Here is a 55,520-nt window from a genome sequence, read left to right as displayed (position 1 = left end):
AGTTATAAAGCGTTTCGTAGTCTGAATCCACGACATCATCACGCTGACGCACATCTAAACCCAATTCAGCGTTGAGATCGGACAGCGACTCTAAACTAAGGGCTAACATTGCCCGACAGCGATCGAACATCTGCTGAATTTTACCCAGGTGCGGCGATTCAGGATACGGAAACAACTGCACTGCGACATCGCCTAAATTCTGAGCATAGTCGCCAATTCGCTCTAGGTCGCGGACAAGCTGCATCAAAGCGCTGAGTAGCCTTAGATCTTGAGCCACCGGGGATTGCAGCGCGATTAGATTGACGCAATCGAGTTCGATCTGTTTGTAGAGACGATCGATTTTCTTATCGAGTTTGCGAATTTGGTCAGCGGCAGCGAGATTGCGATCGAATAGGGCTTCGCGAGCGAGACAGCACGATCGTTCGACCAATGCTCCCATCCGCAATACATCGCGTTGGATGCGTTTAATCTGGCGCTCGAAGTGAACCCGAATCGGTTCTTGACCCTCTGGCACGTTTTTGTAAAACATTGAATTGTCAAAGAAATCTGGGGAAAAGCGGTCAGCTGAAGGCTTCACTATAACAATAGAATTTTTAGATGTCAGGTGCTGTACAAAACGTTTCAATTCTTTTTTATTTTAGAGCGATCGAATTTTCAGATCATCCTGTAACCTATAGACTTCCCGATCAAAGCGCCTATATTGTTTCCCTTCTAAAATAAAGATGATCGCGAACCTTATTTCGACAAATTCCGCTATGTTTTCTTCTGCTGACGACCAGATCGCACAATATTCTCAAGGGCACAGCTTATTTGCCCAACTCAGAAGCCGCTTTCCGCAAGGAGCGCTGATTTCGGAACTGGTTCAAATTCATGATGGACAGTTTGTGGTCAGAGCCATCGTCCAGGTTGGAACCACGACGATGGCTACCGGAATGGCGGCGGCTGAAAAAATCGAAGTTGCAGAAGATCGAGCGCGGGTTCGAGCAATGGAGGTGCTAGGAATTTCGCCAACCGGAGGCGCAACTACATTTGATGTGGCGGCGCGATCGATGGAACCTCCTAAAGAAGTCGAACCGAGTTTTACAGCGGCAATTCCCGATCTTCCATTACCTGCCGTTGAAGCGTTGGTTCCTGAAATTCCCAAGAAAACGGTTCGCAAGAAAAAAGAAGAACCAATCGATGAAGTGGCTCCAGTTCCTGATTTGCTGTCATTTCCGGGCTTAGATATGCCAGAGATTAAATCTGCACTGCCAGAAATCACTCGTGAGCCTGCGAACCCGACGATCGATTTCGCGTCGGATTTTGAAGACGATGAGCCAGAACTGCCTGCACCAGAACCGATCGATCTATCCGATGCGATCGCGCAAATTGGTACAGAAATTGAGCGGATTGGCTGGACAAAGAAACAAGGAAGCACGTATCTTCAAGACACTTACGGTAAAAAAACTCGTGCTGAGCTAGATGAGGATGAATTGATCGAGTTTCTGCACTATCTCAAAGCCTTACCATCTAAGGGACAAGGAATTCCCTTCTAGAACCTATGACATTTATTGCCGCACAGCCTTACGAGTATGAGCTACCGATCGATTCGGAAATCGCGTTGATTGTGATTGATATGCAGCGCGATTTTCTTGAATCGGGTGGATTTGGCGAAGTGTTAGGAAATGACGTCGGGCGATTAACGGCGATCGTTCCGACTGTGAAACGCTTGCTCGAAGGCTGTCGCGCTTTCAATGTCCCGATTTTTCATACCCAAGAAGGGCACCAGCCTGACTTATCTGATTGTCCCAAATCGAAGTTGAAGCGCGGTCGGGGAGAGTTGACGATCGGCGATTCTGGCAAATTGGGGAGAATTCTAGTCTTAGGGGAACCTGGAAATGAAATTATTCCAGAACTTGCACCGATGCCTGGAGAAGTCTTGATTCCAAAACCGGGAAAAGGTGCGTTCTACAATACTGATTTAGAGATGCACTTGATTGCGCGCAACGTTACGCATTTATTGATTGCAGGCGTAACAACAGAAGTTTGTGTTCAAACGACGATGCGTGAGGCGAACGATCGTGGTTATGAATGTTTGTTGGTTGAAGATGCAACCGAGAGCTATTTTGCTGAGTTTAAGCAAGCGACCTTAGAAATGATGCGGGCGCAAGGTGGCATCGTCGGATGGACAGCGACGACCGATCAGGTGTTGGAAGGATTGCGATCGTGGAAAGCAGTAGGCTAAGCGATCGAGTTTGAAAGCTCGATCGCCGATGAGAATTGATGCAGAATCTAATTACTTATCACCAACAACCTTCTCAACTGCCGCTTCTGCCTTTTCGATGATGTTGGCTTGATCAGGATTTTCCTTCTTGAAGATCTTGAGATCTTTCTCATATTCTTTGTCTAAGCCCTTCGGATCGTTTGCAGCTTCCATCGCTTTTTCGTAAGCTTCTTGGCGGCTGGAATACTCTTGTCCATCTGGGCTGATGACTTCTTCACTTCCGGGCGGTTGAAGTGTCACATTTGCATAAGCAGGCATAAAGAAGCCTGTCCATGCCATCAAACCGACAACAAGCACTGCAAAGACACGCGCCATTAAACGTTTCATATAAGTCCTCCGAACATAATAATCAATTTGCGTTCGGGGCAATTTTACGAAATTTACGATCGATCCTCCGTCTACCACAGGACAGAAGCAGAAGATTTCAGGACTTGGAGAAAACTTATCAATTGCATCAACCCAATGTGCCGCGTGTAACTCCAAGCTGATTTTGCAGTTTTAAATCCCGCCAAAGTTGTGCGCCTGTGATTTCTCCGTTCAGGAGTTGACGATAGCGATCGATAGTCTGTGTGATTTGATGACTGGATTCGTTGAGAAATTCGATTCTAAAGCGTTGTGCGCCGCATTGTTGCAAGTGATGTAAGAATTCTGCTCCGGTTTGTGCGGTTCCGTTGAATACAGTATTTCGGCAGCCTGCATCGGCGTGTAAAACGTGCTCGATTCCGGTACGATCGCGCAATTTCACTTCATGCTGTTCACAAGGTCTGCCGCAGTTCGTGAAGTCCGTGCCTTCTGAGAGAAATGCACAGAAGACACAATGCTCCATGTGAAACATTGGAATGTGTTGATGAATGGTGATTTCAAGCCAATCGGAGGGACAGCTTTTAATGAGGTGCGTCAGTTGTTCGATATTGAGGTCATACGAAGCGCTGAGACGTTCTAGACCGAATTGTTTGAAGTAATCGGCAGTAATAGCGTTAGCGACATTGAGCGAGAAGTCACCAATTTTGCGATCGTCCTTGAAATACTTCAAGTGATCATAGTTTCGGATCAAATACCCATCTGCGTTTGATTTGCGAACTTGATCTAAGATCCACTGTTCACCAGGTTTTGTAATTCTCGGTGGTGCCACCCAAATTTCTGCATCTGAAGATTGGCGAGTTAACTCAACGGCTTGACGATAAGCGCGAGGATCTTCAAATTCGCAGTAAACGGTTTGAATTCCTGATTTCAAAACCGTTTCTAATTGTTTAAGATTGCGAACAAGAATAGTTAATTCAGGATTGTTCGCTACGGTTGGATCGGTTGTTGCCCTCACCCTAGCCCTCTCCCTAGGGGAGAGGGAATAAGAGGTCTGGCTCCCTTCTCCCCTAGGGAGAAGGGTTGGGGATGAGGGCAATAAATCTTGCATTGATCGCGCCTCATCCATTTGCCATTGTTTCGGTTGAATTCGGAGTTGTTCTAATCGATCGACAATTTCCCGCCGCATTCGATTCAGTTCACTCACCGGAATCATTGCAGCATCCGTTAAATGATTGTCGAGTTTGCCTAACTTGAATGGTGTATTTCCAAGTCGTCCGAATTGTTCTTGTAATCGCTCCGTCGTTAAAGGTTTTGAATGTGCTTCAACTAAGGGCATCTCAGATTCAACGCGGGTAATATGTCCCGCAGCATCTCTGGCGATCGCAATCAAAGCCTGCCCAATTTCACCATGAATTTCAATCTCAATCGGTCGCTGAAATTTTGGTTGATCGCCTGCGTAAGTTTGGCGAATTTGTCGATCGAGATCCGGATCGCTCGTTTTCCAAATCAAATCGCCGGTACTGATGCGACGCAAATTTAACTGATCGCGTCCAAATGTCAAAATTGTTTTTCCGTTTTGTCGATCGACGGCATAAATCCGTCCGCCTTCTTCTTTAGCTTCTGGATGTCCCGCATCGAAGACAACGCCATCGCCGGGTTTTACTGGGGCTTTTGCAGCGATCGTAATCTGCTCTCGTCGAATATCAATCACTTCACCGAGATAAACGCCGCGCTTCTTGCCAAATCTTGCATGAACGAGTTCTTGATTGTTAATTCCGTTAAACCATCCAGTGTGCAAGCCGCGTGAAAATGCCATTTCTAAGTTGTAGCGTTCAGCATTCACATCAGCGATCGCTTGATCAAGTGCATTTCTATAAACTCTAGTGACATTCGCCACATATTCAGGAGCTTTTAACCGTCCTTCGATTTTGAGACAAGACACGCCGGATCGCACCAGTTCTGGCAGCACATCTAATCCGGCTAAATCTTGAGGGCTGAGCAAATACCGTCGATCGCCTAAATTCACGGTTTGTCCGTCCGAAATTAATTCATAGGGCATTCGACAAGCTTGAGCACATTCTCCCCGATTCGCCGATCGACCTCCTAACGCTTCGCTGGTCAAACACTGCCCTGAATACGCCACACACAATGCACCATGCACAAACACTTCAAGCGGTAGCGTGATGTTGTTGTCGTTTAATTGCTTTTGAATCTTGTTAATCTCTTTGATCGAACATTCCCGCGCTAATACGACCAACTGACAACCGAGCGACTTCGCAAACTCGACTCCTGCTGCACTCGTCACCGTCATTTGAGTCGAGCCATGAATCGGAAAATCTGGAGATAAGTGGCGAATTAAACGACAAATTCCAATGTCTTGCACAATCACCGCATCGACACCGGAAGTGATAATCGATCGTAAGTATTGTTCTACTTCTGCTAATTCATTCTGAAAGATTAATGTATTCAGCGTGACATAACCCTTCACGCCGCGCCAGTGTAAAAACTCCATTAACTCCGGCAGATCCGATTCTGTAAAGTTTTCTGCTCGCATTCGGGCATTAAACCGATCCAACCCAAAGTAGATTGCATCTGCGCCGTTCTCGATCGCAGCCTTAGCGCATTCCCAATTTCCAGCAGGTGCAAGCAGTTCTGGAGTTTTCATCACATCAATCAGCAAGAGTGCAGATCGCGATCGTAGCAGGTCGATTACAAGATCGGGGCAAATAATCGCGCAATCCGCGCCACTAACCGAAACCACAATGGACGTTTCTGATAGTCTCCAGGTTCAACTAAGCGACAGAGTTCTAAATCGTCTTGCAGCATTTTCTCAACCGATCGCACAAACTCCTGATTCAGCACAAACACGGTGACTTCAAAATTCAGTTGGAACGATCGATTATCCAAATTGACTGTGCCAACTCCGGCGATCGCATCATCCACCAAAATGATTTTTTGGTGCATAAATCCAGGCTGATAGCGGTAAATCTTCACGCCTGCGGTTTGCATCTCGTTGTAATACGAAAACGCGCAGAAATACACCATGAAATGATCTGGACGATTCGGAAGCAAAATCCGCACATCGACCCCACGAATTGCAGCAAGTTTGAGCGCAGTTGCGATCGATTCATCCGGCACAAGATAGGGACTCGCAATCCACAACCGTTGTGTTGCTTGATTGATCACATTCAGGAAAAACAACGTACAAGCGGGAACATGATCCGCAGGTCCCGTCGGAAATACGAGCGCTGTTTGGTTAAACCCTGGTTTCGGATCAATGTTCCATTGCACTTTCGGAAGGCTTCGCGTTGCCCAAAACCAGTCGCCTAAAAAACTTCCCTGTAGACATTTCACCGCAGTTCCTTGCACTCTCATGTGCGTGTCGCGCCACGGGCTTAAGGGCGGTTTGTAGCCGAGATATTCATCCGCAATATTCAATCCCCCCACAAAGCCGATCGCGCCATCGACAATCAGAATCTTGCGGTGATTCCGAAAGTTAATTTGCCAGCGATTTCCCCGTCCTTTTGTGCTTCTAAAGGCTCTAACTTTCACGCCTGCTTGACGAAGAGAGCGGAGATACGATCGTGCCAGTCCGCGTGTGCCAATTCCATCGTAGAGCAAGTACACTCGGACACCCTGAGACGCTTTCTGAATTAGAGCTTTGCAGAATTCATGCCCAATCTCATCATCATCTAACGTATAGGTTTGCAGCAATATATAATCTTTTGCTGATCCAATTGCAGATAGCATTGCTGCAAAGGTTTCCATTCCATTCAGCAACAATTCAAAATGATTTCCCGTTGTGAATGGAATCGTTGTTAACGTATCTGCTAACTTTTGCAGCGAAGCGAATTCTTTGGGTAATTCCGTTTTGTATTCTAAAGCCTCTTGATAAACCTGTTGAGCCAGCGTGTTGTGTTCGACATAAGCGGCATGAAGCGCTTCCGCATAGCCATAGAATCGATTGCGTCCCAAAACCCAGTAGGCTGGAATCGCTAACCACGGAAATGTCAAGAGTGAAATACTCCAAGCCACCGCCCCACGCGACGATCGCACCGTCATCACGGCATGACCCGCATTGATAACTCCTAAAACATGAACAACAATTGCGGCAATGCTAAAGATCCGAACGGAACCACCGACATCGACCATAGCCTGACTCAGAGATGAAACTCAACCAGCATCGGTTTATGATCAGACGATTGAATGTGGTCGAGAACACGCGCTGCTAAATAATTTTGTCGCAATCCGCGATAGAAAATATGATCGAGCGGTGGAGACAGCAAAAATCGCTTGATTTTTTGAGCATCGGTTGCTGGAAACTCTGCTCTGATTAAACCGAGTCTGCGCGTCATCTTATCAAGCATCTGCCACCTGGATCGATTCCAAGTATTAAAATCCCCCGAAAAGATGACTGCTCCAGAATGATGTGCGATCGCGCTTTCGATTTCGTGCAGTTGTGCTTTGAACTTTTCTAAATCGACAAAATTAATTAGGTGCGAGTTAATCGTCAGCAGGGTTCCCGCAGCAAACGGATGCTCTGTAACCAGAGAAACCTTTGGGGTATTTGAGACAGGTTCAAAATGCTCAGTCACTAACGCTCGGTGAGTCACACTGGTCGATTGGGAGCCAGTTAAAACCCCTGCATAAATGTTGTGATACTGGTCGATAAAGTTCGGTGCGAAACTCCAGCTTAATTCTGCCAGCTTAAAATTTTTGGAGTGAGCGCACAAACTGAATTCTTGCAGAAAAACCAGATCGGGACGGTAGCGATCGAGAATCCAATCAAAATCGGTTTGCCATGCGCGATCGTCATTATTCTTAGCAATGTTCCAATTCAGCACCCGAACTGCTTTTTCGTTAAGTGGAGCGGTTTCCGCATGATGGTGATGAATCACGGCTTCATCAGAACGAACAAACCGATAGGGCGGCAGCAAGTTTTTGAATGGAACGCTACCTGCAAAGCCAGATTCGGACTCTAACTTGATCATGTTTGATTTCCGGATGCAACCGTTTGTAAACCAATCTTAATCTTGATTACAGCTTTCAGCTTAGCACGCTGAAAAATCTCGCTGGATGAACGAAGAACATCTCTAAGATGCTGCGCTAAGAATGTATTACGCTGGAAACTGTCACGAATCGGATTTTTGTCATGACTGCCTCTGCTGCTTCAGTTTCACTCACCACACTCGCACAGCAAACCCAAAATGCAGCGCGTCAACTTGCGGTGCAGCCAACTGAGAAGCGAAACGAGGCGATCGCGAAGATTGCCGATGCACTCGAAGCAAATGCAGCAGAAATTTTGGCGGCAAATGCGGCGGACTGTGAGGCAGCACAGGCAGAAGGAATTTCTTCGGCGCTGTATGCGCGGTTGAAGTTGGATGAAGCGAAATTGAAGGGCGCGATCGTGGGAGTGCGCGATGTTGGTAAATTAGCCGATCCGATCGGAGCCGTTCAGATTCATCGTGAACTAGATGAAGGTTTGATCCTCAAGCGGGTGACTTGTCCGCTGGGTGTGTTGGGCGTGATCTTTGAGGCGCGACCGGATGCGGTGATGCAGATTTCGAGCCTTGCGATTAAGTCGGGGAATGGAGTCATTCTCAAAGGTGGGAAAGAAGCGATTCGATCGTGTGAAGCATTAGTAAGAGCCATTCATCAGGGATTGACCAATGCGGGAATTGATCCGGCTGCTGTGCAATTGCTGACAACACGCGAGGAAACACTGGAGTTATTGAAACTCGATCAATATGTGGATCTGATTATTCCACGCGGATCAAATTCGTTCGTGAAATTTGTGCAGGATAATACGCGGATTCCGGTGTTAGGTCATGCTGATGGAATCTGCCATTTGTACGTCGATCGTGCTGCCGATATTGGAAAAGCGATCAACATTGCAGTCGATTCTAAAACGCAATATCCTGCGGCTTGCAATGCGATCGAAACGTTGTTAGTGCATTCTGCGATCGCGTCGGAATTTCTGCTCGAAGCGGTTTCAGCATTTCAAGCCAAGAATGTAGAACTGCGCGGAGATGAACGCACTCGCGAAATTCTGAACATTGCAGCAGCAACCGAGGCAGATTGGTCAACAGAATACAGTGATTTAATTCTGGCGATTAAGATTGTTGATTCAACCGAAGACGCGATCGCACATATCAATACTTACGGCTCAAAACACACCGATGCGATCGTGACTGAAGATGTAAAAACTGCACAGTTGTTTATGAATCAAGTTGATGCAGCAGGCGTGTATCACAACTGTTCGACGCGATTTGCCGACGGTTTTCGATATGGGTTTGGAGCAGAAGTTGGAATCAGTACACAGAAAATGCCGCCGCGAGGCCCGGTTGGGCTTGAAGGATTGGTGACTTACAAATATCAATTAGTCGGGGATGGACAAATTGCGGCAACCTATTCGGGCGCAAATGCGAAACCGTTTACGCACCGAGATTTGTCGATTTAATCAACAACAAATTGCTCAACTCAATCACGCAATTGCTCAACTCGATTCAGCAGATGCAGAATCAAGTCATGCAATTGCTCAACTCGATCGCGGAATTTCTGATCTTGATCACGGAATTTCTCAACTTGATGCGGAATTTCTGATCTTGATCACAGAATTTCTCAACTTGATTCAGCAAATGCAAAATTAAGTCATGCAATTCGCTGATTCAATGGAGAAAGTACAAGATGAAACAACCCATTCCGATCGCTGATCTCCAATCCTTTCTATCCGACGATCCAGCTCAGCAACAGAATTTCGTTTTGACGATCGGCAAGGCTTTAGAAGACATTGGCTTTTTTGCCTTGATCAATCATGGGGTCGATCGCACCCTAATTCAACGCGCCTATCAGCTCGCCGAAGCATTCTTCAAGCTACCCGCAGACGTGAAATTACGCTACGAAGATCCGAGCCTGAATGGACAGCGAGGATTTACGCGACTTGGCAAAGAACACGCGAAAGATTATCCTGTCCCGGATCTCAAAGAATTTTGGCACGTTGGACGCGAAAATCATCTCCTGAATCTTGACCCGATCGAAGTTCCTGAGTTTCGATCGACCATGAACCAGCTATACGCCCAACTCGAACACTGTGCGGTGAAACTACTCGAAGCTTGTGCCTTATATCTGGAAGAGCCGCGATCGTTTCTCAGCGATACGACGATCAATGCTGATACTATTCTGAGAATTATTCACTATCCACCTATTCCACAGAATGCTGATCCTGCAAGCTTACGATCGGCTCCTCACGAGGACATCAATCTAATTACCTTGCTGTGTGAAGCAACCGAAAGCGGGTTAGAACTCTTACAGCGTGACGGAACTTGGAGAGCAATTCCGAATGTTGAAGGTCAAATCATTGTCGATAGCGGTGATATGTTGCAGCAACTCACCAATGGATTACTCAAAAGTACAACTCATCGTGTTGTGAATCCGGGAGATCGATCTCGCCGATTTTCGATGCCATTTTTTGTGCATCCCACCAGCAAAACCGATCTTACGCCGCTTCAGGGCTGCATCGATCGTACAGGCGGCACTATCAAATTCCCTAAAATCACCGCAGGCAAATATCTACAGCAGCGACTTGCCGAAATCGGGCTGAAATAAATTAGCCACCCGCCGCAAACGTTGCCATAATTGCCACAGAAAGCAAGATCCCAGGGATTAGCATCACAACCAGCATCAATAAATCGTGAGGGGTCATTTCTCATCGCTCCGAACTTTTGAGTCATCTTTATTCTAAGAAATGCGATCGTGATGTTTTACTACCCAAAGATTGAGAAACCCTTAAGGTTAGACGATGAGTAACTTTTCCTTTGACGACCTGCAAAAGAAAGATTTGCTGACAGCTCTAGGGCTGTGGCTTGTGGTAGAGGCGGTCAGTTTTGTGCTATTTCCCACGCTTGGATTGATTAATCCGGGCGCTAGACTGAGAACGTGGTTTTTGCTGAGTCTCCCGTTTGGCTTGGGTGGGGCGGCGTTAGTGAGTATGAGTTCTCAGTTTGTGGCACAGGTAGGCGATCAACCCAGAAAAAAGCTATCTTCGCTCATTGGGCAGTTTGGTGGTTGGATTGGACTTGCAGGAATCATGTTTCCGTTTTTCGTGGTGTGCTTAGAGTTTTTCTCAACGCTAGATTTACCGAGATAAAACAGTTATGCAGCAGGCACTCAAGGAATGGTCGATCGCAATTAAAGCTTTGGAGCAGGGAGAAACAATTTTGCTGCTTCGCAAAGGTGGGATTCGCGAGGAGAAGGGACGATTTGAGGTGCCATTTCGTCGAGTGTTACTATATCCAACCTACGAGCATCAAGACCCTGCCTTACTCAAGCAACCGAATTTAGTCGATCGAGTCGAATCCGGTTGGCATCCCGAAACGATTGAGATAAGTTCGATCGCTGATATTACTGATGTGCTTCAAGTGAGTGATGCGGATGTGGTGCGATCGTTGCTGCCGTTTCACATTTGGAACGATCGATTTGTCGAAGAGCGATTGAAGTGGAAGCCGCGATCGCCGTTGTATTTACTGTTGCTGCGAGTGTTTCGCTTGCCGCAACCGCAAAAGATTGCATATCAAGAAGCTTATGGTGGATGTCGATCGTGGATTGAAATTGAAGATGTTGCGGTTGATCAGACAATCCCGGTGCTGAGTGAAACGGAATATCAGGAGCGGGTGAGTAAGATTCGATCGATAGTGGAGCGATCAATATCTTACTCAAAGTGACAAGCTCGTTTTCTCTACAAAGTTTTTGACTTTTGTATCAATCTCACGCAGATAAATCAACCAAACGTTTTGAATCGGCTGAGTCAACGTTTGCACCAGTGCCGAAAGCTCTCCAATTTCTCGCAATCCAGCCGTTGTTTGAATATTAATTCCACGATCGTACAGCGTATATCCCCGCTTCACAGCAATTCTTAAACCGCAATAGACTGACGAATCAAATCCCGCCTGATCTGTCCAATATTGTGCCTTTTCTAGCAATAACGCTCGATCGCTCTCCTCCAACTGCGAAATATCCAAAGCCTTCAGCAAATCTCGGTTAAGAAAACGTCGAGACAAATCCGCCAAAATTGCATCCTCGTGCGTTTGCCACTGTTGTAAATGATAGATAAACGTTCCATCATCTGTAGCTAAATATTGCGCTAACCCAATTTGATTACACTCTTGATTTAGCCAAGCTTTTACGTTCTGATCCGCATTCAAGTTACCAAGTTTGAATTGAGATCTTGCCTGCTCAAACACCTTCAACAATACCCAAGTTGCCGCCACATTTTTACGATGGTTATACACCTGAGCATACATAAAATAACGCACGATCAAATAATGCTCGATCGCCGCCATTCCCTTACGCGCAACCACTAATTGCTGCGTCACCGGATCGTATCGCAACGCCATCAAAATTCGATCGAGATCAATCCGCCCGTAAGATGCCCCAGTAAAGTAACTATCTCGCATTAGATAATCAATGCGATCGCAATCTAACTGGCTCGAAACTAACTGCCAAATCAACGGCAGCGGATATTTCTTCAGTAAAACTGCTTCAATTTGATCAATAAAATCTGGCGAAACACGATCGAACAATTCCCGAATCGGCTCCGACTCCCGCACAATCCGCCGCGTCCAAACCTCATGATCGCTGCCAAAAATTTCCTCAGCCGTATGGCTAAACGCACCATGCCCGATATCATGAAGCAACGCTGCACACAGCAACACTGTTCGATGCGGCGCAAGCTGTGGATAATCCCGCGCCATGCGATCAAACGCCCGTCTTGCCACCGCCATCACGCCCAATGAATGCGTAAATCTTGACCCTTCTGCCCCATGAAACGTCAAACTGGCAGGGCCTAACTGCCGAATCCGCCGCAATCGCTGAAACGCAGGAGTATCAATCAATTGAATCAAAAGCGCCTCAGTCGAATCGCTCCAGTTCAGCGCGATCGCTCCATGCAGCGGATCATGATAGACGCGCTCAAAGCTCACTTCGCTCCTGCCACAAGAGAAGTCTCAGACAACATATCGATCGCCGCTTGATACTGCTTATCCAACGGTGTTCCAATCTGCTCGATCGTCATCGACTGATCCAGAGGCACAATGCGATCGGGCTGAATTCCTAAACGGTTAATATCCGTATGATTGGGTGTCTCATACTTCGCAACCGTCACCGCCAACCCTGCACCATCTGATAAATCAAACAGCGATTGAATCAAGCCCTTCCCAAAGGTCTTTTCACCCAAAATCGTCGCCCGTCCGTTATCTTGCAGCGCTCCCGCCAAAATCTCGCTCGCACTGGCAGTCCCTTGATTGACGAGCACGACCAGCGGATCTTGAGTTAATGCCTTGCCTGTCGCCTCAAAGCTGCCGATCGTTCCTTGGCGATTCACGGTATAAACAATTTCGCCCTCATTCAGCCACAATCGCGCAATTTCAATTCCCGCATTCAGCAGTCCACCCGGATTGTTTCGCAGATCGAGAACATAGCGATCGACTCCATCGCGCTCCAGTTTTGCGATCGCATGAGCCACTTCCATCGTTGCATTCGCGTTAAACTGGCTCAATCGCAAATACCCAATCTTTGATCCATCGGCTTGTGGACGCAACTCTGCAATTACTGGATTCACCTCAATGCGATCGCGCACCAAGTCAAACTCGCGCTCACCTCCATTCTCGCGAGCGATCGTCAAAGTGACATGACTCCCCACAACACCGCGCATTCTTTCGGCAGCTTCATCAAGGCTCAGTCCTTCGGTGGTCACATCATCAATTTTTAGAATCTTGTCCCCTGCAAGAATCCCGGACTTTGCAGCAGGAGAGCCCACGATCGGCGAAATCACCTTCAGTCGCTTCGTTTCCACATCCAGCGCAATCTGCAATCCGACACCCGTCAACTCACCGGACGTACTCGTTTGCAGACTGCGATACTGATCCGGCTTTAATAGCCTGGTAAACGGGTCATCCAGCACCGCCAGCATCTGCGAAATCGCGCCATACGTTGCTTCTCGATTCGGCATCGATTGCTTCAGAGACTTCTCTCGTAGCGCCCACCAATTCTTATGATTGAACGTCGGATCAACATACGCCCGATCAATAATTCGCCACACTTCGTTAATTAACTTCTGCTCCTCGGTCAGCGCTGTTGCAGGGGCTGCCATCAACAAGAGCGCAGCCGCGATCGACAATCCAATGATTGTCAGTGAGCGAAGCCAAATGAATCGTTTTTCCATAGCGATCGATAGTAGCGCTAAATCCAGCAATTTGAAGGAGCAAAATCCCAGTATGATTCACTTTGCCAGAGAAGACCAAATCCGACAAAAGTTTTGCGAAACGAAATTATTCTTCACAAAGGCTTAAGCTTACCGATCGCTGGTCAAACCCCTACGAAATCGGCAAAAACCCTGATAAATTGCCTCTTCGTGCCAAGAAATCCGCCTTATGGATGTGTTACATTTTTTATGAACAGCAATCATCTTTAGGAACGCTTGCTTTATGGCAAATGTGTATGACTGGTTCGATGAGCGCCTCGAAATTGGAGCGCTTGCCGAAGACGTAACCAGCAAGTACGTGCCTCCCCACGTCAACATCTTCTATTGCTTGGGCGGCATTACGCTGACTTGCTTTTTGATCCAGTTTGCGACTGGATTTGCAATGACTTTCTACTACAAGCCAACCGTTGCCGAAGCATTTTCTTCCGTTCAGTACATCATGAACGAAGTCAACTTTGGCTGGCTGATTCGCTCCATTCACCGCTGGTCTGCCAGCATGATGGTGTTGATGATGATTCTGCACGTGTTCCGCGTATACCTCACCGGTGGCTTCAAAAAGCCGCGTGAGTTGACCTGGGTAACGGGTGTCGTTCTTGCCGTCATTACCGTTTCTTTCGGTGTGACTGGCTACTCGCTGCCTTGGGATCAAGTGGGCTACTGGGCGGTGAAAATCGTGTCGGGTGTGCCTGAAGCGATTCCCGTTGTTGGAACCCTGATTGCAGATTTGCTGCGGGGTGGTGCAAGCGTCGGTCAATCGACCTTAACTCGCTACTACAGCGCTCACACTTTTGTCTTACCTTGGTTGATCGCCGTCTTTATGTTGGCGCACTTCCTGATGATCCGAAAGCAAGGAATTTCAGGTCCGTTGTAAGGAATTTTTGGATTCGGGACTTTAGAATTGCGCTTAAGATAAGCTTAAAGTCTCGAATTCAAAAGTGTTTAGCTGATCTCTAGAGTTAAGGAGAACCTTTGTTAAATGGCAACGATTAAAAAGCCGGATCTTAGCGATCCTCAATTGCGTGCAAAGTTGGCGAAAGGTATGGGTCACAATTACTACGGTGAACCTGCTTGGCCCAACGATTTGCTGTATATTTTCCCGGTCGTGATTTTGGGCACGATCGCGCTTTGCGTCGGTTTGGCAGTGCTTGACCCTGCTATGAACGGTGAGCCTGCAAATCCATTTGCAACGCCGCTCGAAATTCTACCTGAGTGGTATCTGTACCCCGTATTCAACATTCTGCGCCTGGTGCCGAACAAACTCTTGGGTGTCGTGTTGATGGGTTCTGTACCTCTAGGCTTGATCGCCGTTCCGTTTATCGAAAACGTGAACAAGTTCCAAAATCCCTTCCGTCGTCCGGTTGCGATGGCGGTATTTCTGTTTGGAACCTTCGTAACGATGTGGCTCGGAATTGGCGCAATCTTCCCGGTAAGCCAAGGTCTGACCCTCGGATTGTTCTAAATCAATCTGAATCAAAATTTGATGCCTGCTCGATAGTTTGAAGGAATTCAAGCTGTTTGGCAGGCATTCTCTTTAAGCATGAATGGGAGAATTTTTAATGAATTGAGCTATTGCACAAGAACAGCGCCTCTACACACCAGAAGAATACTTAGATTTAGAAGCAACTACTGAATTTAGAAGTGAATACGATAACGGAGTGATTACCACAATGACAGGCGGAACGACAAATCATAATAGAATCTGCCGAAATTTGTGTACTGCTCTGGCCATTGGATTGAAAGGACAGAACTTTGAAGTTTTCATTTGAGATGTGAAGGTTTGGATTCCAAATTCCCAAAAGCTTCGCTATCCCGATCTTATGGTGATTGCTGGAGAGCCTGAATATTCTCTCAATCACAAAACAACTGTGTCCAATCCACAAGTCGTTATTGAGGTACTCTCAGATTCGACGGAAGAGTTCGATCGAGAAGATAAATTCAAGCTGTATCAATCGATTCCATCACTTCAAAAGTATCTTCTGATTGATCAGAATCAGATACAGAAATTCAACTGCGAACCCTACGGGGAGCGGAGCTACCGGTTGAAGCCACATTGTTAATTGCCGATATCTACGAAAAAGTGCAGTTTAGTTAAGTCTGAAAAGAAGCTAAATTTTTTACCTTGCCGACGGGTGACATTTGATAGAGTAAGCAAATCTACGCGGTTTCAAAGCTTTTTTGATTATGGATGCGGCTCAACTAATTCCGATTTTTGCAACAGCGATCGCCACTTCAACGCCTTTAGTCTTTGCTACGCTCGGAGAAACGATCGGAGAGCGAGCGGGAGTAATTAACCTCTCGGCAGAAGGCACAATCTTGATGGGTGCGATGACGGGATTTGCGATCGCGAAAACGCTCGAAGCGACCGGAACGGTTCCAAGCTTAATTATCGGATTTGTGGGAGCGGGATTGGTCGGAGCGGCGATCGCGCTGATTGTGGCATTTGGGTCGCTGACTCTGAAACAGTCTCAAGTGGCGATCGGGTTTGTGTTGACGCTGTTGGGTGCAAGTTTGTCGTCGTTTCTTGGAAATCCATTTGTGCGAATTCCGGGGCCAACGGTTCCGAGTTTTCGGTTGCCGCTATTGCAGGATATCCCATTGATGGGGCAGTTGTTTTTTCAGAGTGATTTGCTCGTTTATCTCAGCTATTTGGCGATCGCGCTCGTTTGGATTTATTTCTACCGGACTCGCGCTGGATTGATGTTAAGAGCGATCGGAGAACAACCGAATGCGGCATTTGCGAGAGGAACGAATGTCGTTTTAATGCGCTATATTTACACGCTGATCGGGGGCGCAATGATGGGAATGGCTGGGGCAGCATTCTCGCTAAATTTTAAGGCGGGATGGAGTCAGTTGCATACAGCCGGATATGGATGGATTGCGTTAGCGATCGTCATTTTTGGCGGCTGGAATCCGCTCAGAGTTGCAATTAGCTGTTATTTATTTGGCATTTTGCAATCGCTGGCGGGCGTGGCTCAAAGTACGATTCCAGATGTTCCGACTCAAGTGTTTACCGTTGCGCCATTTCTATTGATGATTCTATTGTTGGTTTTAACTTCGAGCGATTGGTTAGAGCGATTGCTAAAACTATTACCTTCCCCGATCGACAACACGGCTTCAGAACTGATTCGGAGTACGCCACCTGCCGCGTTGGGGAAGGTATTTGAACAAGATTAACAGCAGCTTGAAGAGCTACAGTCGCCATTGGATTGGTCGATCGTTTCGCGATAATCTGCACCTTTAGTCACACGCGGATCACGAAAGGTATCGCTAGAGCAATCAAATGGTTTTGCTACCTCGAATGAAACTGAATCACGCGGCGGAATCGGAATGATATCAGAATGATAAGCACCCTTGGAATTGGTGTAGATTTGAAACGTTTTATCGCACACTGCCATGCGTTCACCCCGATAGAGGGTGTGTCCGTCGTCATCTTGCACCGACTTCCAAGGGCCGCGATAAATTACAGCTTGATTGCGCTCCCAACATTCGCCTTGTTTCCCCTTGAACGCTTGAACGGTGAGCGATCGGAACTCCACGCCATCAATGACCTGCCACGGCTCAGTCTGACGCGCCAGAATTTCGATTCCATAAAATCCCGCCTGCTCAAACATTTCGAGAAACTCATTTTCACAGAATGCACCCGCAATACAGCCGCTCCACAGTTCCGGATCGTTCAAAATCTTCTCGGTCGGAGCTTCATCACAAACAATATCTGAGATTACAGCGCGTCCACCACGCTTGAGAACACGAAAAATCTCTTGAAACAATTGTTTTTTATCTTGAGGACGAACAAGATTGAGAACACAATTGGAAATTACAACGTCAACGCTATCTGTTGCAATTAAGGGTTGAGTTTGACGTAAGCGATCGCACTCTGTCTCAAACGCCGCAACCTGGTCTACAGAATGGATGGGATGCTGTTCTAACCACTGTTGTACCAGGTCTAGATTCAGCGCTAGGTCTTGAATTTTGCCTTTCACAAATGCGACATTCTCATAGCCTAGCTTCTCGCTTATTGGCGCAATATATTTGCGTGACAAGCTGAGCATTTCATCGTTCATATCCACACCGATGATTTTCCCGGCGGCGCCGACTTTTTGTGCCAAAATGTAGCAGTTTTTTCCGGCTCCAGAACCCAGATCAACGACCGTTTCGCCGGGGGTTACGTAGCGAGTGGGATCGCCACAGCCATAGTCTTTCTCGATGATTTCTTGCGGCAAAATTTTCAAATAGCGCTGATCATAACCATCCGTTGGGCAGCAAAGCGAGGCTTGAGGTTGCTGTGCGCCTGCTGCATAGCGCTCTCTTACCGCTTGTTCTACGTCGTAGGAAAGTGTCGTATCGGTCATGCTGGTAGCTCTCAATCACTGGGATCTAGTTTAGAGAATACAATCGACGAAACACCCACCGATCGCAGTTTCTAAAGATTTCCGCGTAAGGCTTGTTCCCGCTCGATCGCTTCAAACAACGATTTGAAATTTCCTTCCCCGAACCCTTGCGCTCCGTGCCGTTCGATGATTTCAAAAAATAAGGTCGGGCGATCTTGCACAGGGCGGGTGAAAATTTGCAGCAAATAGCCTTCACGATCGCGATCGACTAAAATTCCCAGTTCGGCTAATTGGTCGATCGATTGATCAATCTTGCCAATTCGCGCTTCTAAATCTGCATAGTACGATCGGGGAACGCTGAGAAACTCAATTCCTAGATTTTTCAGCTTCGTCACCGTATCAACAATGCTGTGAGTGAGATAAGCGACATGCTGAACTCCCGCGCCGTGATTGTATTCTAGAAATTCTTGAATTTGAGATTTTCCTTTGCCGATCGCAGGTTCGTTAATGGGAAGTTTGATCGTACCTGTGGCATTCTGCATTACAGAGGAAGTGAGTGCAGAATACTCGGTTGTAATCGTTTTATCATCAAACTGTATTAATAGACTTAATCCTAAAACGTTCTCAAAAAACTTTACCCAGCGATTCATTTGTCCTTTCTCAACGTTCCCAACAATGTGGTCAATCTTGATTAATCCAGCATCTGTATGAGATTGAGTTAGACGTGGAACAAATTCTGGAGCAAAAACGCCGTGGTAACGATCGCGTTGCACAAATTTAATCAGCGTATTGCCATATCCATAAATTGCAGCATAGCGATAAGTTCCCATTTCGTCTGATTCTTCGGTCACTGGCACTGCTATCAGAGCGCCCCGTGCCATGCTGGTTGCAACAGCTCGATCAACATCCATCACCCTCAACGCAATAATCGCAACATGATCGCCGTGCTTAGCAGTTTTAAGCGCGATCGGATGATCTGAATCAAGCGCAGAACTCAACACTAAGCGAATTTCGCCTTGCTGCATGACATAGGAGGCAACATCACGGGTTCCAGTGTCGAGTCCTCGATAGGCGATCGACTGAAAGCCAAAAGCGCGGTCGTAAAACATCGCAGCTTGTTTTGCATTGCCGACATAAAGTTCTAAATGATCGAAAGCTTGAATCGAAACAGCATCACTCATGCACACCGTCACTCATAATTGAAGGCGACATCATAGAATTATAAAAATTCATATCATTCCGCAGCAAATAACCCTAGTTTTTTATCTAGAAATATAGAACCAGACTGAAAATCAGTCTAATGGCTTTATCAGGCTATGAGCAAATTTGAGACAATAAATATACCTTTAGAGAGATTGCCATAGCTTTGTACTATCGTGCAAATTGACGTGAACTAATTTCAACACTCGATAATTCAGCTTCGTATGAAGTTCTTGATAACTTTAAAGTTGATGTTAGCAATCGCTTTAGCAATCTCACTTATACAGATTTTGCGTAGGTTTGGAATTCGATCGTTTGTAGCTGTTTCTGGTGCTGTTCTAAGCTGAACGCTTTAACTTCTGGTTGAGCTTGCATCGTTTCACGCTGCGATTGAGTTGCTTCTGCACCATTATTCATAGACAGAATGTCCGTCCGTTGAGAACGATCTTAAAACTACTCAAATCTTGCACACTAAACGCATGCTCAGCCCTAACCACGACGATCGCATTTTCTACTCCACAGTTGTTCTAGAATTCATCGTTCCTAACGGTAACAAAGCAGCGTTTCGCAAATGGATTCGGTCACTGGAGCAGGCTGCTAAACGTCATTCAGGGTTTCTCAGACATGATCTGTGTCCGCCGTTGCAATGTGCAAATGGTGTGGTGAAATGGTATTCAATCATTCATTTCGATACGCCCCATCACTTGAATGATTGGCTGAGTTCTGACAATCGTGAACACTTGATCGAATCGGGGCAACAGATCTTTGAAACTTATAAGTTCAAATCGTTTACCACTGGATTAGAAGGATGGTTCTCAACCGAGGCAGGTGAGGAGCGATCGAGTTTAGGAGCGCCCCCCTGGAAACAAGTGCTGGCAGTTGTCTTAGGACTTTACCCGCTGGTGATGATCCAGATAAAACTGTTTTCGACCTATGATTGGTTAAAATCGCTGCAATCGTGGTCACCTGCGGTCGTTACGCTGGTCAACAATATCATCATTTCTTCGCTACTCACCTGGGCAGTGATGCCGCAGATTACAAAACAGTTGAATTTCTGGCTACAGCCTGCCTTCCGCGATTCTGGGCGAAAAACAGACCTGATTGGAACTGCGATCGTCTTTATTGCCTTCGCATTTATGGTTTCGCTATTCAGTCGAATCTAATTCGTCAATTCCTGCATCCAGCGATTGACCTGCATCCGCAATCTCTTTTCCGCAATGTCAGCTTCCGGGATGCGCTCTAGGGCGCGGTAATAATCCGCGATCGCAAAATTCCAGTCGCCTGCTAAATGATGTGCCCGACCCCGCGCTCCGTAGAGATGTGCCTCTAGCACCGAGTGATCATTCAGCGGCGAGGAAAGCAGTTGCGTAATTTGCAGCGCCTGTTCAAAATTCTCGATCGCCTGCGAATACAGTTCGAGATCGCGAAACGTAATTCCCTGATTCAGCCAAGCGCGAATATTGGTCGGATCTAGATCAATTGCTCGATCGTAATCTGTGATCGCTTCGATTAAAAGCCCCTGAGAGGCGTAGTAATTAGCGCGGTTGTTGTAGGCACTCGCAAGTTTAGAATTGAGGCGAATTGCCTTGTTATAGTCTTCGATCGCTGCATCCAAATGCCCACACTGGAAATGCACCAACCCGCGATTATTGTAGTCGGTTGCATTTTCAGGATTGCGATCGATCAAAATGGTCAAACCTGCGATCGCTTCGAGATAGTGACCTTGTTTCGCATCCGTCAGGGATTGCTGGCGCAGTAAGCGATCCTGAGCAACGGGATCAAGCCAGACCGTTTGCGAACGGGTGGACTTTTTGGGCAATGAGCGATCGGCTTTCAGAGAGCGACGACTCACCGCATTCGCACGACCCACATTCACAGTTCGTTGTTTCGATTGCTTGCCATCTAAAAAAGTCCGACCGTTCATACCATCCTCACCATGTCTATGAACTAAACTTACCGACTTACCCCGCTGATGTTTACTGCCCAAGTGCCATAACTGAATATGTCCACGGTCAGATCTTGCGTTTCTTCTCCGTCTTTGGAGCCATTTCCCTGAGCGAATTCTAAGCCTTAGTAATTCCTACACTGCTGATTGATTCGATTTCTGAAACAGCCAAATCGTTCACGAAATCCTGGCGCTTTACAGAAACTTTGTATTAACTTTGCATGATCTTGAACTTTCCCCCGTATAAACACGAACATGCCAACACTCGAAAGATAATCTGTAGAATGGCGATGCTGTCTGCGCTTATGCCAAATTTCAAATTGACCCAGGCGAAGTTGATCGCTCACAAAGTGACAGACTCGATCGCAAAACCAAAGCTCTAAAACATTTGCACTGTTAGAACGCTGGAGCGATCAGCGATAATGCAAGAGAGTTTTCTGAACTCGATCGCGCTTTCAGAACATCTTGGAGAAAAACTGAACTTTCAGACGAATTCAAGATCAAACGGGATACGGTAGGGTTGACATAATCTTTGGGCTTCTAGAGCTTGATCGCGCTCTAGGGGCTTGTGATTGAAGCGAGTTTGGCGCGAAATTGTCCAGTTATAGTGTGCGATCGTATGAACATTGACGGCGTAGGGTTGGAGACAAACAATTTATGAAAGCCATGATTCTGGCGGCTGGGAAAGGCACACGGGTTCGACCAATTACGTACACGATTCCTAAGCCGATGATTCCGATCCTGCAAAAACCAGTGATGGAGTTTTTGCTGGAGTTGCTACGTCAACACGGCTTCGACGAAATCATGGTGAATGTGAGCCATTTGGCGAATGAGATCGAAAGCTATTTCAAAGATGGGCAGCGTTTCGGTGTCCAGATTGGCTATTCGTTTGAGGGTCGGATCGTAGACGGAGATCTTGTGGGCGAGGCAGTCGGCTCAGCAGGCGGGATGAAGCGCATTCAAGACTTCTCCCCCTTCTTTGACGATACGTTTGTGGTACTTTGTGGCGATGCTCTAATCGATTTGGATCTCACAGCAGCAGTGAAGTGGCATCGGGAGAAAGGATCGATCGCGACGGTGATTATGAAAACGGTCGATCGATCAGAAGTTCCAAGCTACGGTGTAGTTGTAACCGACGAAGACGGCAGAATCAAGGCATTTCAGGAAAAACCATCGGTTGAAGAAGCCTTAAGCACGAATATCAATACCGGGATCTACATTTTTGAACCCGAAGTTCTAGACTACATTCCATCCGGTGTTGAGTTTGATATCGGTAGCCAGTTATTTCCGAAGCTAGTGGAAATGAATGCACCGTTCTATGGATTGCCGATGGATTTTGAATGGGTCGATATCGGCAAAGTTCCAGATTATTGGCAAGCCATTCGCGGCGTTCTCAAAGGCGAAATCAAAAATGTTCCGATCCCAGGACGTGAAGTGGCTCCGGGAATTTACACGGGGCTAAATGTGTCAGTCAATTGGGACAAAGTGGATATTCAAGGCCCGGTTTACATTGGCAGCATGACTTGTATCGAGGACGGCGCGAAAATTGTAGGCCCTGCAATGATTGGACATAACTGCTGGATTTGTAGCGGTGCGACCGTGGATAACAGTGTCATTTTTGAATGGTCGCGTTTAGGGCCAGGAGTGCGATTGGTCGATAAGCTGGTCTTCGGGCGGTTCTGTGTAGACAAGACAGGCGCAACGATCGATGTCCAAGCCGCTTCACTCGACTGGCTGATCACCGATGCGCGTCATGAAGTGCCAAGACATCCCGCCGCAGAACATCAAGCGATCGCGGAACTGTTGAATGTCGATACCAAGGTTGCAACTTGAGACCCTTACCCTTAAAATTGCCGCGATCGTGAACGAATTAGCCCCCCTAAATCCTGCAAAATCGGGAATTTAGGGGGGCTAAATGGTTGTTTAGAGATGCTTGAAAGAGTTATCTCGAAGCAGCATTAGAGAGCGTTCGGTCAAGCAGTGGACGCACCAACGCTTGATGCTTTACCAAGGTTCCAATCTCAGCTTGAATCGGCAAAACATCGAGCGAATCGAGCGTTGAACAATATTTCAGATCTTCCATGCAGTTCAGCCGCAGCAATCGCTTACCGTGGCTTGCGTGATACATCAAGCTCAGCAAGTTATCTTGCCACTGTTGGTAAAGCGAAACCGCGCCAACCAGTTCATCATTACCGACCAAATCTTCGAGCGGGCAGCCCAGTTGATCCGCCACGCTTTGCACGATCGCACCCGCACAGACGGTATCTTCGAGCGCGAATGATCCTTCCCAGCCAGCCCCGACGATCCAAACCGTTTCGGGTTGATGCTCGACCAGATATTTCACGACAGCGTGACGATTAATCAATGCCGCTGCCAATACAGTCGGACAAGCTTGAATTTTCTGGAGGGCGCGAGTTCCGTTTGTGGTGCTAATAAACAGTTGTTTTCCGCTCATCAAATCGGGCGTACAGTCGAGCGGCGAGTTACCGAGATCGCAGCCTTCTACCTTACTTCCGCCTCGTTCTCCTGCCCGTAAACGCTTCTCCGGGGGTAGCGCCTCGCTTTCTTGGACGAGCTTCTCCATATCGCTGAAGACATGAACTGCATCCGCTCCAGCAAACAGAGCAGTCGCGATCGTGCTGGTTGCTCGCAGTACATCAATCGCGATCGCACAATCAGCAGCGTTTTGTCCAGGTGTGAGTTCGGGCGTGTGGAATACTGAAAATTTCATAGGGTGTAGAGTGTAGTGACTGCGGCAGGAAAACTTCAGGTGAAGAGGAGTCGCCGCTTTCAGGATACTAAATACAAAGACAGAAGACGAAATATATCTTAGCGGGGTTGTTATAGATTCTACTCAATGATACCTCAAAGTGGCTATTGGAAATATAATATGCAGCATTGCTTTCGTTCGCTCCATTTGCGCTTCGAGGAGTCGTAATGATTCTTGAGCAAAACTAGATTCCCTCACCGCTTAGGATGTTTCTAGAGTCAAACCTAATTCTCGAAGGTGTAGAAGCGATCATGTCACAGCGCCCAATTATTCTTGGTATCGTTGGCGATAGTGCGGCTGGGAAGACGACGCTAACTCGTGGAATTGCTCAAGTGCTGGGTGAAGAGAACGTAACGATCATTTGCACCGATGATTATCACAAGTACGATCGCGCTCAACGCGCTCAGATTGGCATCACTGCCCTGCACCCGGACTGTAATCATCTAGACATTATGCAGCAGCATTTAGCGCTGTTGCGATCGGGTCAGCCCATTCTCAAGCCAAATTACAGCCACAAGACTGGAACGTTTGAAGCCCCCACCTATATCAAGCCGAATCGCTTCATCATTATCGAAGGCTTGCTAGGGTATTCGACTCGTACAGCCCGCGATTGCTATGACGTGAAGGTATACCTTGCGCCGCCAGAATCCCTGAGAGCGCAATGGAAAATTAAACGCGATACGCAAAAACGGGGTTACACCGAAGAGCAAGTTTTAGAAGAGTTACGCAAGCGCGAACCGGATTCAGCCGAGTATATTCGTCCGCAACGGGCTTGGGCGGATATGGTCGTCAGCTTTTGTCCACCGGAGCCGTCTCCGAATGTGAATGGTCACTTAAATGTGAAATTGGTGCTACGTCCTACGATTCCGCATCCGGAGCTGACGCGAGTGGTTGGGGATGACGCACCCACACGATCAGCGATTCGATTGGGACTCGATCGCGATATGAGTAAACCTGTCGATGTGTTGGAGATTGACGGACACGCAACAAAAGATCAGGTTGTGGATCTAGAGCACTTTATTTGCGATGAGCTTCCGGCACTGTCGAATGTGTGCAATCCGACTGGTGATACTGAACTCGGGAAGGTATCGGGAACCACGGGCGAGATGATCCAGAGCTATCCCTTAGCCATGACGCAATTGTTGATTGTGTATCACATGCTCAAGGCAACGAAAGCGCTCTAAGGTTGGCTTTCGACATCAGGCGATAGGCTGACGGGCGGACGTTCGATTTCTCCTTCGCTGTAGCCCAGATCGTAAAAACTGGCGGCTTGTGGGTCATGCTCTGGGGGATTCTTCGATCGACCCGCCCAGGCATCCTCTTTTCCACGATCGAACCAGTCTTGGTCAAGCATAGTATCACTACCACTCAGCATGATTAGATTGCTCCTGATACGAACTTTGACCCAATTTAAATTCTTGCAAGCGTGAATGTATCACCCCAATGGTGAGTTATCGAGAAGCTGACTGAATCCTATTGAGATCATTATTCCAGAGCATTAAACTCCGATCGATATCTCACAATTCCCTCGCAGCTATCTAATACACCGCTTTCTAACTCCAGCACCATAAACGCTTCATCTGGGACTGTGTACTCACATCTCAATCCCTTACGCTTAGCTGGAATAAACCCAAAGCGCGAATAATATTCAGGATGACCTAGCACGACAACCGCTTTGCAGCCTAAGCGATCGCACTCCGTTAAACCCTGTTGAATCAGCAATGTTCCAATGCCTTGTCGCTGATAATTGGGTAGAACTGCGACCGGTGCAAGTCCGAAAATAAATAGAGCAGTGTTGTCGATCGCAACTGGACTAAAGAAGATGTGCCCAACAATTTGATCGGATGCAACTGCAACAAGGGAAAGGGTTGGGGTAATGGGGCGCAATCGATCGACTAAATCTGCCTCTCCCGATTGCCCAAACGCAGCAATATTTACTCGACGGACTGCTTCGATATCTTCCAGTCTTTCCGCTCGAACTTGCATAACACCCTTAAAACAGCAATCTCTCAATCAGAATACCTTGAGCAGCCCGATAATCGTCATCGTTCCTTCCGCAACCCCTTCGTTCGGTAAGCCGTACTCTTTCTAAAGTTGCATTCGATCGCTGGCTTCGCTAAATTAGCACTCAGGGAGCGAGAGTGCTAACTCAAAACTCCAAAAGCCTGTAGACTGGTAAACGTTGAAAAAAACCGACAGGCGACCCGGTTGAATCATGTATTCAGCCGCAAGTATTTGATCGTTTGTTGCTCATCTAGATTGTTGGAGGATTTGTATGGCAGCCATCTCTCTTAGCGTGTCCACCGTAACACCGTTGGGCGATCGCGTATTCGTGAAAGTGAGCGAAGCTGAAGAAAAAACCGCAGGCGGCATCATCTTGCCCGACAACGCTAAAGAAAAGCCCCAAGTTGGCGAAATCGTAGCGGTTGGTAATGGCAAGCTCAACGAGAAGGGCGAACGTCAGCCCATGGAAGTGCAAGTCGGTAATAAAGTGCTGTACTCCAAGTATGCCGGAACCGACATCAAACTCGGTGGCGACGATTACGTTTTGCTGTCTGAAAAAGACATTCTGGCAGTCGTTTCATAGTTTTCTTGACTCTCTCTTTTCTGTAAACCTTACAAAGCTTTCAACACACTATGGCTAAGCGCATCATCTACAACGAAAACGCTCGTCGCGCTCTGGAGCGCGGTATGGACATCCTTGCCGAAGCCGTTGCTGTCACTCTAGGCCCTAAAGGTCGCAACGTGGTTCTGGAGAAGAAGTTCGGCGCACCTCAGATCGTGAACGACGGTGTAACGATCGCCAAAGAAATCGAACTCGAAGATCACGTTGAAAACACGGGCGTTTCCTTGATTCGTCAAGCAGCTTCTAAAACCAATGATGCGGCTGGAGACGGAACCACGACTGCAACCGTTTTGGCACACGCGATCGTCAAAGAAGGAATGCGGAACGTTGCCGCAGGTGCAAACGCAATCCTGCTGAAGCGCGGCATGGACAAAGCAACAACCTTCTTGGTAGACAAGATTGCTGCTCATGCGCGTCCAGTTGAAGACTCAAAAGCGATCGCACAAGTCGGTACAATCTCTGCCGGAAACGATGAAGAAGTCGGTCAAATGATCGCGTCCGCAATGGATAAAGTCGGCAAAGAAGGCGTAATCTCGCTGGAAGAAGGCAAGTCGATGACGACTGAACTCGAAGTCACCGAAGGGATGCGCTTTGACAAAGGTTACATCTCGCCCTACTTCGCAACCGACACCGAGCGGATGGAAGCAGTGATGGATGAGCCGTTCTTGCTGATCACCGATAAGAAGATCACCCTGGTTCAAGACCTCGTTCCGGTGCTCGAACAGGTGGCGCGTGCAGGTCGTCCGCTGATCATCATTGCAGAAGACATCGAGAAAGAAGCACTGGCAACTTTGGTTGTGAACCGTTTGCGCGGTGTGCTGAACGTGGCTGCGGTGAAAGCTCCTGGATTCGGCGATCGTCGTAAGGCAATGCTCGAAGATATCGCAGTTCTCACGGGCGGTCAGTTGATCACTGAAGATGCAGGTCTGAAGCTCGACACCACCAAACTCGATCAGTTGGGTAAAGCGCGTCGTGTCACCATCACTAAAGAAAACACGACGATCGTTGCAGAAGGCAATGAAGCGCAAGTGAAAGCTCGCGTTGAGCAAATCCGCCGTCAAATGGACGAAACCGATTCTTCCTACGACAAGGAAAAGCTGCAAGAGCGCTTGGCTAAGTTGGCGGGTGGTGTTGCAGTGATCAAAGTTGGTGCAGCAACCGAAACCGAAATGAAGGATCGTAAGCTCCGCCTTGAAGACGCGATCAACGCAACCAAAGCGGCTGTTGAAGAAGGTATCGTTCCCGGTGGTGGTACAACCTTGGCTCACTTGGCTCCGGATCTCGAATCCTGGGCATCGAGCAGCCTCAGCGGCGAAGAGTTGATCGGCGCACAAATCGTGGCTCGTGCATTGACGGCTCCTCTGAAGAGAATTGCTGAAAACGCAGGTCAAAACGGTGCGGTGATTGCTGAGCGCGTCAAAGAGAAAGAATTCAACGTCGGCTACAACGCTGCAACGGGTGAATTCGTTGACATGCTCGAAGCAGGTATCGTTGACCCTGCTAAGGTGACTCGTTCTGCACTTCAGAATGCGGCTTCGATCGCAGCAATGGTGCTGACGACCGAGTGTATTGTGGTTGACAAGCCTGAACCGAAAGATGGTGCTGCGGCTGGCGCTGGTGCTGGCGGCGGTATGGGCGACTTCGATTACTAATTTGAGTCTCTAAAACTGAAAGCGCGATCGTTCTTGAAAGGGAGCGATCGCGCTTTTTGCTATCAAAAACTTTCTACAAACCAAGAAAAACCTGTAAACCATGCCTGCCAAAGATTTGTATCACGATGCGATGAAAAATGCTTTGAGCAAGGATGGTTGGATAATTACAAAAGATCCGCTGACGATTGAATACGAAGAAATTCAGGTTTATGCAGATATGGCAGCAACAAAGCTATTTGCGGCTGAACGGGATGCTAGGAAAATTGCAGTAGAGGTTAAAAGCTTTATTAGTCCTTCTCCAGTTCGAGATTTAGAACTTGCACTGGGGCAGTACATTATCTATCGTAGTTTTCTCACGCTTACTGATCCTGATCGACAAGTCTATCTCGCAATTCGTGAAGAAGTTTTTAACAGCTTCTTCCAGCTCAAAGCAATTCAAACCATAATTGAGCAGAACCAAATTTTCCTGATCGTGATCGACACTACAAACGAGGTCATTGTGCAATGGACAAACTGATCCAGTACCGGACGATTATTAAACAAGTTTTGACTGGTTATCAGAATCTAGTTCCACATTCTCCCGATGATGAAGTCGAAAGCTTACTGGCATTCGATGAGGAGCGTGATCAGTATCTCTGGTTTCGATCGGGTTGGCAAAACAAAAAAAGAGTTCGACACATCACAATTTACATCCGAATCAAAAACGATAAGGTTTGGGTTGAAGAAGATTGGACAGATTTATGCGTTGTAGACGATTTACTTACAGCAGGAATTCCGGCGACAGACATTGTGCTTGGATTTCAACCACCAGACGTTCGGCAGTATACAGATTTTGCGATCGCGTAATCTCAGAACGATTGATGTTCGACTGCTGACTTCGATCTCTAAACAATTTTGCAATTAATTTGCGAATCACGAAATTAATTCTGCAAATTTCGGTTAATCTGGCTCTAGATCCAAAGAAAGATCGATGGTTCTGCTTACCGGGTGTAGCGTGGTGGATAAACATAAGCCGAAAGATGGCGCTGATAGTGATATGGCTGATTTCGATTTCTAAATAAATTTGCAATTAATTTGCGAATTACAAACCCAATCCCGCAAATTCTGGTTAATCTAGCTCTAGATCCAAAGAAAGGTCGATTTTTCAATTGAATAAGAAGAAGACCTGGTTGGAATAAGCCAGGTCTTTGTCTTTCGAGGGCTGCTTCTGTTTAATATTGGTTTTATGGAGAAAAATGTTTAATAACGAATGCGAGCAAAATTTTATATCAAACAGTACGGAATCAGACTGTAGAAGAAAGTTGAGAACTGCAAAGTTAGCACCAAACAATAGGAGATTAGACCATATGAGAGAAAAATCGAGAACCACAATGAAAAGAAAATTGAAAAATATTTTCATAGCTGCGTCGGTATCAGTTATGGCTTGCGGTGCCTTTACGTTCACGGCAAATATTAATAAAAATATTCACAACTCCGAAAACTACTCCAGTAACGTCACTAGAGATAACAATAGTAAAGCTAACAACAGTGAAACAACTTCAGATAATAGTTCTACCATCATTAATAACAATCAGAAGTACACCTAATTATTAACCAGCCCGAAAGAGATTCCTCTCGCGATAACAAGATTGCTGAAGATTGCCCATGTCAAAGCTCTACATCACAACCTGCTCAGCTAAATAGATGTAGTAAGCTTAAAGGCAGTCTGCCAAGCGAAAAGCAGAAATAAGAGACTAGGTGCGTGCTTGCTTCTCAAGGGGGCGCGCCCTATATTTCTATAAGCAAAATCACGATCGAATCACTTACGATTAATCTAGCAGCGTTCAGCAAGTGCCATGACCTTCACAACGCCTGAAGCTTCGATAAAGTTGACTCTTGCGTTAACAGACGACCAGTTTTTTCAACTGTGCCAAGACAATCGGGATTTGCAGTTTGAGCGCACAGCATTGGGAGAAATCATCATTATGCCGCCGACTGGAAGCGAGTCAGGACGACGCAACACTAAAATTACAACGCAAATAGACAATTGGAATGAGCAAACCCAACTCGGAGAAGTTTTCGATTCCTCCAGCGGGTTTACACTTCCGAATGGCGCAAGTTATGCTCCCGATGCAGCTTGGATTCGACGAGAACGATGGGAAGCCCTAACGCCGGAACAACAGGAAAAATTTGCGCCCATTTGTCCTGATGTGGTGATTGAATTGCGGTCTAGAACTGACTCGTTGCCAAAACTGCAAGCGAAGATGCGCGAATACATTGAAAACGGAGCAAAGTTAGGTTGGTTGCTCGATCGCCAAAACCAATGCGTTGAAGTTTACCGCCCTGGAAAAACGACAGAACTATTGCAGGCTCCTAAAACAATCTCGGCAGATGATATTTTGCCTGGATTTACGCTCGATTTACAAAAAATTCTCTACTAAAAACGCGATCGCCGCAAGTCAAGAACGATCGCGCTTTTAATTCAAAAAATCAATTTAGCCCAGAATCCCACCAAAGAAATCGATCGTCTCTTTCAGCGCTTCGATGAATCGATCGATCTCCTCGCGAGTATTGTAGAAATACAAACTAGCGCGAGCAGTGCCCGGAGCATTTAACAATCGGTGTAACGGCTGAGTGCAATGATGTCCCGATCGGATCGCAATGCCTTCATGATCCAACAAAGTCGAAAGATCATGAGGATGCAATTCTCCGGCGGTAAATGAAGCTAAGGCTGCTCGTCCTCCGCCTGCCGCGTCTGGTTTGGGTCCGTAGATCCGCAGATTTGGAACTTCTGCTAATCGCTGGAATAGGTATGCCGTCAACTCTTCTTCGTAAGCTCGGATCTTGTCCATGCCGATATTTGTGAGATAGTCAACCGCAGCACCGAGCGCGATCGCTTCTGCAATCGCCGGAGTCCCCGCTTCAAACTTATGCGGCAAATCAGCATAAGTCGAATGGTCTAAATACACATCGGCAATCATTTCACCACCACCGAAAAACGGAGGCATCGATCGTAAAACGTCCAGCTTGCCGTACAAGAACCCGATTCCGGTCGGAGCGCACATTTTATGACCGGATGCGACGAGCCAATCACAATTGATCGCTTGCACATCTACAGGCATATTCGGCACCGCTTGACACGCATCGATCAGAACTTTTGCTCCTACCTTGTGAGCTTCAGCGCAAATCTCACGCACCGGGTTAATGCAGCCCAGAGTATTGGAAACATAGACAACCGACACCAGTTTGGTCTTTTCAGAGAGCAATGACTTGTAATGCTCAAAGTCAAAACCTTCCGATTCATTCAACTGAACGTGCTTGATCACAGCCCCCGTTCGCGCTGCAATCAACTGCCACGGCACCAGATTGCTATGATGCTCCATCACAGACAGAACAATCTCATCGCCTGCCTGCAAATTATTCAACCCCCAAGCATAGGCAACAATATTGATTGCTTCACTCGCATTCCGGGTGTAAACAATCTCCTGCCGCGATGCTGCATTTACAAACGCTGCAACTTTATCCCGCGCTGCTTCATACGCATCAGTCGCTCTTGCACTCAAGGTATGTGCGCCGCGATGCACATTGGCGTTGTCATGCTCATAATAGTGGCGCAGAGCATCGAGAACCGCGATCGGCTTCTGAGAAGTCGCAGCATTGTCGAGATACACTAGCGGCTTATCGTGAATCCGCTCGTTCAGAAGCGGGAAGTCCGATCGCACTTGAGCAGCGAGGGTTTTTTCTTGCAGGAAAGTCATGGCTTAGGTGTGTTGGGAACGAATGAATGCAGAGAGTCGATCACGCAAGGTCGGAACTGGAATCTGGTCAATGATTTCGATCGCAAAAGCATAAGTCAAGAGCTTACGCGCTGAGTCTTGATCAATACCGCGACTCTGGAGGTAAAACACTTCGTCGTCTTCTAGCTGGCTAACCGTCGCACCATGAGCACACTTGACGTTATCTGCAACAATCTCTAACTGAGGCTTGGTATCAACTCGCGCTTTCGGAGATAACAATAAGTTGCGGCTCAACTGTCTCGCGTCGGTTTGCTGTGCGGCTTGAGGAACGAAAACCTTACCATTAAAGATTGCATGGGCACGATCGCTCGCAATGGTCTTATGGACTTGATTGCCCACACCATACGGCTTACTCAGCGATAGCAGACTGTGTGTATCGCCGATGCGATCGCCATCAATCACGGTCAAACCGTTTAGCGTAGTCTCGGTCTGCTCTCCGGTCTGATAGACATCTAGATTGTGTCGAGAAAGTCTGCCGCCGAAATTCACAGCAGTGCAGGAATAACGAGAATCTCTCGCTTGCGAAACAGCAGTCCTACCAATGTGAAAGGCAGCATTGCTATCCCTCTGAACTCTAGTATGACGAACTTCTGCGTTTTCTGCGATCGCAATCTCCGTAACGGTATTGGTGAAATATGCGCCCTCAGTCAAGCTGACAAAATCTTCGATTAGCGTGACTCGACTTCCAGTTTCCGCAATCACACACACACGTGGTTGAACGATCGCTTCCGCTTGAGTTGAGACAAACAGCAAATGAATCGGAACCTCAACATCTTGGTTTCTCGGCACAAAGACGATCGCGCTATCTGTCAAGCTTGCGGTGTTCAAAGCGGTGAAGACTTCATCTTCTCCGGGAAGTTTAGCAATGTAGTCTTTCACAGTTGGCATTAATTCCAGGACTGTTTCAAGATTGCTAACAACAACGCCATCGGGTAGATCGTCGATCGCAGACAAATCCGCCGCAAATACGCCATCAACAAAGACTAATCGCGAATTCGCTGTTTCTGGTAGCAGAAAAGCTTCAATCTGCGGAAAGCTTAAACTCGCAGGTTCAGCAATTTTCAGCGACAGCGATAACAAATCAGAAACGTCTGTAAAACGCCATTCTTCGTCGCGAGTTGAGGGAATGGCTTGATCGTGAACCGATGCCGCAGCGCGATCGCGAATGTCTTGAAATTTGGAATGGGGAGAGCGTAAATTCAGTAATTGGTTGAAGTAAGCGGCGCGATCAATGGTTGCGATCGTGCCTGAATTTCCAATTTCAGAAACGGCTGAAACTTCTACCATCATGCACCTACCGTTTCACCTTCAACAACCCAGTCATACCCTTTCGCTTCAAGCTCTAGCGCCAGTTCCTTACCGCCACTCAGCAGAATTCGTCCATCTGCCATGACGTGAACAAAATCAGGCGTAATGTAATTCAATAAGCGCTGATAGTGCGTGATCACAAGCGTTGCATTTTCTGATGTCGTAATTGCGTTCACACCATTTGCAACGACTTTCAACGCATCGATATCTAAACCAGAATCGATCTCATCCAAAATGCCTAATTTTGGCTCTAACAATGCCATTTGCAGAATTTCATTCCGCTTCTTCTCGCCACCCGAAAAGCCTTCGTTCACGCTACGAGAAAGAAAGCCTGCATCCATCTTGAGTAACTCTAATTTGGAATGCACCACATCATCAAAATCAAACGCATCCAACTCTTCTAAGCCTTCCTGCTTGCGTTTCGCGTTATATGACACGCGCAAGAAATCTACATTCGTCACGCCCGGAATTTCTAGTGGATATTGGAATGCCAAAAACACACCCGAAGTCGCCCGCTCATGCGGTTCGAGTTCGAGTAGATCCTGCCCATGAAACAAAATCTCTCCGCCTGTCACCGTGTAAGCGGGATGCCCTGCCAGAATCTTAGAAAAGGTACTTTTTCCCGATCCATTCGGGCCCATAATCGCGTGAATCTCACCTGCTTTAATTTCGAGATTCATGCCCTTCAAAATCGGTGTGCTATCAATCTCAGCAGTTAGATTCTTAACTGACAGAATTACTTCACCATTTTCAACAATCATGCGCTCCCTCCTAACTGCTGTGTCCTACTTCAATACTGTCTTGGCGCGATCAAGACTTTTAGATTTCACTTTTAGATTTCATAGTTAAAAGGATTGGAAATCAGCACATCCAATCCTACGGGTGAACTGCCATGTCGATCGCGCTAGTAATTAACCCACACTACCTTCGAGCTTCAGGCTGAGAAGCTTATCCGCTTCGACTGCAAACTCCATCGGCAACTGATTAAACACATCCTGACAGAAACCGCTAATCATCATCGAGATTGCATCTTCTGGAGAAATGCCGCGTTGAGCAAAATAGAACAACTGGTCTTCCCCGATCTTTGAGGTCGAAGCTTCATGCTCCACCTTGCCTTGATTGTTCTGCACCTGAATGTACGGGAAAGTATTCGCTTGAGCACGATCGCCAATCAGCATTGAGTCGCACTGCGAATAGTTCCGCGCACCCTTCGCTTGAGGAGAAATCTTCACCAAGCCGCGATAGCTATTTCTCGACTGACCCGCCGAAATCCCTTTCGAGATAATTGTGCTGCGAGTATTCTTGCCGACGTGAATCATCTTGGTTCCGGTGTCCGCCATTTGATGATTGTTCGTCAGCGCCACCGAGTAGAATTCACCGACGGAATTATCCCCAACCAAGACACAACTCGGATACTTCCAAGTGATCGCTGATCCGGTTTCTACCTGCGTCCAGGAAATCTTAGAATTCACACCTTTGCACATTCCGCGCTTGGTAACGAAATTAAAGATACCGCCCTTGCCTTCTGCATCTCCTGCGTACCAGTTCTGCACGGTCGAATACTTGATGTCAGCATTATCGAGTGCTACCAACTCGACAACCGCAGCATGAAGCTGATTCGAGTCGTACATCGGGGCAGTACAGCCTTCGAGATAGCTCACTTGGGCACCTTCTTCTGCCACGATCAATGTCCGCTCGAACTGGCCCGACTCGCCATTATTGATGCGGAAATAGGTCGAGAGTTCCATCGGGCACTTTACGCCTTTGGGAATGAACACAAACGACCCATCACTAAACACCGCAGAGTTCAAAGCGGCGAAATAGTTATCGGCAGACGGAACCACACTACCCAGATACTTCTGAATCAGATCCGGATGCTCCTTCACCGCCTCAGAGAACGAACAGAAGATCACGCCGTCTTTCGCCAGCTTCTCTTTAAATGTCGTCGCGATCGACACGCTATCAAAAATCGCATCTACGGCAACATTGCTCAAGCGCTTCTGCTCAGACAAAGAAATCCCCAGCTTCTCGAAGGTTTCGAGCAGTTCGGGATCGACTTCATCGAGGCTCTTTTTCTTCTCGCTGACCTTGGGAGCCGAATAGTAAATGATGTTTTGATAATCGATCGGCGCGTAGCCAAACTTCGCCCAATTTGGCTCAGTCATCTTCAACCACTGCCGATACGCCTTTAACCGGAAATCGAGCAACCATTCCGGCTCTTCTTTCTTGGCAGAAATCAAACGAATGACATCCTCGCTGAGTCCACGCGGAATCGTTTCGGACTCGATATTCGTGACGAAGCCATACTTGTACGGCTGATTAACGAGCGTTTGGAAGGTTGATGTCATGGCTAGATGTAGTGTTCTCTGTTAGAGGATGAAGGGAGCGATCAATCGGTCTTAACCAAGATTGGTATGCTTGCGAATCTCGTCGAAGGTGATATCTTGTCTTTCGCCTGCAAAGTCATTGTCGGGGGTGAGGAACAGCATACAGTGACATTCCTTGCGCTCACGCATCGGCACACAAGGGCAATTCCAGTAAGCAGCAGCGACCTCGGCTTCTTTGTCTTCGTAGTGCCGACAAGGGCAGAGCGGCGATCCCAAATCTTCCTTGTGCTTCGCCAAGCCTTCGATTACGACGGCAGTGACACCGGGATCAACACAAAAGTAGGTGCCTGTCCGCTTCGCATATTGCTCGGAGAAGTGGCGCATGGCTTCGAGTTGCTTATCTGAGGCTTGCATAAGTCGTGTCCGTAGGAATGAACTGAAAAGCTGTACATCTAATGGATCTTATTACTAAAGCAACACCGATGTTGCGATAGGATCGAGAAAACCTGGACTTGCTCTCGGCAAGCTATAATTTAAACAACTTTATTGTTGCTTATTTCTATTGTAGATTACTTTAGCAACATGAGGGTTGTCAAAGTGGATCTCTCTATCAGTTTCTCTATTTTTGACGGACGAGAGAACGCTAGAAATTCGAGTAAGCTAACGTTACGAATCGTTGACGTGAGACCCCAACCATGACCACGACTCAGCAGCCTTCGACGAAACAGGATATTCTGCATCACCTTCTGAGGCAGGGCGAATCGACCGCGCAAGAGTTGGCGGAACGGTTGCAGGTCAGTCCGCAAGCGATTCGGCGGCACTTGAAAGACTTAGAAACCGAGGGTTTGATCGTTCACAAAGCGATTCAAGTGGGTATGGGTCGCCCGAATTATCTGTATGAACTAAGTCGTGAAGGTCGATCGCAGTTTCCCGATCGCTACGATGATTTTGCCGTGTCGCTGCTTGGAACTTTAGCGGAAACGGTCAGCAAGGATCAAATGAAGTCGATCTTGCAGAAACAATGGCAGCGAAAAGCGATCGAATATCGGGAGCGCATCGGAACGGGTTCAGTGGCGGAACGGGTGGAGAATTTAGTCAAGCTCCGGGTTTCAGAAGGATACATGGCAGAATGTCATCGGATCGAGCCGAATCAATTCGTGCTGACGGAATATCATTGTGCGATTGCGCAAATCGCAGAGTCGTTTCCCAGTGTGTGTGGACACGAGTTGGAAATGTTCGCGATCGCGTTACCGGATTGCAAAGTGGAGCGGACTCACTGGCAGGTTAACGGTGAGCATCGCTGTGGATACTTGATTCAAGCAGGGTGACGCTGACAAGCTGAAACGAAAGCTTGAAAAAATCGCTGATGGGCGGGGTCTTCCATTGATAATTCTGGATGCCATTGCAGTGCGATCGCCCAAGGGTGAGATAAATGCTCGATCGCTTCAATCACGCCATCACTCGCTCTTGCTGCCAGTTGCCAATCTGAACTAAATTCAGCGATCGCTTGATGATGCCAAGACACAATATTTAACCGGGATTCTGAGAGCCATTGAAACAAGCGGCTTTCTGGCAGAATTTCGACATCGTGAGGAATCGGGCGGCGTGGCTGATCTAATCGATGATCGATCGCGTCTCCAAACACCTCAGGAACGTGCTGAATTAGATTTCCGCCTGTTGCAACAGTTAGCACTTGCATTCCTCGACAAATTCCCAAAACTGGAATTTGTCGCATCAGCGCTAATTTCGCCAATGTGATCTCGAAGGTATCGCGATCGTCATCAATTCCATAAATCGTCGGGTGATCTTCTCCGTTGTAGTGAATCGGATGAATATCGCCACCACCAGACAAAATTAATCCGTCCAACACATCGAGCAAGGAGTCAGGATCTGATTGTGTAGGCGGTAGTAGGATGGCATTTCCACCGACTGATCGAACGGCATCAACATAAGTTCCAGGAAGGACAACTTCACCTGCTGTATTTCTGCTGTGGCAGGTAATTCCGATAAGCGGAGTGCGAGTCATGGGTTAAGGGTACGAGCATCGATGGCACTAGCTTAACGAGATTCAAGCCGTTCGATCGAGTACATTCGCTACCTTTTGCTAACTTGATGCACTGGTGTAGAACCGGAGCGCAAATCGCCAGAAAAAGCGCGACACAAATAAAAGCACGATCGCTAAAATCCCCGCCCCGATGATCCAGCCAAACTCGGTGCGTCCTAACATTGCTTCGGCTGGAATCGTGGTAAGAAATGCAACCGGAACAATAAACGTGAAAAAGAATTGATAAGCGATCGGATAAGCTGCCATCGGATATCGTCCTGCTTCGATTAATCCGCGCAATACTTCAGTTACATTGTAGATTTTGACAAACCAAATGCTAGTCGCACCTAACATGAACCACAAGCTATACAAAATTGCTAATCCAAATACCAATGGAATTAGACTAATTAAGTAAGCGCTGGGTTGAATGCCAAGTTTACCACCTGCATAGAAAATGACGATCGCACCAAAAAGAATGTCCGGCAATCCCCAAGGCGAAATCGTGTGCCCCGATAACCAAAACTGAGAACTAATTGGTTTAAGCAACACAAAATCGAGTGTCCCTTCTTGCACATGGCGGACAATTCGATTCAGATTGGGCGCGAGAAACGTACCAGAAAAGCCCTCTAATAGCGTGAAAATTCCCACCACGATCAAGGCTTCTTCCCATTGCCAGCCTGCAAACGTATAGCCTGTCTGATAAAACAAGAACAATCCGAACAAGCTTCCAACCAGCCCGCCGAAACTGGTAAATGCAGAGATGACGAAGTTAATTCGGTACTCCAATTCAGCCGCGATCGCAGTCTGCCAAAACAATTTCAAAACCTGAAAATACCGTTTCATGCCCCCATCCCCGAATATTGCTTCAAACCTTGCCGCCATAGCCAACGATTCAGCACAAAGAATCCTGCACTCCAACCGATCATGACGAGAAATCCTTGCGCTAAATTCGTCGGCAGTCCTACGAGAATACTGGCAGGAAAATTAACGAGATACGGGAATGGCGTAAATAATGCGATCGTTCTCACCACAGGCGGAAACACCTCCAATGGTGCAATCACACCAGAGAGAAATAGATAAAACAGAAACCAAAATTCTTGTAGCGAACTTGCTCGCTCTGTCCAAAACGCTAGTAATGCTAACGTATATTGAATCAAAAAATTCAACGTGAATGCTAATGCGATCGACAACGCAAATAAAATCACCGCTGGAAAGCTTGGAACCCAAATCGCAGCCGGATACAGGAAGAAAAACAGAACAATCAGTAAAAGTGCGAAGGGAATTCGGGCAAATCGTTCTGCTACATGAGAAAAGACATGATGCCACACCGGATCGATCGGCTGCAATAACCGCAGCGATAATTTACCTTCAACGACTTCGCGCTCAAACTCCCAAATCACCCAAACTACAGTTAATTGCCGTACCAAGAAAACTGCTAAAAAGTACCGCGCAAAATCAGTCGGAGATAATCCAAAATTACTCTGGCCCGCCGCTTGCGTCCACACTCCCATCAAAATAATCGGCAGCGATCCCGAAAGCACCCACAAGAGTAGTTCTGCTCGATATTCCACCATGTAGGCGTAATATACCAGCAGCAAAGTTTTAATCACCCGAAAAAGCCGCTTCATGTCCTTTAAACTTCTTGACTGATACTCATGCTAGTTGGAAAAGTTTTAAGTTTCCTGCTTCAATCGTTCGATTTCGTGAATCACACGATCGCGGCTTGCTAACAGATGCGACACGATCGTATTCACTGCCTGACCGGTGTTACGGGATGAGATCGCGTTGTAAATCTCTCGATGTTCCTGCCGAATCTCTAACACTTGAGGATTGTGCTGTAGTGTTTGAATCCGCAAGAGTGCCATTTGATCAAACACTTGATCAAGTAGCGAAGTCAGCCACTGATTTCCGGAACTGCGGGCGATCGAGCGATGAAATTGATAATCCAAATTCAGCAACTCCGCATTCGTCGAATGCGATCGCTGTGCTTGTTCTGCGGCAACCACTAACTCGTGCAGCGCTGCAATGTCTTTATCACTTGCATTTTTGCAAGCTCCAGCAACCGCAAGCTGCTCCAAGGCAATGCGGCAAGTGTAAAGCTGCTCGGCATCTTGCATCGATAAAGTTGCAACTCTGAGCGTTCCGGCGCTGTCGATCGTGATTAAATTCTCTTGCTGAAGTTGGCGAATCGCTTCTCGAATCGGGGTACGACTAACTTGGAGCTGCTTCGCAAGCTGAGTCTCGACCAATCGCGTTCCAGAAGGGATCTCACCGGATAGAATTGCCGATCGCAGTGCTTGATACGCTTGCACCTGCAAAGATTGCCGACGAGCAAGGGGAGCCATCTGCTCAGATTCGCCGGAGCGTGAAGATCGATCTAATCGTTCATTGCCTGACTGCAAGCTACCCTTCCCTTAACTCGACTGAAACACTTTACTCTGAAATATACATTGAGCGCGAATACGGTAGTCTAGATCAGCTTTGGAATTGACCATGACTTCTCGCACAATTCAGAAAATCTACACCGATGGCGCTTGTTCCGGAAATCCAGGGCCAGGCGGTTGGGGCACAGTCGTTTACTTCACCGATGGAGCCGTGCAGGAACTTGGGGGATACGAGCCGGAAACCACTAACAATCGCATGGAGATGCAAGCCGCGATCGCGGCACTCGACTTTTACCGCGCTTCGGGACAGTCCCAAGTTGTCGCCCTCTACACTGACAGCGAATATGTGAAAAACGGGATTACTAAATGGTTGTCCGGCTGGAAGAAAAAAGGTTGGAAGACCTCGACCGGAAAACCTGTGTTGAATCAGGATCTTTGGGAACAACTCGACGAACTCGACTCCCCTAAAGTGGAGTGGCGCTATGTGCGCGGACATTCGGGAGATCCGGGTAACGAGCGCTGTGATGTCATTGCTCGATCGTTTTCCCTGGGCAAACAGCCCCCCCTTAAAACCCCTGATACCCCACTTCCAACTTCCCCACTCCCCACTTCCCCACTCCCCACTTCCCCAGCGTTAGAAGCTCCTATGACTGATGCCTCACAGCCCATTGATTCACCGGACAACCTTCCCCGCGAAGTCCGAGTCGAGCAGCTTCGCAACTTGGTTGATACGCTGCACATGGCAGATGAAATCGCTAGTAAAGGCTATCTGATTAGTAGCTCAGAGCTTGCAGACTTGATGGACATCAATGCGAATGCCGTGACCAGCCGCGGGGATCACTGGGTTTGGCGCAATTGGGTGGTTTCAAGAGTGCGACGAGAAGGCAATCAGATTCTCTGGCAGCTAGAGCGGGTGGATTAGAAACGCAAAAACTCCGACTTAGACAGCCGGAGTTTAATTGAGGCGCAATCGACTCTAGCTTGCGCTACCACCGACCCCAGAACCGAGGGTGCGATCGCCAGGCTCGCTCTTACGGTGCCAGCTTCCATCTTCGCTACGATTGAAGCCTTGTTTAACGCTGCTCCAAGCCACCTGCATTGCAGCTTCACGGCTTAGCCCATCATGCTGAGAGTTCTTAAACGCGGTCATAAAGACTTGATCTGCACCATCCAAGAGCTGATCAGTCACTTCAGCAGGTAGGCTTTCATTTTCTTCGTCAACGTCGTCACGCTGAGCCGCAATTTTATCGGGCGTAGATTTCGGCGTTGCTAAGTTGGCTTGCTCTTCAGGGGTGTCAACGCTATTAACAGCTTCTAGCTGCATATCTTCGGCACTAATCTGGGGATTAGATTGAGTCCGTTCGCTTCCAGTTGGCATAATGTATAACTCCTAGTTGTTAAATCTGGAATCATCCTAGGGGGATCAATTTCTATTCACATCTTTCAAAAGAAAGTTTGTCTCAGAATTGATCTCTATCTGTCTACGGAGATCGTTGTTACGGATTGCAGTAGGAGCAGTACATTGGTTCGGCAGTTCGTTTTTCATCTGGATAAAGCTTATCTTGCTCAAATCCACATTTCTGGCATTGATAAGTCTTGGCTAAAACTAAATCGGTCGGACTGCCGCACCAATCACAAGGTAAGCCCCGCTTCACTGTCGATGCTGTGAATCCGGGCATTGAGCAATTTGGACAGCATTGTTTGAGCTTTTCAACGAGATCACGGGTCGCTTGCCCGATCGCTTTCATGCGCGTGGGATTATGCATCGCTCGCATATCTGTCTCAATGTGGATGCTTCCCGTTTGCGATCGTGCCAACGCAATCGATACTGCTTCTCGTAATTGATCAAACTCTGCAATACTTTTAACAATTTCTGCTCGATCAATTGAATCCTTGCGAACCATAACAACTAATTTATGGTCTGGAAAACCTGCCTTCATCGCAAATTCATACGCTTCTTCAAAACTAGAAATGCTACGGTGATTGAAATTTGTTTCGGTTGAGATCGCCTCTCCAATTACTTCTAAACCGTTTAACTGATCAATCAACACAATCACTTCACGATTGCAAGGCAGCATCGGCAACGCAGGATAAGGGGCAAAACTGCCCTCAGAGGCGATCGCTAAATCCATGCCCGTCTGTTCGAGTGCAGACAGCGCTTTTCTTCTTGCAGCCTCTAATTGATCCCCCGATCGTGTAATTTCTCGCGTAAATGTGCCAAACTGATCAGTATTGAAATTCTTTGGAACATGAATTTTTAAGCCAAGTTCGGGTTCTAGAACAGGCGCGATCGCAACCTCTTTATGGTGCATCGTTGCGAGGACTGCGACTCGATTTTGGAACAGATGAGAAGAAGACATGGGCGAAGAAATCCTAAGCGATGTCGATCGTATCGTGATTATTTTCGCTTAATAAAATCATCAAAGAACTTGAGAAACAGAAGATCCGGTTCACCCCGAATTGGGTTATGATGATGCTTCTGAATACTTAATGCGTCTAAATAGATCGCGGCTGAAAAAATCATCAGCGATCGAAGGTGTCGGCTGCACATCTTGTGTGCGTTGCATCGATAGGAGGCAAATTTTAACGGAGACAACTGGGAAACGTTTAGCATGGTCAATCAGAACACAGTAGCGATGGATGTTGGTTTCACTCACGAGGATTTCGCGGCTTTACTGGATAAATACGACTATCACTTCAGTCCGGGAGATGTCGTCGCGGGAACCGTGTTTAGCTTAGAGCCAAGAGGCGCTTTGATTGACATCGGTGCGAAAACAGCGGCATATATTCCGATCCAGGAAATGTCGATCAATCGCATTGATGCCCCGGAAGAAGTGTTGCAGTCGAACGAAACACGCGAATTTTTCATCCTCGCTGATGAGAATGAAGATGGTCAGTTGACCCTCTCTATTCGACGCATTGAGTATATGCGGGCTTGGGAACGAGTGCGCCAACTTCAAGCCGAAGATGCTACGGTACGATCGCTCGTATTTGCGACCAACCGGGGCGGTGCGCTGGTACGGATTGAGGGCTTACGTGGATTTATTCCCGGTTCTCACATTAGCACTCGGAAGCCGAAGGAAGAATTAGTCGGTGAAGAGTTGCCGCTGAAGTTTTTGGAAGTGGACGAAGAGCGCAACCGTTTGGTTCTGAGCCATCGTCGTGCGCTGGTTGAACGCAAGATGAACCGCTTGGAAGTCGGCGAAGTCGTAATCGGTACGGTACGGGGCATCAAGCCTTACGGTGCGTTTATCGATATCGGCGGAGTCAGCGGTCTATTGCACATTTCCGAAATCTCCCACGATCACATCGATACGCCGCATAGCGTGTTCAATGTGAATGATGAAGTGAAAGTCATGATCATCGATCTTGATGCAGAGCGGGGACGGATTTCGCTTTCAACCAAGCAGCTTGAACCGGAACCCGGCGACATGGTGAAGAACCCGCAAGTGGTTTACGACAAAGCTGAGGAAATGGCAGCGAAGTACCGCGAGAACATGAAGCAGCAGCAAGGCGGTGCAGCCCCTGCGATCGAGATTCCGGTTGCAATTGATGCTCCAGCCGCAACTGAGGAAGAGATTGAGGTTGAGATCGAGGCAATTCCTGAAGCGATCGAAGCTGAATAATTCAGTTACACAATTAACTTAAATGAGAGGGAGCAATCCCTCTTTTTTTATGGAGATATGGCTTTTATCGAGATATGGCAAGCATTGTTTGTAACGGCGTTCGCTTTGATGCGATCAGAGCGGTGATTTTCGATAAAGACGGCACACTTGCAGATTCCCGTCAATATTTGTGGCATTTGGGAGAAAAACGGGCAGATGCGATCGTTCAGGCGCTAAAAACTGCGTCATTTGAAAAATTCTGGCTCCGGCCTGGACGGAATGTGCCCCCTAAATTCCCTAAAACGGGGGACTTCAAACCTGTTCTCGTTCAAAGTCCCCCATTTATGGGGGATTTAGGGGGCGACCCGACTTCACAAACGCAGCAAATCAATTCCATCGACCTCGCCCTAAAAACTGCAATTCTCGAAACGTTCGGATGCAATCAAACCTCGATCGATCCGGCTGGACGATTAGCTGTCGGAACACGCGAGGAAAATGAAATCGCGATTGCATCTCTAATTGCAGAAACAGGATACAACCTGAATCAAGCACGATCGCTTGTTCATGCTGCCTTTCTCGCTGCCGATCAACAACTCCCCCGCAAAGCCCCACTAACCCCTCTCTTTGTAGGTGTAATCGAGCTAGTGAAATCACTGAGTCCTCTGAAACTTGGAATTCTCTCAAGTGACACGGAGGCGAATATTCAAGACTTTGTAGAAACCTATCAATTGTCGCCCTACTTCAGCGCGATCGTCGGTGCTCAGACGGGAATCAGTAAACCTAATCCAAAACTACTGGCACTTGCTTGTGAGGCGTTAAACATTGAGCCAGAAACAGCTTTAGTAATTGGAGATACGAGTGCAGACACAAAACTCACTCCTCGTTCGATCGGAGTGACTTGGGGCGGAAGCACGATCGCACAGCTTGGCAATGTGGCTGCGATCGCGGAGCAACCCGCTGACATTCAGTTATGCCGCAGTTGAGTGAAAGTTCGTGTAGATTGAGACTTTGTTGAGGAGTTCGTCAAAATCGATCGGCTTGCGGATCAAGTCATTCGCGCCGATTTCGCGGTAAGGTCTCTGAAAATATTCATCGTGGGCAGTCAATAGCACGATCGGCAACGATGCAAACCGGTCATTTTGTCGAACTTGGCGAGTCACATCGTACCCATTCAGACCTGGCATCATAATGTCGAGTAGAACCAGATCAGGATTAGTTTGCTCGATTTTGTCTAGGGCAGCCCTCCCGCTTAGTGCAGTTTCAACAGTGTAGCCCTCCGCCTCTAGGATCGTCTGTAGCAGAACTAGGTTGTCTGCTACATCATCCACAATTAGAACTCGGTGGTTATTTAACAGCATGATCAAGGGCGTTTTTCTCAAACGGATACGGATGCTAGCAAGTGCTTAGCTCAATAGGATACTGTTTCCTGGGATACCATCTAATCCAACCGTGGATAGATTTTTGCGAGTGAATGGGGTAGAAGAACACCTTTGGTATAGAAGAACAGCTTTATAGTTTCAGTCAAATTACTAGGTCTTTTAGGCAATTTTATGAAGATCCGATGAAGAAAGCCCTGAGATTAACCGAGCTTGTTCGTTTTTTCCTGAATCTTACGGAGGAATGTGTACTAGCTGGATGTCCCTCCATCGGCTGAATTCTTCATGATAGAACTCATCCCTACGCTGCTTGCTCAACAACCTTTAAAGCAGACAGCTATCCCGGCACAACCGATCGAGCCTAGTTCCCTGATTCAATCTCAATCTGCAACCCCGGCTGTAACTCCAGATTCACCGATCGCAATTCCGGAATCTGTTTTCGTTCCAGTCGTAGCCACTCCCACCCCATCTCCGACTGCCACGCCTGCTTCTCAAGCGACGCCTGTAACCTCAAAGGTTGCATTGCCAAAAGTCCCTCAAGCCCTTACCTCCCGCACAACTGCACAATCTATCCCACCCTCCAACCCGCAACCCCTGAATTCACAGACCGCTTCTAGAAATGAGCCTGTTGCACCAAAAGTTAGTTCAACGGCTCCGGTAAAACCGACGGAAAAGCCTGCTCCAAGCATTCCTTCACCCTCTATTACCGTTGAAACTCCTGCTCCGACTGCACAAGCCAAGCCAAGAACATTCAGCAGCATCGAGATTCCCGTTCCCAAGCCAGCAAACCAAGTTAAGCCAGAAGCCCCTCGGTCTAGAGTATCCAGCAGCATCGAGATTCCCGTTCCCAAACCAGCAAACCAAGTTGCGCCAGAAGCCCCTCGGTCTAGAGCATCCAGCAGCATCGAGATTCCTGTTCCAAAGTCAGCAAACCAAGTTGCGCCAGAAGCCTCTCGATCGGGGACACTCGATCGCATCGAAGTTCCTACTCCAAAACCTGCTGCTCAGACCGCTCCTCAGTCTCCCACCCAAGCGCAGAAACAACTTTTAGAACAGCGCCTTGCAGATATCGTCTCTAAAGATCGATCGGTTAAACAAGCGGCTCAGCGTGACACTTTAGTTGCTCGCGCTTACAGCTATGCAACTCAGCGACGATTTGAACAAGCCAGAAAACTGCTGCAAGACCCAGCCATTCCAGCCGAGGTACGGGAACAAATTTCAAGCAGTATCAATTCCCTAGAATCTGCTAGTCGTGCGATCGGAGTTACGCCGATTAAAGTACCCGCCGCTAAACGGAATAACGCAGCGGTGATGAGAAGCTCTTCTACGGTGTCTCAGAGAATCCCGATCCGGGTTCCGCGCCCTCAGCAAGCGATTAGCATTCAAGTTCCAAGAGCAATCGGCTCCCTGCCCATTCAGCAAAGACCTCCTGCAACGGATTTAACGGCTCCGATCGCCTCAGATGCAGTTAGCGAATACTCTGGTCAAGTGGTTAACCCAAAGAACCTGCAAGCATTCAATCGCAACTTACCTCGGTTAAATTCGACGAGTCAGATTGTTTACCCCTTACCTGAACCTGTTCCCGTCACTTCTCGATTTGGCTGGCGGCGGCATCCTGTGACCGGAGTTCGACGCTTTCATGCAGGCGTGGATTTGGGTGCAGGGCAGGGAACCCCTGTGATTGCATCGCGGGGCGGAAAAGTGAAAATCGCCGATCGTATGGGGGGCTACGGACTTGCGATCGTGCTACAGCAGTCCAATGGATCGCAAGATACCCTTTACGCCCACCTGTCCCAAATTTTCGTGCGTCCGGGGGAAACGATTCAGCCGGGAGCGATTATCGGGCGGGTTGGCAGTACAGGACTCTCGACAGGCCCACATTTGCATTATGAAGCGCGTCGCAAGACTAATTCTGGATGGGTTGCCGTTGATCCAGGAGGGCAGCTTGAGGCGGCACGCGCTCGATTAGTGCAGGCTCGGCGCATTGAAGTACAGTCCTCAGCGAATCGGGGGAGCCATAGCAATCCTATTTGATTTGTAAAACCTGGTTGATTGGATGAGATTGGGGAGATAGGGGCACTTCTCCCTATCTCCCCAATCTCATCAATGATTTAGGACTGCTTTTAGGACTGCTATAGATGGGCGCGAGGGGATTTGCGCTTCGATTCTGACGGATGTGTGCTTTCTGATGTGTGCTTCCTAAAGTCCCTATGAGCTAGGAGCTTTAAGAGTCGATTCGCATCTGACATCTGTGAAAAGACAGCGATCGTAGTAGATCAGGTCTATCAACAGCAAGAGCATTAGATTAACACCATAGAGATATGGAAAGTTGGGCTGTGCTTTCTAAGATGAAATCACGTTGCAAAACAACGTTACAAAACAAGATTTACAAAACACCTCTCTTGGAGCTACAACTATGCAATCTCGAAACAGCACCGATTTACCTCCTGTTGCAACTGAATATAACGGCAAAGACCGTAACGCTTTTCTCTTCGGCTGGAATCCTCAAGCAGAACTCTGGAATGGTCGCCTTGCAATGATTGGCTTCTTGGCCTATTTGGTTTGGGACTTGGCTGGATTCAGCGTTGTGCGTGACATCCTGCATTTGGTTAGCTATCGCTAAGTTAAAAAAAACGTAAGGCAAGACGGTTTAAAAGCTCCTGATACCGATCGGTATCAGGAGCTTTTAGTTGTCATCAGTCTTGAGGCAGAAGATAAAGCTTAAAAGCACAGAGCGACACAAACTGATGATGCAGACATACGTACAAGAATTAACAGAACTTGTTACCTTTTGGCGATAAAAAAGAGACTCAGCATTTACAATATTAGTGAATTATTCGCTTAACAGTCTGAGAACGCAAATGGTGAATAGAAAATCCAATGCAGCAGTCAAAGTAAAAACAATGATGCTCGATCAAGCAGCGTCCTTGTTAGATGACCTGCCTGAAAAGCCCGAAGCAACGGTTTCACTCCGACAAGCGATCGAACTTCTACAAGACGATTTGCGGAGTTCGCTCGATAAAGGCTACGACTACGAAGAGTTGGCGGATGTGCTCGCAGAGCGCGGAATCGAAATTAGCCCTTCGACGCTGAAGCGATATTTGGCGCTGAGCCAAAAGGAGTCGGGTCGCCCCCGGCGGCGACGCACCCGACGGGCGAAAGCCGAAAGCGAAGAGTGAGAAGCGCTAGACCACAGAGAGTTCAAAGAGTCTAAACTGTGGTCTGTCAAGCTTATTGAACGCCCAATAGTTTGTGAGTCTGTAAACTGATTCGCCACTCCGGATGCTGTCTGACGTACTCGAAAATCAAATCCAAGCTTTCTTTGCGGCTCCATTCGGGCTGTAAATATCGTAGAACCCGATCGCGGACGTTCTGCGATTGCTGTTCTGCCCAGTCGAAATCCGCAGCTTCAGAAATCACGATTTTGAGTTCATCGGCATGAGGATAAACGCTTTCATGCGGGGGTTTAGATTGTTTCGGGGAAAGTGTGACCCAATCAAATTCGCCGCTAAATGGATGTGCGCCCGATGTTTCTAAATGTAGCCGTAACCCAGTTTGATGCAGCGTTTTTGTGAGTTGAGTTAGATCGTGCATTAACGGTTCGCCTCCGGTAATGACGACGATCGCCGGATTCGCCACGATCGCGCTCTGGGCTAGTTCGTCGATCGACTGTTGCGGGTGGCGTTTGGCGCTCCAGGATTCTTTGGTATCGCAGAACCAGCAGCCGACATCACACAGCGCTAACCGGATAAAAAAGGCGCTCGTTCCTGTCCAAGCGCCTTCACCCTGAACCGAATGGAAGGTTTCAACGATCGGGAGCGTTTGCTTAAGTTGCATCACCATGACTATTCATCCTCGTACTCTGCCCAAGAATTCGGAGTTTCAGAAACCGCAACTTTGAGCTTGATGTCAGTCGGAAGCTCTTTTTTCGTTTTGTCGTAGATGTACTTTGCGATCATTTCTGCGGTGGTGTCGTATCCTTCTGGCAGCACTTCATTCAGAACACAGTGATCGAGTCCCCCTTTGAAGACATCTTTTTTTGCCCAGCGCAATGTTCTAAAGTCTGCAACCATTACCGGATGCGGACAAAATTCTGAGGCGTGGAGTTGAGCCGCGATCGCGCTAATTCTCACGGTGTAGGTGTGACCGTGCATTCGTCCACAAGGACCGTCGTAATCGCGAATCCAGTGAGCCGCATTAAACGTAAATTCAGTGGATAAAGTCCATTTCGGCATAGGGTTTATGGGGCATATCTTTCTTATCCATGCTAAGAGATCGCGATCGTAAGACTCGGTTTCTGCACCGATTTGATCACGATCGCCGCATAAATGACGCTCAAGAGTCTGAGAGCGTCCCTCTCATGAACACATCCCGCAGCACAATCAGCAGCACTCCAACCGCCATAAATGCGAGTCCCAACCCGCGGCTTTCATTTGAGGCAAAGGCAATTAAACCTAAATTGAGCAACAGCGCTAGAACCGGAACGACGATCGGAACCCGAAATCCTCTAGTCTGCGGATCGCGTCGTTTAATCACAAGCAGCGAAACATTGACCAGACAGAACATCACAAGGATTAAGGTTGCAGTCGCACCCGCCAAGAGTTGAATCGTGCCTGAAACAGCAAGTGCGATCGCCATCGGAACAATCACTAGAAATGTACGGTAGGGGGTCGATCGCTCTGGATGCAATCTGCTAAACCAAGCGGGCAGTAAACCTTCACGCGACATTCCATAAATTAATCGCGACGCGGTCACAAAATTTAATAGCGCTGTATTCAGAACTGCGAACGCAGCAATCACCGTAAAAATAACGGGTGGGAAATTGGGTTGTGCGCGGCGTACTACATCTAGCAAGGGCGCTTTCGAGGCAGCCAACGCTGCTGGATCGAGTACCTGAACCGACAGCCACGAAACCAGAATGTAAACCACACCCGCAATGCTTAACGCAATCACGATCGCCCTTGGCACATCGCGTTCAGGATTTTTGGCTTCTTCCGCAACATTCACCAAATCCTCAAACCCGATAAAGGCATAGAACGCGAGCGCGGCTCCCTGGATTACGGCTGACCAACCGATCGACGGTTGCGCGGTTGCTGAAATTGCTGCCGTCGAATTCCCTCCCAGTAGAAAAGCGGATGTGACCAAGATGACAATGATCAGCCCCGAAACTTCGAGCGTTGTACAAACTACATTCAAGGCTGAAGACTCTTTCATGCCTCGAAAGTTCACGAAGGTCAGACCAGCAAACAGCGCTAGAATAATCAACCAGTCTGGCAATCCGGGCGCGATCGCAATTACATAGCCGGCGAACGCTCTAGAAATGGTTGCCATCGAAATAACGCAGGTGCAAAACATCAACCAGCCCACCAGAGTTGAGAGCCAGTTTGTCCGAAATGCCCGATGTACAAAGTAGGCAACGCCACCACTTTTGGGAAATCGACTACCCATTTCGGCATAGCTGAGTGCGGTAAATGCAGCAACGACCATTGCAAGAACGAACGAAGCCCAAACTAAAGCACCGGATAGTCCTGCAATTCTGCCAACGACTGCATAAATTCCAGCGCCTAGAATGTCTCCCACGCCGTAAATAACAAGCATGGGTAAACTAAACACACGCTTGAGTGAATCCGCTTCTGCATTGGGTTCCATAAGCTTTGCTCTTGTCTATACTTTCCGTAAGTATAGAGGGTTCGATCGACTCCTCTAGAGAGATTTACCAACCCCAAGATCCGGGTTCGCCTTTGAAAGGGCCTACCACATCGCTCGTAATCCAACCACCATAGAACTGTCCGGGTTGCGGTGTCACTTTCTCGCCATCGACATAACACGCATCCATTGGAGCAGCGTAAAAAGCGACATAATTTTGGATGGCGCTGAAGTTTGGAGTCGGAGTGCTGTAGTACCAAGCAACATCGATCGCTGTTTTATCCTCAACTTTGACGCTGTAATAGCTTCCTTGTCCTTTCCATTCGCAGAAAGTCGATCGACTCGATGGAATCAGATACTCTTGCTGAATGTCCTCCGGTGGAATGTAGTAGGTCGGTGGATGGCTGGTTTCAAGAACCCGCATTGCCCGTTCTGTGTCTACGATCGTCACACCGTTAAAAACGATCTGAATTCGCTTGTTCACAGGCTCTAAGCGAGGCGGACGGGGATAATTCCAGACCGATTCTTGTCCGGGCTGTGGCTGAATGGGAGTAGGACACATAGATATTATTTACATAGGGTTTACTTTCGGTAAGCGATCACGAACCGTTCAATCCCAGCGAGGTCTTTGTGGATTGTAATGCGATCGTAGCTGCCTTGGGCTGAAAGCAGGGCTGCGATCGTATCGGCTTGCCCCATCATCATCTCGATCATCCAAACGCCGCCAGAAATTAAGTAATCTGGAGCCGTTTGAATCAAGTGCCGAATACTTTCCAAGCCATCAGTACCCCCATCTAAAGCTAAATGAGGTTCATGCAGTCTAACTTCTGGTTCGAGCGTTGAAACGGTTTCGGTGGGAATGTAAGGCGGATTGGAAACCACGCCGCTGAGCGAATGTTTTAGATGCGCGATCGGCTCAAACCAATTCCCTTGATAAAACTGAATCTTTGCGTTGAGCGATTCAGCGTTTGATTGTGCGATCGCTAAAGCTTCCCCACTGCGATCGACCGCATGAACTGTCGCACTGGGCAGTGATAACGCCAGCCCGATTGCGATCGCACCGCTCCCTGTTCCCAAATCTACCCACTGACCCGCTTTGAGCCTGGAATCTTGAGCGATCGCAAAATCAATGAGTAGCTCTGTTTCGGGTCGCGGGATCAGCACTCCGGGAGCAACTTTTAACTCAAAATTCCGCCACGGGGCAATACCTGCAAGATATTGAACAGGAGTGCGCTCCGCGATGCGTTGTTGCCATGCACGATCGAGATCGCTGAACGACACATTCGACGGAATCGCCTGATCGGGCTGCAAGCGCAAAAAAAGCCGATCGACTCCTGCCAGTTCTTGCAAGAGCCAATCGACTTCATTCGGGGAAATGTCATGCGCGATCGACTGATTTTTTGCAGTCGATCGCCAGCGCCAAAGCTGAAGCCCAGGAATCAAGAAGTGATCTTTCATCCAGTGTTCTTTCTATCGTCTGGGCGCAGGTTGCGGTGCGGGTCTTTGCTGCGGTTGTTGGGGTCTTTGTTGTTGTTGCCGTTGCACAAATTCCAGCGTTTCTCTCGGTGGAATCAGCACAATCTTATCGAGTTGCGGATCTTTTTCTTTCTGCATCGCTTGCATCACGCCTTCGAGCGGAAAGACCTGGATATCAACCGTTTTAGCGAGATCCGGCTTTTGTTGCTTAAAGCGATCGACAAGGGGCTGTAAGTCTTCTTTGCTAAAGAACATGGGGATTACAGACTGATTTCCTTCTTGAATCGTCAGAAATCCTTTGTCTTTACCTGCGCGGGCAACAAACAGCGGCGTTCCATTGAACTGCGCCACATTCTGACCGCTCGCTTTGAGAATTGCTACCGCAGAATCAAGCTGTTGCTTGGTCGGGACATAGGCAAAATCAAGCTTGTCGGGCTTGCCTTGGCTGCCTTGATTCAGTTGATACACTTCTGCTAGCGACACAGGGACAACTCTGACATCCTTTGCCAGTGCTGGATTTCTTGTCTTCAAGTTTTCGAGAAAAGCGTTGGCATCTCTTTGGCTGATAAACACACCTGCCACCGGATTTCCTTTCTGACCGTTTGGCGGTTGAGCAACCAGCGGCGCACCTTGGTTATTGGCGATCGTAAACACAGGGACAACCTGTAGCTTTTGCTTAATCTGCTCTGGAGTCAGGGCGAGTGCTTGCAATCCGGCAAGCAGGGTTCCGCCTACCAGTGCCGCAGTTGTACTCCAACGAACCAATGATTTCATGTTTGCTCCTGGGTTCAAAAACGATACGTCAACTGAAATCTGAGGCGTTTACTGTCCCGTCGATTCGACTGCGATCGCCTTGATTCAATCGTTGCATCGAATCGGTTTTGTCTAGTTGTGTGACTCTAACCCTTGCAAATTAGTTTCCACACAAATCATTACAAACGTTCAGAATCCTGAACAATTCGTTAAACAATTCTCGGAAATATTAGCACCGTTTGGTCAGGTTGTGGCGTTCAACCTGAAATCATCGATATATTTAGCAATCGCACTGCCTGCGTTCTACACACTTAAAGTTGCGAGGTTAGGGTTAGATCGAATACATGCAGGAGAAAATTTGCGGCTGAAAGAAACAATCGCCTAACGTTTTGCTAATTCAGGTTGTTTCATCATTCCCAAGGGAAGCGAAGCAGAGAAACTACCCTTATCATGGGTACTTTCAGCGTGATCCGTGGGATTGATGGAATGGCTATTGATGCTAACCGCAGTAGGTTCAGCGATCGAGGTTGTCAGTACAGCAGCTTGATCGATTTCAGTGGAGTCAGCGATCATAGAATAGACAGCTTCCACGACTTCCACTTTCTTTTCTAGGAAAGCTTCTGCGTGAACATGCTCTGAACGAATGCCGAGACTGTTAGCGATTTAGCATTGTTGCTCATGACTTAGAAGCCACTTGCAGTGGCTCCTCTTTATCGTTGTGTGCCGCTAAAAAGTTCAGCCAGCCATTGCGTCATCTCTGTCATCAAGGTAGTTAGCCATTCTGCAATGTATGTTTGTGCCATTTCTGCAATCCAGCCAACTACAAATTCAGAGAAGAACTGTGCGATCGTCGCTACAATCACTTCTACAACAAATTCAGTAATCCAAACAATAATACTGCTCACAATTTCACCGGATGAATGGTGTACAAGTCACTAGCTTTCATTCAAGCAGAGATCAGCATTCTAGAGCATTACAGCTATGGTTTCTCGCTCATCAGATTTCGATGGATCTTAAGATCTTAATTTAGGGATGAAAATAGAATGCTGCTCCCACTGCTGCATAAGTTACAAGTAGCATTGCACCTTCGAGCCAGTTGGACTTACCATCGCTGCTAATCGAATTTGTTAACAGCACTGCGATCGCCACCGCTAATACTTCAAAGGTATTGAATTCTAAGTTCATCGGCTGTCCTAGAAACCGCCCAATAATCACTAACAATGGCGCAGCGAACATAGCAATCTGTAAGCTCGAACCCATTGCCACGGCAACAGATAAATCCATCTTGTTCTTAACAGCAAACGTTGCGGCTGTAATGTACTCAACTGCACCCCCAAAGATGGGAATCAAGATGACACCTGTAAACAAATCGGTAAATCCGAGTGTCGAGATTGCCTTCTCTAAACTCGAAACCAGCACCTCAGACACAAACACCAGCGCGATCGTACACCCTAACAACACTCCCACTTGTCGCCATAGCTGCGATTTGTCCTGGCTTTCAAAGACGTGCTCAATTTCAGTATCTGCAATCTGATAGATATGACTGTGCGTTTTCATCGAGAACAACAGCATCAATCCGTAAAAGAGCAGTAGCAAAACGGAAAGAACCAGAGAAAAGTCATTTAGCGTCTTTTCCTGCAAGCCGGTAGAAGTAAGATGAATTGCCGCAGGGGTTAACAAGACAACTAGCGCTAGATTCAGCGATGACGCATTGAGCCGAGCTACCGTTGGCTGAAAGCTTTGTTCTTTGTAGCGAAGACCACCCAGCAGAGTTGCAAGTCCCAGTGCTAGGAGCAAGTTTGCCACGATCGTTCCTGTGATACTGGCTTTAACAACGTCGACTAACCCCGCCCGCAATGCCACAATCGACACAATCAGTTCTGTCGCATTTCCAAAGGTGGAATTGAGCAAGCCCCCAAAGGTTGGGCCAATCACCTCAGCAATGCCCTCAGTCGAATGAGCAATTCGCGCCGCTAGTGGAACGATCGCCAATCCTGATGCAATAAACACCAGTACCGGATTTAGCTCCAGCCGTTCTGCAATTAGCGCGATCGGGATAAATACCAGGAAAGAAAGTAATACCAAATCTTTCTTGGACATCTTTGAGTCTTTCGCCACGGTTGTCATGCTTTTGACCTCTGAATCTGCCATTCTGACTTTTGAATATATTGAGGAATTAGAATCGTTGAATCAAGCTAGGAAGAGATGAAATTCAATCTGAGGTTGGGACGTATCGAGTTGTATCAGAAATTTGTCCTGTCCATTATTACGCAGATTAAATACACAGGCTGGAACTGTTGGTTTCCCTTAACAGATGCCCTGCATAATAGACTTTGGTGAATATTAACTTTGGTAGATATTAATTTTGGGCGTTGCCTAATGGAGAGATGAATTAAGGTGACTCTCAATGCAGTGCCCTGAATGCCAATCCACTCATATTCGCAAGAATGGAAAACGCAAAGGCAAGCAAAATCATATTTG

General features: G+C 47.6%; 62 protein-coding genes and 1 pseudogene (1 of these 63 running past the window's edge). 27 read left to right on the top strand and 36 right to left on the bottom strand.

From position 1 onward, the window contains the following. Positions 1 to 529: the 5' portion of a phosphate signaling complex protein PhoU gene (gene phoU / locus H6F51_19095; GenBank protein ID MBD1824578.1), read on the bottom strand. 143 nt of this gene lie to the left of the window's left edge; 529 of the gene's 672 nt are visible here — the first part of the coding sequence; it begins with the start codon at positions 527 to 529; the stop codon falls past the left edge of the window. A gap of 226 nt (positions 530 to 755) precedes the next feature. Between phoU and H6F51_19090 the strand changes: the two genes are divergently transcribed. Further along, positions 756 to 1,535: a hypothetical protein gene (locus H6F51_19090; GenBank protein ID MBD1824577.1), complete on the top strand. Its 780-nt coding sequence runs from the start codon at positions 756 to 758 to the stop codon at positions 1,533 to 1,535. Between the two features lie 5 nt (positions 1,536 to 1,540). Then, positions 1,541 to 2,224, top strand: a complete 684-nt coding sequence (locus H6F51_19085) for a cysteine hydrolase (protein ID MBD1824576.1) — start codon at positions 1,541 to 1,543, stop codon at positions 2,222 to 2,224. A 51-nt stretch (positions 2,225 to 2,275) separates the two neighbouring features. Here H6F51_19085 and H6F51_19080 read toward each other — a convergent pair whose 3' ends face one another. The 4 genes from H6F51_19080 to H6F51_19065 form a co-directional block, all read right to left on the bottom strand. Then, a complete protein-coding gene (locus tag H6F51_19080; protein MBD1824575.1) occupies positions 2,276 to 2,590 on the bottom strand; it encodes a hypothetical protein in 315 nt (104 codons plus the stop codon). Between the two features lie 127 nt (positions 2,591 to 2,717). Next, positions 2,718 to 5,231: a U32 family peptidase gene (locus tag H6F51_19075; protein MBD1824574.1), complete on the bottom strand. Its 2,514-nt coding sequence runs from the start codon at positions 5,229 to 5,231 to the stop codon at positions 2,718 to 2,720. Between the two features lie 44 nt (positions 5,232 to 5,275). Further along, positions 5,276 to 6,718, bottom strand: a complete 1,443-nt coding sequence (gene cls / locus H6F51_19070; GenBank protein ID MBD1824573.1) for a cardiolipin synthase — start codon at positions 6,716 to 6,718, stop codon at positions 5,276 to 5,278. Positions 6,719 to 6,726: 8 nt separating this feature from the next. Next, complete coding sequence (locus H6F51_19065) at positions 6,727 to 7,557, bottom strand: endonuclease/exonuclease/phosphatase family protein (GenBank protein MBD1824572.1); 831 nt, start codon at positions 7,555 to 7,557, stop codon at positions 6,727 to 6,729. A gap of 161 nt (positions 7,558 to 7,718) precedes the next feature. On the opposite strand from H6F51_19065, the gene H6F51_19060 reads away from it, so the two are divergent. The 5 genes from H6F51_19060 (at position 7,719) to H6F51_19040 (ending at position 11,286) form a co-directional block, all read left to right on the top strand. Then, complete coding sequence (locus H6F51_19060; protein MBD1824571.1) at positions 7,719 to 9,026, top strand: glutamate-5-semialdehyde dehydrogenase; 1,308 nt, start codon at positions 7,719 to 7,721, stop codon at positions 9,024 to 9,026. Continuing rightward, positions 8,989 to 9,216, top strand: coding sequence for a hypothetical protein (locus H6F51_19055; GenBank protein MBD1824570.1), 228 nt, complete (start codon positions 8,989 to 8,991; stop codon positions 9,214 to 9,216). The genes H6F51_19060 and H6F51_19055 overlap by 38 nt, the downstream gene beginning before the upstream one ends. Positions 9,217 to 9,253: 37 nt before the next feature. Beyond that, positions 9,254 to 10,171, top strand: coding sequence for an isopenicillin N synthase family oxygenase (locus tag H6F51_19050; protein ID MBD1824569.1), 918 nt, complete (start codon positions 9,254 to 9,256; stop codon positions 10,169 to 10,171). 193 nt (positions 10,172 to 10,364) lie between these two features. Then, positions 10,365 to 10,712 (top strand): hypothetical protein, encoded by a 348-nt coding sequence (locus tag H6F51_19045; protein MBD1824568.1) that lies wholly within the window; start codon positions 10,365 to 10,367, stop codon positions 10,710 to 10,712. 7 nt (positions 10,713 to 10,719) lie between these two features. Beyond that, on the top strand, positions 10,720 to 11,286 hold the full coding sequence (locus H6F51_19040) for a DUF1802 family protein (GenBank protein MBD1824567.1): 567 nt from the start codon (positions 10,720 to 10,722) through the stop codon (positions 11,284 to 11,286). Here H6F51_19040 and H6F51_19035 read toward each other — a convergent pair. Next, complete coding sequence (locus tag H6F51_19035; protein MBD1824566.1) at positions 11,278 to 12,543, bottom strand: HD domain-containing protein; 1,266 nt, start codon at positions 12,541 to 12,543, stop codon at positions 11,278 to 11,280. The two genes, H6F51_19040 and H6F51_19035, sit on opposite strands and share 9 nt — an antisense overlap. Continuing rightward, complete coding sequence (locus H6F51_19030; GenBank protein ID MBD1824565.1) at positions 12,540 to 13,784, bottom strand: PDZ domain-containing protein; 1,245 nt, start codon at positions 13,782 to 13,784, stop codon at positions 12,540 to 12,542. Before H6F51_19030 ends, H6F51_19035 begins: the two co-directional genes overlap by 4 nt. Before the next feature lie 262 nt (positions 13,785 to 14,046). Here H6F51_19030 and H6F51_19025 point away from each other — a divergent pair, with 262 nt between their 5' ends. From H6F51_19025 to H6F51_19010, 4 genes and pseudogenes are all read left to right on the top strand, one after another. After that, positions 14,047 to 14,694 (top strand): cytochrome b6, encoded by a 648-nt coding sequence (locus H6F51_19025; protein ID MBD1824564.1) that lies wholly within the window; start codon positions 14,047 to 14,049, stop codon positions 14,692 to 14,694. A gap of 105 nt (positions 14,695 to 14,799) precedes the next feature. Continuing rightward, on the top strand, positions 14,800 to 15,282 hold the full coding sequence (gene petD, locus H6F51_19020) for a cytochrome b6-f complex subunit IV (protein MBD1824563.1): 483 nt from the start codon (positions 14,800 to 14,802) through the stop codon (positions 15,280 to 15,282). A 109-nt stretch (positions 15,283 to 15,391) separates the two neighbouring features. Continuing rightward, positions 15,392 to 15,880: pseudogene (locus H6F51_19015) on the top strand (Uma2 family endonuclease). A gap of 124 nt (positions 15,881 to 16,004) precedes the next feature. After that, complete coding sequence (locus H6F51_19010; protein ID MBD1824562.1) at positions 16,005 to 16,997, top strand: ABC transporter permease; 993 nt, start codon at positions 16,005 to 16,007, stop codon at positions 16,995 to 16,997. Here the strand turns inward: H6F51_19010 and H6F51_19005 are convergent. The 3 genes from H6F51_19005 to H6F51_18995 form a co-directional block, all read right to left on the bottom strand. Beyond that, positions 16,994 to 18,172 carry a methyltransferase domain-containing protein gene (locus tag H6F51_19005; protein MBD1824561.1) on the bottom strand — a complete coding sequence of 393 codons (1,179 nt, stop codon included), beginning with the start codon at positions 18,170 to 18,172 and terminating at the stop codon, positions 16,994 to 16,996. The genes H6F51_19010 and H6F51_19005 overlap by 4 nt on opposite strands. Positions 18,173 to 18,243: 71 nt before the next feature. Beyond that, a complete protein-coding gene (hppD, locus tag H6F51_19000; protein MBD1824560.1) occupies positions 18,244 to 19,332 on the bottom strand; it encodes a 4-hydroxyphenylpyruvate dioxygenase in 1,089 nt (362 codons plus the stop codon). A gap of 298 nt (positions 19,333 to 19,630) precedes the next feature. Then, positions 19,631 to 19,768 carry a hypothetical protein gene (locus tag H6F51_18995; GenBank protein MBD1824559.1) on the bottom strand — a complete coding sequence of 46 codons (138 nt, stop codon included), beginning with the start codon at positions 19,766 to 19,768 and terminating at the stop codon, positions 19,631 to 19,633. Positions 19,769 to 19,830: 62 nt separating this feature from the next. Between H6F51_18995 and H6F51_18990 the strand changes: the two genes are divergently transcribed. After that, the gene (locus tag H6F51_18990) at positions 19,831 to 20,514 is read left to right on the top strand and encodes a hypothetical protein (GenBank protein ID MBD1824558.1); all 684 of its coding nucleotides are present in this window, start codon (positions 19,831 to 19,833) and stop codon (positions 20,512 to 20,514) included. On the opposite strand, the gene H6F51_18985 is transcribed toward H6F51_18990, so the two are convergent. Beyond that, complete coding sequence (locus H6F51_18985; protein MBD1824557.1) at positions 20,511 to 21,275, bottom strand: tetratricopeptide repeat protein; 765 nt, start codon at positions 21,273 to 21,275, stop codon at positions 20,511 to 20,513. The genes H6F51_18990 and H6F51_18985 overlap by 4 nt on opposite strands. Before the next feature lie 678 nt (positions 21,276 to 21,953). Between H6F51_18985 and H6F51_18980 the strand changes: the two genes are divergently transcribed. Then, positions 21,954 to 23,129 carry an NDP-sugar synthase gene (locus H6F51_18980; protein ID MBD1824556.1) on the top strand — a complete coding sequence of 392 codons (1,176 nt, stop codon included), beginning with the start codon at positions 21,954 to 21,956 and terminating at the stop codon, positions 23,127 to 23,129. A gap of 109 nt (positions 23,130 to 23,238) precedes the next feature. On the opposite strand, the gene H6F51_18975 is transcribed toward H6F51_18980, so the two are convergent. Next, complete coding sequence (locus tag H6F51_18975; GenBank protein ID MBD1824555.1) at positions 23,239 to 24,027, bottom strand: 2-phosphosulfolactate phosphatase family protein; 789 nt, start codon at positions 24,025 to 24,027, stop codon at positions 23,239 to 23,241. Between the two features lie 290 nt (positions 24,028 to 24,317). Here H6F51_18975 and H6F51_18970 point away from each other — a divergent pair, with 290 nt between their 5' ends. Then, positions 24,318 to 25,250, top strand: coding sequence for a phosphoribulokinase (locus H6F51_18970; protein ID MBD1824554.1), 933 nt, complete (start codon positions 24,318 to 24,320; stop codon positions 25,248 to 25,250). On the opposite strand, the gene H6F51_18965 is transcribed toward H6F51_18970, so the two are convergent. Next, positions 25,247 to 25,441: a hypothetical protein gene (locus H6F51_18965; protein MBD1824553.1), complete on the bottom strand. Its 195-nt coding sequence runs from the start codon at positions 25,439 to 25,441 to the stop codon at positions 25,247 to 25,249. The genes H6F51_18970 and H6F51_18965 overlap by 4 nt on opposite strands. A 110-nt stretch (positions 25,442 to 25,551) precedes the next feature. Then, a complete protein-coding gene (locus H6F51_18960; GenBank protein MBD1824552.1) occupies positions 25,552 to 26,052 on the bottom strand; it encodes an N-acetyltransferase in 501 nt (166 codons plus the stop codon). A gap of 289 nt (positions 26,053 to 26,341) precedes the next feature. Here H6F51_18960 and groES point away from each other — a divergent pair, with 289 nt between their 5' ends. From groES to H6F51_18935, 5 genes are all read left to right on the top strand, one after another. Beyond that, entirely contained in the window at positions 26,342 to 26,653 is a 312-nt protein-coding gene (gene groES, locus H6F51_18955) for a co-chaperone GroES (protein MBD1824551.1), read from the top strand. A gap of 50 nt (positions 26,654 to 26,703) precedes the next feature. After that, entirely contained in the window at positions 26,704 to 28,344 is a 1,641-nt protein-coding gene (groL, locus tag H6F51_18950; protein MBD1824550.1) for a chaperonin GroEL, read from the top strand. 100 nt (positions 28,345 to 28,444) lie between these two features. After that, positions 28,445 to 28,861, top strand: a complete 417-nt coding sequence (locus H6F51_18945; protein ID MBD1824549.1) for a XisH family protein — start codon at positions 28,445 to 28,447, stop codon at positions 28,859 to 28,861. Continuing rightward, positions 28,849 to 29,190 carry a XisI protein gene (locus tag H6F51_18940; GenBank protein ID MBD1824548.1) on the top strand — a complete coding sequence of 114 codons (342 nt, stop codon included), beginning with the start codon at positions 28,849 to 28,851 and terminating at the stop codon, positions 29,188 to 29,190. The genes H6F51_18945 and H6F51_18940 overlap by 13 nt, the downstream gene beginning before the upstream one ends. Before the next feature lie 989 nt (positions 29,191 to 30,179). Continuing rightward, a complete protein-coding gene (locus H6F51_18935) occupies positions 30,180 to 30,764 on the top strand; it encodes a Uma2 family endonuclease (protein ID MBD1824547.1) in 585 nt (194 codons plus the stop codon). A 54-nt stretch (positions 30,765 to 30,818) separates the two neighbouring features. On the opposite strand, the gene sufS is transcribed toward H6F51_18935, so the two are convergent. The 5 genes from sufS to H6F51_18910 all read right to left on the bottom strand — a co-directional run bounded on the left by sufS (position 30,819) and on the right by H6F51_18910 (position 36,169). Beyond that, entirely contained in the window at positions 30,819 to 32,081 is a 1,263-nt protein-coding gene (gene sufS, locus H6F51_18930; GenBank protein MBD1824546.1) for a SufS family cysteine desulfurase, read from the bottom strand. A gap of 3 nt (positions 32,082 to 32,084) precedes the next feature. Next, entirely contained in the window at positions 32,085 to 33,410 is a 1,326-nt protein-coding gene (sufD, locus tag H6F51_18925) for a Fe-S cluster assembly protein SufD (protein MBD1824545.1), read from the bottom strand. Then, on the bottom strand, positions 33,407 to 34,189 hold the full coding sequence (gene sufC / locus H6F51_18920; protein MBD1824544.1) for a Fe-S cluster assembly ATPase SufC: 783 nt from the start codon (positions 34,187 to 34,189) through the stop codon (positions 33,407 to 33,409). The genes sufD and sufC overlap by 4 nt, the downstream gene beginning before the upstream one ends. A gap of 150 nt (positions 34,190 to 34,339) precedes the next feature. Next, positions 34,340 to 35,776: a Fe-S cluster assembly protein SufB gene (sufB, locus tag H6F51_18915; protein MBD1824543.1), complete on the bottom strand. Its 1,437-nt coding sequence runs from the start codon at positions 35,774 to 35,776 to the stop codon at positions 34,340 to 34,342. Positions 35,777 to 35,827: 51 nt separating this feature from the next. Continuing rightward, positions 35,828 to 36,169, bottom strand: coding sequence for a ferredoxin--nitrite reductase (locus H6F51_18910; protein ID MBD1824542.1), 342 nt, complete (start codon positions 36,167 to 36,169; stop codon positions 35,828 to 35,830). Between the two features lie 281 nt (positions 36,170 to 36,450). Here H6F51_18910 and sufR point away from each other — a divergent pair, with 281 nt between their 5' ends. After that, a complete protein-coding gene (gene sufR, locus H6F51_18905) occupies positions 36,451 to 37,083 on the top strand; it encodes an iron-sulfur cluster biosynthesis transcriptional regulator SufR (protein ID MBD1824541.1) in 633 nt (210 codons plus the stop codon). Here sufR and H6F51_18900 read toward each other — a convergent pair. The 4 genes from H6F51_18900 to H6F51_18885 all read right to left on the bottom strand — a co-directional run bounded on the left by H6F51_18900 (position 37,071) and on the right by H6F51_18885 (position 40,144). Then, complete coding sequence (locus tag H6F51_18900; protein MBD1824540.1) at positions 37,071 to 37,781, bottom strand: gamma-glutamyl-gamma-aminobutyrate hydrolase family protein; 711 nt, start codon at positions 37,779 to 37,781, stop codon at positions 37,071 to 37,073. The two genes, sufR and H6F51_18900, sit on opposite strands and share 13 nt — an antisense overlap. A 78-nt stretch (positions 37,782 to 37,859) precedes the next feature. Continuing rightward, positions 37,860 to 38,642 (bottom strand): ABC-2 family transporter protein, encoded by a 783-nt coding sequence (locus H6F51_18895; protein MBD1824539.1) that lies wholly within the window; start codon positions 38,640 to 38,642, stop codon positions 37,860 to 37,862. Beyond that, on the bottom strand, positions 38,639 to 39,427 hold the full coding sequence (locus H6F51_18890) for an ABC-2 family transporter protein (GenBank protein MBD1824538.1): 789 nt from the start codon (positions 39,425 to 39,427) through the stop codon (positions 38,639 to 38,641). Before H6F51_18890 ends, H6F51_18895 begins: the two co-directional genes overlap by 4 nt. 45 nt (positions 39,428 to 39,472) lie before the next feature. Next, positions 39,473 to 40,144, bottom strand: a complete 672-nt coding sequence (locus H6F51_18885; GenBank protein MBD1824537.1) for a GntR family transcriptional regulator — start codon at positions 40,142 to 40,144, stop codon at positions 39,473 to 39,475. 148 nt (positions 40,145 to 40,292) lie between these two features. On the opposite strand from H6F51_18885, the gene rnhA reads away from it, so the two are divergent. After that, positions 40,293 to 41,105: a ribonuclease HI gene (gene rnhA / locus H6F51_18880; protein MBD1824536.1), complete on the top strand. Its 813-nt coding sequence runs from the start codon at positions 40,293 to 40,295 to the stop codon at positions 41,103 to 41,105. A gap of 54 nt (positions 41,106 to 41,159) precedes the next feature. Here the strand turns inward: rnhA and H6F51_18875 are convergent, their stop codons facing one another. The 3 genes from H6F51_18875 to H6F51_18865 form a co-directional block, all read right to left on the bottom strand. After that, the gene (locus tag H6F51_18875) at positions 41,160 to 41,507 is read right to left on the bottom strand and encodes a ChaB family protein (GenBank protein ID MBD1824535.1); all 348 of its coding nucleotides are present in this window, start codon (positions 41,505 to 41,507) and stop codon (positions 41,160 to 41,162) included. Between the two features lie 172 nt (positions 41,508 to 41,679). After that, positions 41,680 to 42,543 carry a hypothetical protein gene (locus H6F51_18870; GenBank protein MBD1824534.1) on the bottom strand — a complete coding sequence of 288 codons (864 nt, stop codon included), beginning with the start codon at positions 42,541 to 42,543 and terminating at the stop codon, positions 41,680 to 41,682. Positions 42,544 to 42,581: 38 nt separating this feature from the next. Further along, complete coding sequence (locus H6F51_18865; GenBank protein MBD1824533.1) at positions 42,582 to 42,734, bottom strand: hypothetical protein; 153 nt, start codon at positions 42,732 to 42,734, stop codon at positions 42,582 to 42,584. 61 nt (positions 42,735 to 42,795) lie between these two features. Between H6F51_18865 and H6F51_18860 the strand changes: the two genes are divergently transcribed. Continuing rightward, entirely contained in the window at positions 42,796 to 43,809 is a 1,014-nt protein-coding gene (locus H6F51_18860; protein MBD1824532.1) for a 30S ribosomal protein S1, read from the top strand. 74 nt (positions 43,810 to 43,883) lie between these two features. Continuing rightward, positions 43,884 to 44,771 (top strand): HAD family hydrolase, encoded by an 888-nt coding sequence (locus H6F51_18855; protein MBD1824531.1) that lies wholly within the window; start codon positions 43,884 to 43,886, stop codon positions 44,769 to 44,771. On the opposite strand, the gene H6F51_18850 is transcribed toward H6F51_18855, so the two are convergent. After that, positions 44,757 to 45,146 (bottom strand): response regulator, encoded by a 390-nt coding sequence (locus H6F51_18850; GenBank protein MBD1824530.1) that lies wholly within the window; start codon positions 45,144 to 45,146, stop codon positions 44,757 to 44,759. The two genes, H6F51_18855 and H6F51_18850, sit on opposite strands and share 15 nt — an antisense overlap. A gap of 1,329 nt (positions 45,147 to 46,475) precedes the next feature. Here H6F51_18850 and H6F51_18845 point away from each other — a divergent pair. The 3 genes from H6F51_18845 to H6F51_18835 all read left to right on the top strand — a co-directional run bounded on the left by H6F51_18845 (position 46,476) and on the right by H6F51_18835 (position 48,343). Beyond that, on the top strand, positions 46,476 to 47,198 hold the full coding sequence (locus H6F51_18845; GenBank protein ID MBD1824529.1) for a M23 family metallopeptidase: 723 nt from the start codon (positions 46,476 to 46,478) through the stop codon (positions 47,196 to 47,198). 382 nt (positions 47,199 to 47,580) lie between these two features. Further along, positions 47,581 to 47,787 carry a high light inducible protein gene (locus H6F51_18840; protein ID MBD1824528.1) on the top strand — a complete coding sequence of 69 codons (207 nt, stop codon included), beginning with the start codon at positions 47,581 to 47,583 and terminating at the stop codon, positions 47,785 to 47,787. A 238-nt stretch (positions 47,788 to 48,025) separates the two neighbouring features. Next, positions 48,026 to 48,343, top strand: a complete 318-nt coding sequence (locus tag H6F51_18835; GenBank protein ID MBD1824527.1) for a hypothetical protein — start codon at positions 48,026 to 48,028, stop codon at positions 48,341 to 48,343. A 52-nt stretch (positions 48,344 to 48,395) separates the two neighbouring features. Here the strand turns inward: H6F51_18835 and H6F51_18830 are convergent, their stop codons facing one another. The 9 genes from H6F51_18830 to cax form a co-directional block, all read right to left on the bottom strand. Beyond that, positions 48,396 to 49,007 (bottom strand): 7-carboxy-7-deazaguanine synthase QueE, encoded by a 612-nt coding sequence (locus H6F51_18830; GenBank protein MBD1824526.1) that lies wholly within the window; start codon positions 49,005 to 49,007, stop codon positions 48,396 to 48,398. Positions 49,008 to 49,009: 2 nt separating this feature from the next. Further along, entirely contained in the window at positions 49,010 to 49,399 is a 390-nt protein-coding gene (locus H6F51_18825) for a 6-carboxytetrahydropterin synthase (protein ID MBD1824525.1), read from the bottom strand. A gap of 100 nt (positions 49,400 to 49,499) precedes the next feature. Next, the gene (locus H6F51_18820; protein MBD1824524.1) at positions 49,500 to 50,813 is read right to left on the bottom strand and encodes an amino acid permease; all 1,314 of its coding nucleotides are present in this window, start codon (positions 50,811 to 50,813) and stop codon (positions 49,500 to 49,502) included. A 64-nt stretch (positions 50,814 to 50,877) separates the two neighbouring features. Beyond that, complete coding sequence (locus tag H6F51_18815) at positions 50,878 to 51,372, bottom strand: DUF427 domain-containing protein (GenBank protein ID MBD1824523.1); 495 nt, start codon at positions 51,370 to 51,372, stop codon at positions 50,878 to 50,880. A 20-nt stretch (positions 51,373 to 51,392) separates the two neighbouring features. Beyond that, complete coding sequence (gene prmC, locus H6F51_18810; protein ID MBD1824522.1) at positions 51,393 to 52,268, bottom strand: peptide chain release factor N(5)-glutamine methyltransferase; 876 nt, start codon at positions 52,266 to 52,268, stop codon at positions 51,393 to 51,395. Positions 52,269 to 52,280: 12 nt separating this feature from the next. Next, positions 52,281 to 53,060: a hypothetical protein gene (locus tag H6F51_18805; protein MBD1824521.1), complete on the bottom strand. Its 780-nt coding sequence runs from the start codon at positions 53,058 to 53,060 to the stop codon at positions 52,281 to 52,283. Positions 53,061 to 53,420: 360 nt separating this feature from the next. Beyond that, entirely contained in the window at positions 53,421 to 53,612 is a 192-nt protein-coding gene (locus tag H6F51_18800) for a hypothetical protein (GenBank protein ID MBD1824520.1), read from the bottom strand. Between the two features lie 137 nt (positions 53,613 to 53,749). Next, a complete protein-coding gene (locus H6F51_18795; GenBank protein MBD1824519.1) occupies positions 53,750 to 53,944 on the bottom strand; it encodes a hypothetical protein in 195 nt (64 codons plus the stop codon). A 121-nt stretch (positions 53,945 to 54,065) separates the two neighbouring features. Continuing rightward, positions 54,066 to 55,139 (bottom strand): calcium/proton exchanger, encoded by a 1,074-nt coding sequence (gene cax / locus H6F51_18790; GenBank protein ID MBD1824518.1) that lies wholly within the window; start codon positions 55,137 to 55,139, stop codon positions 54,066 to 54,068. A gap of 307 nt (positions 55,140 to 55,446) precedes the next feature. On the opposite strand from cax, the gene H6F51_18785 reads away from it, so the two are divergent. Beyond that, a partial coding sequence (locus H6F51_18785) for an IS1 family transposase (GenBank protein ID MBD1824517.1) occupies positions 55,447 to 55,520 on the top strand: 74 nt, incomplete at its 3' end.

It is taken from the genome of Cyanobacteria bacterium FACHB-DQ100, from assembly GCA_014695195.1.
Taxonomy (GTDB): domain Bacteria; phylum Cyanobacteriota; class Cyanobacteriia; order Leptolyngbyales; family Leptolyngbyaceae; genus Leptolyngbya.
Note: the sequence above shows the minus strand (reverse complement) of the source record. Positions and strands in the feature narration are given on the sequence as shown.

What these genes read in the sequence shown, in the direction of transcription:
- H6F51_18830 (MBD1824526.1), bottom strand. Translation starts at nt 49,007, where the DNA reads ATGGTGATGCAACTTAAGCAAACGCTCCCGATCGTTGAAACCTTCCAT.
- H6F51_19050 (MBD1824569.1), top strand. Translation starts at nt 9,254, where the DNA reads ATGAAACAACCCATTCCGATCGCTGATCTCCAATCCTTTCTATCCGAC.
- groES (MBD1824551.1), top strand. Translation starts at nt 26,342, where the DNA reads ATGGCAGCCATCTCTCTTAGCGTGTCCACCGTAACACCGTTGGGCGAT.
- groL (MBD1824550.1), top strand. Translation starts at nt 26,704, where the DNA reads ATGGCTAAGCGCATCATCTACAACGAAAACGCTCGTCGCGCTCTGGAG.
- H6F51_18890 (MBD1824538.1), bottom strand. Translation starts at nt 39,427, where the DNA reads ATGAAGCGGCTTTTTCGGGTGATTAAAACTTTGCTGCTGGTATATTAC.
- petD (MBD1824563.1), top strand. Translation starts at nt 14,800, where the DNA reads ATGGCAACGATTAAAAAGCCGGATCTTAGCGATCCTCAATTGCGTGCA.
- sufB (MBD1824543.1), bottom strand. Translation starts at nt 35,776, where the DNA reads ATGACATCAACCTTCCAAACGCTCGTTAATCAGCCGTACAAGTATGGC.
- H6F51_19085 (MBD1824576.1), top strand. Translation starts at nt 1,541, where the DNA reads ATGACATTTATTGCCGCACAGCCTTACGAGTATGAGCTACCGATCGAT.
- H6F51_19060 (MBD1824571.1), top strand. Translation starts at nt 7,719, where the DNA reads ATGACTGCCTCTGCTGCTTCAGTTTCACTCACCACACTCGCACAGCAA.
- H6F51_18980 (MBD1824556.1), top strand. Translation starts at nt 21,954, where the DNA reads ATGAAAGCCATGATTCTGGCGGCTGGGAAAGGCACACGGGTTCGACCA.
- H6F51_18965 (MBD1824553.1), bottom strand. Translation starts at nt 25,441, where the DNA reads ATGCTGAGTGGTAGTGATACTATGCTTGACCAAGACTGGTTCGATCGT.
- H6F51_19080 (MBD1824575.1), bottom strand. Translation starts at nt 2,590, where the DNA reads ATGAAACGTTTAATGGCGCGTGTCTTTGCAGTGCTTGTTGTCGGTTTG.
- sufC (MBD1824544.1), bottom strand. Translation starts at nt 34,189, where the DNA reads ATGATTGTTGAAAATGGTGAAGTAATTCTGTCAGTTAAGAATCTAACT.
- H6F51_19055 (MBD1824570.1), top strand. Translation starts at nt 8,989, where the DNA reads ATGCGAAACCGTTTACGCACCGAGATTTGTCGATTTAATCAACAACAA.
- H6F51_18885 (MBD1824537.1), bottom strand. Translation starts at nt 40,144, where the DNA reads ATGGCTCCCCTTGCTCGTCGGCAATCTTTGCAGGTGCAAGCGTATCAA.
- hppD (MBD1824560.1), bottom strand. Translation starts at nt 19,332, where the DNA reads ATGAGTGATGCTGTTTCGATTCAAGCTTTCGATCATTTAGAACTTTAT.
- H6F51_19005 (MBD1824561.1), bottom strand. Translation starts at nt 18,172, where the DNA reads ATGACCGATACGACACTTTCCTACGACGTAGAACAAGCGGTAAGAGAG.
- H6F51_18960 (MBD1824552.1), bottom strand. Translation starts at nt 26,052, where the DNA reads ATGCAAGTTCGAGCGGAAAGACTGGAAGATATCGAAGCAGTCCGTCGA.
- H6F51_19025 (MBD1824564.1), top strand. Translation starts at nt 14,047, where the DNA reads ATGGCAAATGTGTATGACTGGTTCGATGAGCGCCTCGAAATTGGAGCG.
- H6F51_18815 (MBD1824523.1), bottom strand. Translation starts at nt 51,372, where the DNA reads ATGTGTCCTACTCCCATTCAGCCACAGCCCGGACAAGAATCGGTCTGG.
- sufR (MBD1824541.1), top strand. Translation starts at nt 36,451, where the DNA reads ATGACCACGACTCAGCAGCCTTCGACGAAACAGGATATTCTGCATCAC.
- H6F51_18855 (MBD1824531.1), top strand. Translation starts at nt 43,884, where the DNA reads ATGGCAAGCATTGTTTGTAACGGCGTTCGCTTTGATGCGATCAGAGCG.
- H6F51_18895 (MBD1824539.1), bottom strand. Translation starts at nt 38,642, where the DNA reads ATGAAACGGTATTTTCAGGTTTTGAAATTGTTTTGGCAGACTGCGATC.
- H6F51_18825 (MBD1824525.1), bottom strand. Translation starts at nt 49,399, where the DNA reads ATGCCGAAATGGACTTTATCCACTGAATTTACGTTTAATGCGGCTCAC.
- H6F51_18910 (MBD1824542.1), bottom strand. Translation starts at nt 36,169, where the DNA reads ATGCAAGCCTCAGATAAGCAACTCGAAGCCATGCGCCACTTCTCCGAG.
- H6F51_18835 (MBD1824527.1), top strand. Translation starts at nt 48,026, where the DNA reads ATGGTGAATAGAAAATCCAATGCAGCAGTCAAAGTAAAAACAATGATG.
- H6F51_18935 (MBD1824547.1), top strand. Translation starts at nt 30,180, where the DNA reads ATGACCTTCACAACGCCTGAAGCTTCGATAAAGTTGACTCTTGCGTTA.
- sufS (MBD1824546.1), bottom strand. Translation starts at nt 32,081, where the DNA reads ATGACTTTCCTGCAAGAAAAAACCCTCGCTGCTCAAGTGCGATCGGAC.
- H6F51_18820 (MBD1824524.1), bottom strand. Translation starts at nt 50,813, where the DNA reads ATGGAACCCAATGCAGAAGCGGATTCACTCAAGCGTGTGTTTAGTTTA.
- H6F51_18945 (MBD1824549.1), top strand. Translation starts at nt 28,445, where the DNA reads ATGCCTGCCAAAGATTTGTATCACGATGCGATGAAAAATGCTTTGAGC.
- H6F51_18995 (MBD1824559.1), bottom strand. Translation starts at nt 19,768, where the DNA reads ATGAATAATGGTGCAGAAGCAACTCAATCGCAGCGTGAAACGATGCAA.
- prmC (MBD1824522.1), bottom strand. Translation starts at nt 52,268, where the DNA reads ATGAAAGATCACTTCTTGATTCCTGGGCTTCAGCTTTGGCGCTGGCGA.
- H6F51_18860 (MBD1824532.1), top strand. Translation starts at nt 42,796, where the DNA reads ATGGTCAATCAGAACACAGTAGCGATGGATGTTGGTTTCACTCACGAG.
- H6F51_19010 (MBD1824562.1), top strand. Translation starts at nt 16,005, where the DNA reads ATGGATGCGGCTCAACTAATTCCGATTTTTGCAACAGCGATCGCCACT.
- H6F51_18940 (MBD1824548.1), top strand. Translation starts at nt 28,849, where the DNA reads ATGGACAAACTGATCCAGTACCGGACGATTATTAAACAAGTTTTGACT.
- cls (MBD1824573.1), bottom strand. Translation starts at nt 6,718, where the DNA reads ATGGTCGATGTCGGTGGTTCCGTTCGGATCTTTAGCATTGCCGCAATT.
- H6F51_19045 (MBD1824568.1), top strand. Translation starts at nt 10,365, where the DNA reads ATGAGTAACTTTTCCTTTGACGACCTGCAAAAGAAAGATTTGCTGACA.
- H6F51_19040 (MBD1824567.1), top strand. Translation starts at nt 10,720, where the DNA reads ATGCAGCAGGCACTCAAGGAATGGTCGATCGCAATTAAAGCTTTGGAG.
- sufD (MBD1824545.1), bottom strand. Translation starts at nt 33,410, where the DNA reads ATGATGGTAGAAGTTTCAGCCGTTTCTGAAATTGGAAATTCAGGCACG.
- H6F51_18865 (MBD1824533.1), bottom strand. Translation starts at nt 42,734, where the DNA reads ATGTGCAGCCGACACCTTCGATCGCTGATGATTTTTTCAGCCGCGATC.
- H6F51_19065 (MBD1824572.1), bottom strand. Translation starts at nt 7,557, where the DNA reads ATGATCAAGTTAGAGTCCGAATCTGGCTTTGCAGGTAGCGTTCCATTC.
- H6F51_18875 (MBD1824535.1), bottom strand. Translation starts at nt 41,507, where the DNA reads ATGCAGCTAGAAGCTGTTAATAGCGTTGACACCCCTGAAGAGCAAGCC.
- H6F51_18970 (MBD1824554.1), top strand. Translation starts at nt 24,318, where the DNA reads ATGTCACAGCGCCCAATTATTCTTGGTATCGTTGGCGATAGTGCGGCT.
- cax (MBD1824518.1), bottom strand. Translation starts at nt 55,139, where the DNA reads ATGTCCAAGAAAGATTTGGTATTACTTTCTTTCCTGGTATTTATCCCG.
- H6F51_18990 (MBD1824558.1), top strand. Translation starts at nt 19,831, where the DNA reads ATGCTCAGCCCTAACCACGACGATCGCATTTTCTACTCCACAGTTGTT.
- H6F51_18845 (MBD1824529.1), top strand. Translation starts at nt 46,476, where the DNA reads ATGAGAAGCTCTTCTACGGTGTCTCAGAGAATCCCGATCCGGGTTCCG.
- H6F51_19075 (MBD1824574.1), bottom strand. Translation starts at nt 5,231, where the DNA reads ATGAAAACTCCAGAACTGCTTGCACCTGCTGGAAATTGGGAATGCGCT.
- H6F51_18870 (MBD1824534.1), bottom strand. Translation starts at nt 42,543, where the DNA reads ATGTCTTCTTCTCATCTGTTCCAAAATCGAGTCGCAGTCCTCGCAACG.
- H6F51_18850 (MBD1824530.1), bottom strand. Translation starts at nt 45,146, where the DNA reads ATGCTGTTAAATAACCACCGAGTTCTAATTGTGGATGATGTAGCAGAC.
- H6F51_18985 (MBD1824557.1), bottom strand. Translation starts at nt 21,275, where the DNA reads ATGAACGGTCGGACTTTTTTAGATGGCAAGCAATCGAAACAACGAACT.
- H6F51_18805 (MBD1824521.1), bottom strand. Translation starts at nt 53,060, where the DNA reads ATGAAATCATTGGTTCGTTGGAGTACAACTGCGGCACTGGTAGGCGGA.
- H6F51_18840 (MBD1824528.1), top strand. Translation starts at nt 47,581, where the DNA reads ATGCAATCTCGAAACAGCACCGATTTACCTCCTGTTGCAACTGAATAT.
- H6F51_19030 (MBD1824565.1), bottom strand. Translation starts at nt 13,784, where the DNA reads ATGGAAAAACGATTCATTTGGCTTCGCTCACTGACAATCATTGGATTG.
- rnhA (MBD1824536.1), top strand. Translation starts at nt 40,293, where the DNA reads ATGACTTCTCGCACAATTCAGAAAATCTACACCGATGGCGCTTGTTCC.
- H6F51_18800 (MBD1824520.1), bottom strand. Translation starts at nt 53,612, where the DNA reads ATGATCGCTGACTCCACTGAAATCGATCAAGCTGCTGTACTGACAACC.
- H6F51_18900 (MBD1824540.1), bottom strand. Translation starts at nt 37,781, where the DNA reads ATGACTCGCACTCCGCTTATCGGAATTACCTGCCACAGCAGAAATACA.
- H6F51_18975 (MBD1824555.1), bottom strand. Translation starts at nt 24,027, where the DNA reads ATGAAATTTTCAGTATTCCACACGCCCGAACTCACACCTGGACAAAAC.
- H6F51_19090 (MBD1824577.1), top strand. Translation starts at nt 756, where the DNA reads ATGTTTTCTTCTGCTGACGACCAGATCGCACAATATTCTCAAGGGCAC.